55 protein-coding genes, 1 pseudogene and 1 riboswitch (1 of these 57 cut by a window edge) are annotated in these 55,756 nt (G+C 60.9%); of the genes and pseudogenes, 31 read left to right on the top strand and 25 right to left on the bottom strand.

The window, feature by feature from the left end:
* From MOV61_RS04285 to MOV61_RS04260, 6 genes are all read right to left on the bottom strand, one after another.
* Positions 1–356, bottom strand: the 5' portion of a protein-coding gene (locus tag MOV61_RS04285) for an ABC transporter permease (RefSeq protein ID WP_247135679.1). The gene continues 409 nt to the left of window position 1, outside the view; the window shows 356 of its 765 coding nt (coding positions 1–356); the start codon lies at positions 354–356; the stop codon falls past the left edge of the window.
* Entirely contained in the window at positions 356–1,270 is a 915-nt protein-coding gene (locus tag MOV61_RS04280) for an ABC transporter permease (protein WP_247135704.1), read from the bottom strand. The genes MOV61_RS04285 and MOV61_RS04280 overlap by 1 nt, the downstream gene beginning before the upstream one ends.
* Before the next feature lie 8 nt (positions 1,271–1,278).
* Positions 1,279–2,775: an ABC transporter substrate-binding protein gene (locus MOV61_RS04275; RefSeq protein ID WP_247135678.1), complete on the bottom strand. Its 1,497-nt coding sequence runs from the start codon at positions 2,773–2,775 to the stop codon at positions 1,279–1,281.
* The gene (locus MOV61_RS04270; RefSeq protein WP_247135677.1) at positions 2,772–3,581 is read right to left on the bottom strand and encodes a (2Fe-2S) ferredoxin domain-containing protein; all 810 of its coding nucleotides are present in this window, start codon (positions 3,579–3,581) and stop codon (positions 2,772–2,774) included. Before MOV61_RS04270 ends, MOV61_RS04275 begins: the two co-directional genes overlap by 4 nt.
* A gap of 98 nt (positions 3,582–3,679) precedes the next feature.
* Positions 3,680–3,874: riboswitch (cobalamin riboswitch) on the bottom strand.
* A 49-nt stretch (positions 3,875–3,923) separates the two neighbouring features.
* The gene (gene aztD, locus MOV61_RS04265; protein ID WP_247135676.1) at positions 3,924–5,318 is read right to left on the bottom strand and encodes a zinc metallochaperone AztD; all 1,395 of its coding nucleotides are present in this window, start codon (positions 5,316–5,318) and stop codon (positions 3,924–3,926) included.
* A gap of 210 nt (positions 5,319–5,528) precedes the next feature.
* The gene (locus MOV61_RS04260) at positions 5,529–6,557 is read right to left on the bottom strand and encodes a LacI family DNA-binding transcriptional regulator (RefSeq protein WP_247135675.1); all 1,029 of its coding nucleotides are present in this window, start codon (positions 6,555–6,557) and stop codon (positions 5,529–5,531) included.
* A gap of 153 nt (positions 6,558–6,710) precedes the next feature.
* Between MOV61_RS04260 and MOV61_RS04255 the strand changes: the two genes are divergently transcribed.
* The 4 genes from MOV61_RS04255 to MOV61_RS04240 all read left to right on the top strand — a co-directional run bounded on the left by MOV61_RS04255 (position 6,711) and on the right by MOV61_RS04240 (position 10,788).
* Positions 6,711–8,147, top strand: a complete 1,437-nt coding sequence (locus MOV61_RS04255) for a sulfatase (protein ID WP_247135674.1) — start codon at positions 6,711–6,713, stop codon at positions 8,145–8,147.
* Positions 8,148–8,250: 103 nt separating this feature from the next.
* Positions 8,251–9,003: an ABC transporter permease gene (locus tag MOV61_RS04250; RefSeq protein ID WP_041366411.1), complete on the top strand. Its 753-nt coding sequence runs from the start codon at positions 8,251–8,253 to the stop codon at positions 9,001–9,003.
* Positions 9,000–9,770 carry an ABC transporter ATP-binding protein gene (locus tag MOV61_RS04245; protein ID WP_040124951.1) on the top strand — a complete coding sequence of 257 codons (771 nt, stop codon included), beginning with the start codon at positions 9,000–9,002 and terminating at the stop codon, positions 9,768–9,770. The genes MOV61_RS04250 and MOV61_RS04245 overlap by 4 nt, the downstream gene beginning before the upstream one ends.
* 61 nt (positions 9,771–9,831) lie before the next feature.
* On the top strand, positions 9,832–10,788 hold the full coding sequence (locus MOV61_RS04240) for an aliphatic sulfonate ABC transporter substrate-binding protein (protein ID WP_408962348.1): 957 nt from the start codon (positions 9,832–9,834) through the stop codon (positions 10,786–10,788).
* 147 nt (positions 10,789–10,935) lie between these two features.
* Here MOV61_RS04240 and MOV61_RS04235 read toward each other — a convergent pair whose 3' ends face one another.
* The 3 genes from MOV61_RS04235 to MOV61_RS04225 all read right to left on the bottom strand — a co-directional run bounded on the left by MOV61_RS04235 (position 10,936) and on the right by MOV61_RS04225 (position 13,342).
* On the bottom strand, positions 10,936–11,832 hold the full coding sequence (locus tag MOV61_RS04235; RefSeq protein ID WP_258718778.1) for a sigma-70 family RNA polymerase sigma factor: 897 nt from the start codon (positions 11,830–11,832) through the stop codon (positions 10,936–10,938).
* Positions 11,829–12,587: an SDR family NAD(P)-dependent oxidoreductase gene (locus MOV61_RS04230; RefSeq protein ID WP_247033395.1), complete on the bottom strand. Its 759-nt coding sequence runs from the start codon at positions 12,585–12,587 to the stop codon at positions 11,829–11,831. Before MOV61_RS04230 ends, MOV61_RS04235 begins: the two co-directional genes overlap by 4 nt.
* Before the next feature lie 110 nt (positions 12,588–12,697).
* The gene (locus MOV61_RS04225) at positions 12,698–13,342 is read right to left on the bottom strand and encodes a TetR family transcriptional regulator (RefSeq protein WP_247135672.1); all 645 of its coding nucleotides are present in this window, start codon (positions 13,340–13,342) and stop codon (positions 12,698–12,700) included.
* Positions 13,343–13,434: 92 nt separating this feature from the next.
* Between MOV61_RS04225 and MOV61_RS04220 the strand changes: the two genes are divergently transcribed.
* From MOV61_RS04220 to MOV61_RS04200, 5 genes are all read left to right on the top strand, one after another.
* On the top strand, positions 13,435–14,094 hold the full coding sequence (locus MOV61_RS04220) for an O-methyltransferase (RefSeq protein ID WP_247135671.1): 660 nt from the start codon (positions 13,435–13,437) through the stop codon (positions 14,092–14,094).
* Between the two features lie 42 nt (positions 14,095–14,136).
* Positions 14,137–15,006, top strand: a complete 870-nt coding sequence (locus MOV61_RS04215; protein ID WP_247135670.1) for an SDR family oxidoreductase — start codon at positions 14,137–14,139, stop codon at positions 15,004–15,006.
* A gap of 90 nt (positions 15,007–15,096) precedes the next feature.
* Complete coding sequence (locus MOV61_RS04210) at positions 15,097–15,459, top strand: NIPSNAP family protein (RefSeq protein ID WP_247135669.1); 363 nt, start codon at positions 15,097–15,099, stop codon at positions 15,457–15,459.
* A complete protein-coding gene (locus MOV61_RS04205; RefSeq protein WP_247135668.1) occupies positions 15,459–16,220 on the top strand; it encodes an SDR family NAD(P)-dependent oxidoreductase in 762 nt (253 codons plus the stop codon). The genes MOV61_RS04210 and MOV61_RS04205 overlap by 1 nt, the downstream gene beginning before the upstream one ends.
* Positions 16,221–16,398: 178 nt before the next feature.
* On the top strand, positions 16,399–18,489 hold the full coding sequence (locus MOV61_RS04200) for a carboxy terminal-processing peptidase (RefSeq protein ID WP_247135667.1): 2,091 nt from the start codon (positions 16,399–16,401) through the stop codon (positions 18,487–18,489).
* 23 nt (positions 18,490–18,512) lie between these two features.
* Here the strand turns inward: MOV61_RS04200 and MOV61_RS04195 are convergent, their stop codons facing one another.
* Both MOV61_RS04195 and MOV61_RS04190 read right to left on the bottom strand, forming a co-directional pair.
* Complete coding sequence (locus MOV61_RS04195; RefSeq protein WP_247135666.1) at positions 18,513–19,229, bottom strand: response regulator transcription factor; 717 nt, start codon at positions 19,227–19,229, stop codon at positions 18,513–18,515.
* Entirely contained in the window at positions 19,226–20,464 is a 1,239-nt protein-coding gene (locus MOV61_RS04190; RefSeq protein WP_247135665.1) for a GAF domain-containing sensor histidine kinase, read from the bottom strand. The genes MOV61_RS04195 and MOV61_RS04190 overlap by 4 nt, the downstream gene beginning before the upstream one ends.
* A 240-nt stretch (positions 20,465–20,704) precedes the next feature.
* Here MOV61_RS04190 and MOV61_RS04185 point away from each other — a divergent pair, with 240 nt between their 5' ends.
* From MOV61_RS04185 to MOV61_RS04165, 5 genes are all read left to right on the top strand, one after another.
* Positions 20,705–21,721, top strand: coding sequence for an ABC transporter substrate-binding protein (locus tag MOV61_RS04185; protein WP_247135664.1), 1,017 nt, complete (start codon positions 20,705–20,707; stop codon positions 21,719–21,721).
* Positions 21,722–21,808: 87 nt separating this feature from the next.
* Entirely contained in the window at positions 21,809–23,272 is a 1,464-nt protein-coding gene (locus MOV61_RS04180; RefSeq protein WP_247135663.1) for a sugar ABC transporter ATP-binding protein, read from the top strand.
* Positions 23,269–24,210, top strand: a complete 942-nt coding sequence (locus tag MOV61_RS04175) for an ABC transporter permease (protein WP_247135662.1) — start codon at positions 23,269–23,271, stop codon at positions 24,208–24,210. The genes MOV61_RS04180 and MOV61_RS04175 overlap by 4 nt, the downstream gene beginning before the upstream one ends.
* A complete protein-coding gene (locus MOV61_RS04170; RefSeq protein WP_247135661.1) occupies positions 24,207–25,154 on the top strand; it encodes an ABC transporter permease in 948 nt (315 codons plus the stop codon). The genes MOV61_RS04175 and MOV61_RS04170 overlap by 4 nt, the downstream gene beginning before the upstream one ends.
* 25 nt (positions 25,155–25,179) lie before the next feature.
* The gene (locus MOV61_RS04165) at positions 25,180–26,097 is read left to right on the top strand and encodes an SMP-30/gluconolactonase/LRE family protein (protein WP_247135660.1); all 918 of its coding nucleotides are present in this window, start codon (positions 25,180–25,182) and stop codon (positions 26,095–26,097) included.
* Here the strand turns inward: MOV61_RS04165 and MOV61_RS04160 are convergent.
* The 4 genes from MOV61_RS04160 to MOV61_RS04145 are packed head-to-tail and all read right to left on the bottom strand — an operon-like array spanning position 26,055 to position 28,709.
* Positions 26,055–26,732: a CDP-alcohol phosphatidyltransferase family protein gene (locus tag MOV61_RS04160; protein ID WP_247135659.1), complete on the bottom strand. Its 678-nt coding sequence runs from the start codon at positions 26,730–26,732 to the stop codon at positions 26,055–26,057. The two genes, MOV61_RS04165 and MOV61_RS04160, sit on opposite strands and share 43 nt — an antisense overlap.
* Positions 26,729–27,121: a hypothetical protein gene (locus MOV61_RS04155; protein WP_247135658.1), complete on the bottom strand. Its 393-nt coding sequence runs from the start codon at positions 27,119–27,121 to the stop codon at positions 26,729–26,731. The genes MOV61_RS04160 and MOV61_RS04155 overlap by 4 nt, the downstream gene beginning before the upstream one ends.
* The gene (locus MOV61_RS04150) at positions 27,121–28,068 is read right to left on the bottom strand and encodes a phosphatidate cytidylyltransferase (RefSeq protein ID WP_247135657.1); all 948 of its coding nucleotides are present in this window, start codon (positions 28,066–28,068) and stop codon (positions 27,121–27,123) included. Before MOV61_RS04150 ends, MOV61_RS04155 begins: the two co-directional genes overlap by 1 nt.
* A complete protein-coding gene (locus MOV61_RS04145; RefSeq protein WP_247135656.1) occupies positions 28,065–28,709 on the bottom strand; it encodes a lysophospholipid acyltransferase family protein in 645 nt (214 codons plus the stop codon). The genes MOV61_RS04150 and MOV61_RS04145 overlap by 4 nt, the downstream gene beginning before the upstream one ends.
* Before the next feature lie 210 nt (positions 28,710–28,919).
* Here MOV61_RS04145 and MOV61_RS04140 point away from each other — a divergent pair, with 210 nt between their 5' ends.
* From MOV61_RS04140 to MOV61_RS04110, 7 genes are all read left to right on the top strand, one after another.
* Positions 28,920–29,903: a LysR family transcriptional regulator gene (locus MOV61_RS04140; RefSeq protein ID WP_247135655.1), complete on the top strand. Its 984-nt coding sequence runs from the start codon at positions 28,920–28,922 to the stop codon at positions 29,901–29,903.
* A 140-nt stretch (positions 29,904–30,043) separates the two neighbouring features.
* Complete coding sequence (locus MOV61_RS04135) at positions 30,044–31,558, top strand: class I adenylate-forming enzyme family protein (RefSeq protein WP_247135654.1); 1,515 nt, start codon at positions 30,044–30,046, stop codon at positions 31,556–31,558.
* A 22-nt stretch (positions 31,559–31,580) separates the two neighbouring features.
* Entirely contained in the window at positions 31,581–32,399 is an 819-nt protein-coding gene (locus tag MOV61_RS04130) for a creatininase family protein (RefSeq protein ID WP_247135653.1), read from the top strand.
* A gap of 7 nt (positions 32,400–32,406) precedes the next feature.
* A complete protein-coding gene (locus MOV61_RS04125) occupies positions 32,407–34,032 on the top strand; it encodes a CocE/NonD family hydrolase (protein WP_247135652.1) in 1,626 nt (541 codons plus the stop codon).
* Complete coding sequence (locus tag MOV61_RS04120; RefSeq protein ID WP_247135651.1) at positions 34,022–35,047, top strand: ABC transporter ATP-binding protein; 1,026 nt, start codon at positions 34,022–34,024, stop codon at positions 35,045–35,047. The genes MOV61_RS04125 and MOV61_RS04120 overlap by 11 nt, the downstream gene beginning before the upstream one ends.
* 22 nt (positions 35,048–35,069) lie before the next feature.
* Positions 35,070–36,119, top strand: a complete 1,050-nt coding sequence (locus MOV61_RS04115) for a PotD/PotF family extracellular solute-binding protein (protein ID WP_041364942.1) — start codon at positions 35,070–35,072, stop codon at positions 36,117–36,119.
* Positions 36,116–37,804, top strand: a complete 1,689-nt coding sequence (locus tag MOV61_RS04110) for an ABC transporter permease subunit (RefSeq protein ID WP_247135650.1) — start codon at positions 36,116–36,118, stop codon at positions 37,802–37,804. The genes MOV61_RS04115 and MOV61_RS04110 overlap by 4 nt, the downstream gene beginning before the upstream one ends.
* A 620-nt stretch (positions 37,805–38,424) precedes the next feature.
* Here the strand turns inward: MOV61_RS04110 and MOV61_RS04105 are convergent.
* From MOV61_RS04105 to MOV61_RS04080, 6 genes are all read right to left on the bottom strand, one after another.
* Positions 38,425–38,616 carry a hypothetical protein gene (locus tag MOV61_RS04105; protein WP_040124909.1) on the bottom strand — a complete coding sequence of 64 codons (192 nt, stop codon included), beginning with the start codon at positions 38,614–38,616 and terminating at the stop codon, positions 38,425–38,427.
* 116 nt (positions 38,617–38,732) lie between these two features.
* Positions 38,733–39,428, bottom strand: a complete 696-nt coding sequence (locus tag MOV61_RS04100; RefSeq protein ID WP_247135649.1) for a TfuA-like protein — start codon at positions 39,426–39,428, stop codon at positions 38,733–38,735.
* Positions 39,425–40,576 (bottom strand): YcaO-like family protein, encoded by a 1,152-nt coding sequence (locus MOV61_RS04095; protein ID WP_247135648.1) that lies wholly within the window; start codon positions 40,574–40,576, stop codon positions 39,425–39,427. Before MOV61_RS04095 ends, MOV61_RS04100 begins: the two co-directional genes overlap by 4 nt.
* A gap of 19 nt (positions 40,577–40,595) precedes the next feature.
* Entirely contained in the window at positions 40,596–40,814 is a 219-nt protein-coding gene (locus MOV61_RS04090) for a hypothetical protein (RefSeq protein ID WP_040124903.1), read from the bottom strand.
* 31 nt (positions 40,815–40,845) lie between these two features.
* On the bottom strand, positions 40,846–42,600 hold the full coding sequence (locus tag MOV61_RS04085) for a hypothetical protein (RefSeq protein WP_247135647.1): 1,755 nt from the start codon (positions 42,598–42,600) through the stop codon (positions 40,846–40,848).
* A 69-nt stretch (positions 42,601–42,669) separates the two neighbouring features.
* Positions 42,670–43,110 carry a helix-turn-helix domain-containing protein gene (locus MOV61_RS04080; protein ID WP_151046383.1) on the bottom strand — a complete coding sequence of 147 codons (441 nt, stop codon included), beginning with the start codon at positions 43,108–43,110 and terminating at the stop codon, positions 42,670–42,672.
* Positions 43,111–43,218: 108 nt separating this feature from the next.
* Between MOV61_RS04080 and MOV61_RS04075 the strand changes: the two genes are divergently transcribed.
* Entirely contained in the window at positions 43,219–43,530 is a 312-nt protein-coding gene (locus tag MOV61_RS04075) for an ATP-binding domain-containing protein (RefSeq protein ID WP_247135646.1), read from the top strand.
* A gap of 7 nt (positions 43,531–43,537) precedes the next feature.
* Here MOV61_RS04075 and MOV61_RS04070 read toward each other — a convergent pair whose 3' ends face one another.
* Positions 43,538–43,915 carry a helix-turn-helix domain-containing protein gene (locus MOV61_RS04070; RefSeq protein ID WP_247135645.1) on the bottom strand — a complete coding sequence of 126 codons (378 nt, stop codon included), beginning with the start codon at positions 43,913–43,915 and terminating at the stop codon, positions 43,538–43,540.
* 94 nt (positions 43,916–44,009) lie between these two features.
* On the opposite strand from MOV61_RS04070, the gene MOV61_RS04065 reads away from it, so the two are divergent.
* The 9 genes and pseudogenes from MOV61_RS04065 (at position 44,010) to MOV61_RS04025 (ending at position 51,691) form a co-directional block, all read left to right on the top strand.
* The gene (locus tag MOV61_RS04065) at positions 44,010–44,756 is read left to right on the top strand and encodes an NAD(P)-binding domain-containing protein (RefSeq protein ID WP_247135644.1); all 747 of its coding nucleotides are present in this window, start codon (positions 44,010–44,012) and stop codon (positions 44,754–44,756) included.
* Positions 44,757–44,817: 61 nt separating this feature from the next.
* Positions 44,818–45,153: pseudogene (locus MOV61_RS04060) on the top strand (amidohydrolase); the annotation flags it as partial.
* Between the two features lie 12 nt (positions 45,154–45,165).
* Positions 45,166–46,320, top strand: a complete 1,155-nt coding sequence (locus MOV61_RS04055; protein WP_247135703.1) for an iron-containing alcohol dehydrogenase — start codon at positions 45,166–45,168, stop codon at positions 46,318–46,320.
* A gap of 378 nt (positions 46,321–46,698) precedes the next feature.
* A complete protein-coding gene (locus MOV61_RS04050) occupies positions 46,699–47,088 on the top strand; it encodes a cytochrome c family protein (protein ID WP_040124711.1) in 390 nt (129 codons plus the stop codon).
* Between the two features lie 130 nt (positions 47,089–47,218).
* Positions 47,219–48,040, top strand: a complete 822-nt coding sequence (locus MOV61_RS04045; RefSeq protein WP_040124709.1) for a cytochrome c oxidase subunit II — start codon at positions 47,219–47,221, stop codon at positions 48,038–48,040.
* A 49-nt stretch (positions 48,041–48,089) separates the two neighbouring features.
* The gene (ctaD, locus tag MOV61_RS04040) at positions 48,090–49,868 is read left to right on the top strand and encodes a cytochrome c oxidase subunit I (protein ID WP_247135643.1); all 1,779 of its coding nucleotides are present in this window, start codon (positions 48,090–48,092) and stop codon (positions 49,866–49,868) included.
* Entirely contained in the window at positions 49,865–50,578 is a 714-nt protein-coding gene (locus tag MOV61_RS04035; RefSeq protein WP_247135642.1) for a cytochrome c oxidase subunit 3, read from the top strand. Before ctaD ends, MOV61_RS04035 begins: the two co-directional genes overlap by 4 nt.
* A gap of 23 nt (positions 50,579–50,601) precedes the next feature.
* Complete coding sequence (locus MOV61_RS04030; protein WP_041366035.1) at positions 50,602–51,321, top strand: heme-copper oxidase subunit III family protein; 720 nt, start codon at positions 50,602–50,604, stop codon at positions 51,319–51,321.
* Between the two features lie 7 nt (positions 51,322–51,328).
* Entirely contained in the window at positions 51,329–51,691 is a 363-nt protein-coding gene (locus tag MOV61_RS04025; protein ID WP_040124703.1) for a cytochrome C oxidase subunit IV family protein, read from the top strand.
* A gap of 28 nt (positions 51,692–51,719) precedes the next feature.
* Here MOV61_RS04025 and MOV61_RS04020 read toward each other — a convergent pair whose 3' ends face one another.
* The 3 genes from MOV61_RS04020 to MOV61_RS04010 all read right to left on the bottom strand — a co-directional run.
* Positions 51,720–52,544 carry a DUF2189 domain-containing protein gene (locus MOV61_RS04020; RefSeq protein WP_247135641.1) on the bottom strand — a complete coding sequence of 275 codons (825 nt, stop codon included), beginning with the start codon at positions 52,542–52,544 and terminating at the stop codon, positions 51,720–51,722.
* Between the two features lie 559 nt (positions 52,545–53,103).
* The gene (locus tag MOV61_RS04015) at positions 53,104–54,741 is read right to left on the bottom strand and encodes a hydantoinase B/oxoprolinase family protein (RefSeq protein ID WP_247135640.1); all 1,638 of its coding nucleotides are present in this window, start codon (positions 54,739–54,741) and stop codon (positions 53,104–53,106) included.
* Between the two features lie 14 nt (positions 54,742–54,755).
* Positions 54,756–55,756, bottom strand: a 1,001-nt coding sequence (locus MOV61_RS04010) for a hydantoinase/oxoprolinase family protein (RefSeq protein ID WP_309493700.1), incomplete at its 5' end; no start/stop codon positions are given.

Below are 55,756 nucleotides of genomic sequence, written 5' to 3'. Positions count from 1 at the left end.
AAAATCGCCGCCGCTGTCAGTGCGACGATGAGCGTCGGCATCATGATGAAGAACTCGCAGAAGCGCAGGATCACCTTCTCGCGCCAGCCACCAAGGACGGCGGCGGCGGTGCCAAGCAGCGTGCCCGCGAAAAAGCCGATCGCACCGACCGAGAGGATGACGCAGGCCGTCCGCCAGCCGCCGGCCATGATACGGGATAGAAGATCGCGACCGAGATGATCGGTACCGAGCAGATGGCGGGCGGTCATGCCGGAATGACGGGCAAGCATGTCCACCGTATCGGGATCATATGGCTGCCAAAAACCACCGACACAGAGAAAAACGGCGAGCGCCGCGAGCATGACCAGCCGGGACATTAGGCGAGACGCGGATCGAGAAGGCGCATGGCGAGATTGGCGCCGGCATTCATCACAAGCATCCAGATGGCGATGACCATGACATAGGCCTGCAGCACCATCTGGTCGCGCGCCGCGATGCTCTGCACCAGGAATTGGCTGATGCCGGCAAGCCCGAAGAGGATTTCCATGGTCGCGGTGCTGCCGATCACCCAGCCCGCTTCGGAACGGACTGCCGACAGGAGGGCATAGAGCGCGCTGCGGTGGCCGTGCCGCCAGAGCGCTTGGCGTTCCGACAGGCCCTTGGCAAGAGCCGTGCGGAAATGCGGCTGGCCGGCGGTTTCCTTCAAGTCGCGCCGATAGACGCGGGAGAGAACGGCAACCGAATGCAGCGCGATCAGCAGGACGGGCAGGACGATTGCCGTCCAATCATTGGCGAAGGGTCTGACCCAGCGCAACTGCACACCAAAGACCCAGAGAAGGACAAGGCCCAGCCAGAAGGCCGGCACTGCCTGGACGAAGACCGACAGAGCCCGGCTCATCCGATCGACGATACCCCCGGGATAGGCCGCTGAGAAGAACCCGAGCGGAATTGCCAGCGCGATCGCCAGCGCCAGGCCGGCGAGACCGAGCGACAGCGAAACCGGCAGCCGTTCAACGAATTCGGCAAGTACGGGCTCTCCAGTCCGAAACGAACGGCCCCAATCTCCGCCGAGGAAATCTGCCAGCCAATGGAGATAGCGAAGCGGCACGGGCTGATCGAGGCCCCACTCCGCCCTCAATGCTGCGACGGTTTCCTCCGTCGCCGGCAGGCTCCAGACGCGAATGGCGATCGCAACCGGATCGGCCGGCATCAAGGTGATGACCGAGAAAGAGGCGAGCGAAACCGCCAGCAACCCCGCTATCGATTGTATGCCGAACCGGGCCAGTCGCATCACGTGGCCTACTCCGCCTCGCCGATATCGGCGCGCAGGACGTGGTAGTCGGATCCCCACGGCTCGTAGTTCTTCAGCCGCGTCGACAGGCCGACATACCAGACGGGCGATACCAGGAAGGAGACGGGCGCATCGGCGAAGACTTTCTGCTGAGCATCCAGCGCGATCGCCACCCGCTTTGCCGGATCACCCTCGGTCGCAAACCGGTCGAGGATCGCGTCGAAGTCCGGCGAGGCATATTTCGCATAGTTCAGCGAAGCGCTGCTTCTCAGCATCGAGTTCAGGAAAAAGGCGGCGTCGCCGCTCGGGGCCGTGTGCTGCGCCCAGAGCGCGATGTCAAAGTCGCCGGCCGAAGCTACCTGCTGGATGCTCTCTACCACCTGCGTATCGACCGCGATGCCGATCTTGGCGAGTTCCGCCTTGACCACCGGCAGCATGGTGACGAGATCCGGGCGCTGCGGATAGGTGATGACCAGCAGGCGCAGCGGCGTGCCGCCCTTTTCGCGCATGCCGCCGCCGCCTTTTGCCCAACCGGCTTCGTCGAGGAGCGCTGCTGCCCTGGCAAGATCGGTCGGGCGTGCCTCCCTGCCGGCAAAGGGGAAATAGGCGGCGTAGGCACCGGTGGCCGGTTCGCCGCCGTTGATCGCGGCTGCAAGCTCCTTGCGGTCGAAGGCCAGATCGATCGCCCGGCGCACCTTCACGTCAGCCATCAGCGGCCGGGCGGTATTGAAGAAAGCAAGATACTGGTACCCGACCGGGAACGACTTGATCGTCAGGTCCGGGTTTGTCTTGAGCCGGGTAACGACTTCCGACGGCAAGCCGAAGGCCATGTCGAGTTCGCCTGCTTCCAGCGCCAGCGTCAGGGTCTGGGCATCACCGAACTTGCGGAAATTGACCGGCGAACGCTGGTCGGCGCCAGCGAAATGCACGTTGGGCTCCAGCGTGATCGCGGCATCCGTCTTGAAGCCGGAGATCCGGTAAGGACCGCTGAACACGGCATTGCCGGCCCCGACGGGTTTGTAGGCAATCAGCGGCCATTCGGCGAAGAGTGCCTGAATGAACGGCACCGGCTTTTCGGTCGTCACCTTCAGTGTCAGGTCGTCGCCCGCCTCGAAGGTCAGCTTGCCGCCGGTCGCGAGCGCCGCCTTGTTGTTGGCGAACGTTGTATCGAAACCGGCTGCCAGTGCCTTGGCGGTGACGGGCGTGCCATCGGAAAACAGGCGGCCGGGTTTCAGGCTCACGGTCCAGGTCAGGTCTGCGATGCGCTCCGCCTTCTCGGCCAGCTCCGGCACGAGCTTGCCGTCCCGATCGACGGTGAAGAGGTTCTCGCCGACGCCATGGCTGACCAGCGCCCAGCCGTTCGAGCCCTTGGCCGGATCCGTGCCACTGGTGATGTAGGTGGCGCCGACGCGAACCGGCTCGGCAGCGAAGACAGTGCCTGCGGTGACAAAGATGGCGGCACTGAGCCAGGCGGCGGCCAGGCGCGATAGAGTGTGCGACGTCAATTCTCTTTCCTCTTGTTCTGTTCGGATGGGGCGCGAAGCCGCTGCTTGCGGCCCGTTGGGTGATAGGCGAAGTCCTCGACGATCCCACCGCCGAGCAGGTGCTCGCCGATGATCCGGTCGATCGCATCTTCGTTGACGCCGCCGTAATAGGTTCCTTCCGGAAATACCTGCAGCACGGGCGCCAGATTGCAGGGACCGAGACAGGTGGATTTTGCGGTCATCGTGCCGTCGCCGGCAGTGCGCAGTTTCTGCCGCTCCTGCTGGTTGCGCAGATGTCCCCAGATCACATCGGCTCCGGCCGCGTTGCAGGGACCGCCCTGGCAGACGAGCACGCGGCGTTTCTGGGCCGGCACGAGCGATCCCTCGGCAACGGGCGGCGTGTTGGTCTGCGGCACGTCCAGTGCTTCGGCGGTTTCGAGCAGTTCGCCGATCAGCCGCGCCATCAGCGTGCTCGAGGCGATATCCCGGGTGATCGAAAGGGCCGGCCAGCGCCGGCTATCGGCCGCTTTCCAGCGCTTCAGCGATTTCGTCAGCCAGATAAGGACGCTCGGCTCCATGGGCAGGACGAGCGGCACGATAACGACGGTTTCGACATCCTCGTCGAGCAGATCGGACAGCGCGTCGCGCAGGGAGGGGGTACCCTGTTCGGTAAAGGCGACCCGAACCGTTCCGGCTCCGGTCACGCCGGCTGCAAGTTTCGCGAGCCGTTGCATTTCCAGATGCGGCGATGCCGCAAAGGCGGATTTCGCAATCAGCAGGACGGCGCGCCCGGATACGTTCTGGGAAGATAATCCCTGTGTTTTCACTGCCTTCGTCTCACTCAAAGGAGGAGGCAGCAAAAATGAGGGTTGCGGCAGGCAGGGATAGCCCGACGGAACCGTCATTCCTGTGGCACACCCCGACCACGGAATTTCTATTGTCAGGCAGGTCTCCTGGCTCGCGGGTCAAAGCCTTGATCGCCCGTCTTCCCGGCATTGGCTGCCAGTGACATGTTGGACGAACGGCTCACCGCTCACAGTTGCGGGACAGCTCCGGTTTTTACCGGATTCCCTCTTAGCTTCCATCGCGGGATGGAAGAACCTTGACGCCGCCAACCTACACTCCCTCTGCCGACTGTCAACGGCGCCGCTTCATGCCGCAGCATCGCATCAATGCGATGCCCCGGAGCCGCCGACGGCAACGATCGTAAAGGGTTTTCCTTCGACGGGAATCGTACGGACCTCCTTCAGGCTTTCCGCATCGACGACGCGAACTAGCGAGTGCCGCGGATCGGTAATGACGATATGACCGTCCGCAACGGCAAGGCGCGGACGCGGATCACGCCAATGGCCGTCCTTGCTGTAGGGCTCGGTGACCTTTCCCTTGCGAACGATCTCGCCCTTGATCACGTCCAGCACATGAAGATCACCGTCCTCCGTCAGGATGTAGGCACTGCGCGGCGTTGCTGGGTCCAGCAGGAAGTCGACGCGGCGGGTGGGCAGGGCGATCAGCCGGAAGTGCTTCTCGCTGTCCGGATCGATCAGGACGATTTTGTCCTCGCCGTAGTTGCCGAGGAAGAACTGCATTGCCTTACCGCCAAGCAAGGTACCAGTCGAACCTTTCGGCATGTCAGATGGGTAAGCGAGCATTTCCAGTTTCGGTCCATCAAGTCCGCCAGGACGGGCGACAAGAACGCCTTCCTTGCAACCGAAAGCAACCAGCAGGGACGAAGTGGCCTCGCCGTGAAGATCGGTGCATTTCGCGACGTCGCCGAGCTGCCTGCCCGTCTCGTCAACGACGCGAAGTCCGACCCGAGGCGGCAATTCGTCGGGCTTGGTTTCGACTTCGGTGTTTGGAACCGACACCAGCACGAAACGACCCATCGTTACCGCTACGCCGTGATGCGGCTTCGTCGTGTCGATTGTCTTCACGTCAGCCCTGCCTTCGAGAAGAGCCGCTTCGTCGATGATATCCGCCTTGCCGCCTCGATCGTAGAAGAGGATCGCATGGTCGTCATGCGGAACGACGTGGAAAGGACGCTTGCCCTCGAAAGTCACGGGCAACAGCCCCACCTCGGAAACCTCCAGGTCCCGATGCTCCCCGTGATCGGAGAAATCGATGCCAGTCTTGAGGACGTGCATGATGTCATGATCCGACTGCGTGGCGAATACGGTCTGGCCGGACGCGCTGGCGGTCAGGGCCGCGGGACCCTTGACGTCATAGCGGCCGAGTTCCTTGCCGTTCTCGAAGTTGATGGCACGCACGACCGGGTTCGTGTGATCGCCGACAAACAGGCGCCATGCCTCCGTCGTCTCATGATCTTCATCGGCAAACGCTCCGGACGCCGCGAAGATAAGACCTGATGCGACAGCAGCTAGCAGACGGTTTCGAGTGAGAAAAGACGAGGCGGGTGACGGCCCTGGCCTGTCGATCCCGATCTCATCGACGGCGAACTTCTTTCCGTGCGGCTCCATCAGGATGCGGTTGAGAAGCGTGGTTTTGCCAGCACCGAGATAGCCGGTTAAAACGGTCACCGGAGTTGGTTGAGATTTCTGCCGTGACATGACTTGTCTCCAGATTGACGGTAGCTTCGATCATTAGTTCTATTATGTTATAACATTACGAACGCAATCGTTGTCAATCCCGAGAATGCGATGATCGACATTTGTCAGATCGCGATGCAGATCGAAACAAGACTGGCAGAGCTGGACCGAGAGTGGGATGTCGAACGAACGCTGGAGACGAACGCTTCAACCGCCTTGGATGGCCGGGAGCTATCGAACTGTACTTTCCCGGACGATAAGCTCCCATTCGACGGGTGCGGTGTATGATTTGGCATCGTTGATCCGTGCGACGATCGCCTCGGCCGTCAGCTTGCCAATACGCTCGCGATCAGGGCGAACCGTCGTTAGGGAGGGACTAACGCAGCTCGCCGCCTCGTTGTCTCCAAATCCAACAACGCCGATATCTTGGGGAACGCGCCGGCCGAGTTTCCGCAGTGCCCGAAGCACGCCAAACGCAACGACATCGCTGTTGCAGGCGATTGCGTCGATCTCGGGATGGCGCTCCAGAAGCTCGGTTGCAAGCCGCTCCCCGAGTTCAGGGCTGCCGCCTTGCTGCGCCGTATGCTTGACGATGTCGGGGAGGCCGGCCGTCGCTGCCGCAGCTTCCAGCCCGCTCAAACGCTTCTGGGCGCGTTTATCGTTTTCGCGAACGCTGCCAACAAAGGCCAGGCGCCGATAACCCTGAGCTATGAGATGGTTGGCTTGCGCTGCGCCGACACGTGCGTGATCGAAACCAACGGCGGTATCAATCACTTCACCGCCCGTGTCCCACATCTCGATGATCGGGATGTCGGCTGCCTTGAGAAGCTCGACGACTTTCGGGGGATGGTCGACGCCAATGATGGCAACGGCCGCCGGCCGCCAGCTCAGGATGGACCGGACGAGCCGCAGCTCCTGGTCAGCATTGTACCTTGTATTGGCGAGCATGACCTGCAGGTCATGCTCCAGCAAAGCTGATTGCAGCGTATCGATGATGTTGGCGAATTCGGAATAGTAGAGCGAGGTGACGACAACGCCAACAATGTCCGAGCGCGTGCCCGAAAGCCCGCCGGCGAGCCGGTTGGGCACGTAATTCAGCTCCTCCATCGCAGCATTGATCTGGCGGCGAAGTTCGATGCGGACCGTGTGCGGGGCGCGCAACGCGCGCGAGACGGTATTGACTGAAACGCCCACCCGCTCGGCGATCGAAGCAAGGGTCGGGACGTTGCGGGCTACCTTGTCGGAAAGTTCAATCGCCATCTCAGCTCAAAAAATCCCGTGAGTGATCGTTGCGTTAACGGTAACTTTATGCCATCTTTTTGAAATGGAGGCAAGCGAAAGAGGGACCGAAGTCGTTCTTTCGCCTGACACGGCAGGCGAAAGCCAGCTATCGGCGACGCGGAGGAGCAGTATATGGCTGAAAGGCCAAACATCATTCTGATCATGACGGACCAGCAGCGCTACGACTCGATATCGGCGCTCGGGTTCCCCTATGCCGTGACCCCCAATATTGATGGACTTGTCGAAAAGGGCGTGGCGCTTACCAATTGCCACGTCAATGCGCCAAGCTGCGTTCCCTCGCGCGCAAGCCTGTTTACCGGCTACTACCCGCATACGACGGGCGTTCTGGCCAACGGCCAGGCATGGCAGCGGACATGGGTCGAGCAGCTACGTGACGCCGGCTATCGCTGCGTCAACGTCGGCAAGATGCATACAATCCCCTACAATTCGGACTCTGGTTTCCACGAGCGCTACGTCGTGGAAAACAAGGATCGCTATATGGAAGGCCGCTGGTATTTCGACGAGTGGGACAAGGCGCTGGCCGCCAACGGCCTCGTCAAACAGCAGCGCGAGCACTACCGTAAACTCGACGACTATCGTGACAGGCTGGGCTGCTTCGACTGGAAACTGCCCGAGGCGCTGCATTCCGACGCCTTCGTCGGCAATATGGCGAAGTGGTGGGTCGAGACCTATCCGACGACCGAGCCGCTGTTCCTGCAGGTCGGTTTCCCCGGGCCGCATCCGCCGTTCGATCCGCCGGCGCGCTATACGGAGCCGTATCTCAGGCGCAACGATCTGCCGCTGCCAAGGCCGGCGAAAGAAGAACTGGATTCTCTCCATCAGGAGCTGAAGGACAAGCGCCAGCACGACGTGGAGGTCGATCACGACTCCGTCGTCTGGAGCCTCGACCCGTCTGAAGATCAGATGCAGCGGCTTTGGGCGCATTATCTTGGCAATGTCACGCTGATCGACGAAAAGGTTGGCGAACTGCTCGGTTCGCTTCAGGAGCGCGGCTATCTCGAAGATGCCATCGTCATCTTCACCTCCGATCACGGCGAATGCCTGGGCGAGCATGGCTTGATTCAGAAATGGTCGATGTATGACGTCGTCACCCGCGTGCCGACCGTCATCTGGTCGACGGCCGGCCGGTTTGAGGGTGGACGCTCGGTCGACGGTCTCTGCCAGCTCTTCGACCTCGGCCCGACCATCCTCGAATATGCCGGCATTGTGCCACCGAAAACCTTCGAAGCAAAAAGCCTTAAGCCGGCGCTCGAAGGCAAGGACTGGACGCCGCGCGACCACGTGTTCTGCGAACAGATCGGCGACGTGGCGATGGCCGGTGGCGTCGAGTTCATGACCGGCGTGAGGAGCGATCGGTGGAAGCTCGTCCACTTCAAGGGCTCTGAGGACGGACAACTGTTCGACCTCGAGAACGACCCGAAGGAGGTGAGGAACCTCTGGAACGATCCGGCCCATGCGGAACGGAAGCGCGAGCTTCTGGATGTTATGCGCGACTGGCTGATCGAATCCAACTTCAAGACGCGTGACGTCATGGCGGGTGCGCGATGAGCCATCGATATTGCCGGGACGGATCAGCTTCCCGGAGGGAGACATGACCTTGTCCATCACAACGAGTGAAGAAAAGCCCGAGCCGGCCAGCCGGTCGTCCCTCATGTCCGGTTCGATCGCAATGATGGCGGTCAACATCGCCGCCGTGGCTGTCGGCATCATTCTCTGGGCCGTCGTGACGTCACAGGGGGTCGTCGGCCTTCCGACGCCTCTTGCCGTGGCGAAGCAGGCGGTGATCCAGGCGCAGAACGGGCTTTTGTGGTCGGATGCGATTTCGAGCCTTGGCCGTGTCTTTACCGGCTTTGCGCTCGGCATCGCGGTGGCAATCCCTGTGGGCTTCCTGATGGGCTGGTATCGCATTGCCCGCGGCATCATCGAGCCTTACGTGCAGTTCTTCCGCACCATCCCGCCGCTTGCCATCATCCCCCTGGCGATCGTCACCATGGGCATCGATGAAACACCGAAGATCTTCGTCATTTTCCTGGCGTCCTTCCTGTCGAGCGTCGTGGCGACGTATCAGGGCGTCGTCAACGTCGATAGAACGCTGATCAACGCCGCACGCGTGCTTGGTGCCAACGACTTCACCATCTTCCGGCGGGTTATCGTGCCTGCCTCGTTGCCCTACATCATGGTCGGCGTCCGCATCGGCCTCGGGTCGTCCTGGGCAACCGTCGTCGCGGCCGAACTGATTGCCGCGCAATCGGGCCTTGGCTTCCGCATGCAGCAGGCGCAGCTCTATTACGATCTTCCGACGATTTTCGTCAGCCTCATCGCGATCGGCGTGCTCGGTCTCATCATGGACCGCATCGTTCAGACGACCGATAGCGTGCTGACCGCCTGGCAGGAAAAGCTATGAACACAAAAATCTCGTTCCAAAGCGTCACCAAGACTTTCAGCATCGCAGGGCAGACCTCCTTCAACGCGTTGCAGGGGCTCAACCTCGATATCGAGGATGGCGAGTTCATCACCGTGGTCGGCCCGTCCGGTTGCGGCAAGTCGACAGCCATGAATATCGCGGCGGGCCTTACCAACCCGTCGTCCGGACAGGTGCTGGTGGATAACGTGCCGGTCAAGGGACCGGGGCCTGAACGTGGCGTGATCTTCCAGCAATACGCGCTCTTTCCGTGGCTGACTGTTCGTCAGAACGTCGAGTTCGGCCTGCAGATTGCAGGTCACCCGAAGGCGGAGCGCGGCAAGATTGCGGACCATTTCATCGGCCTCGTGGGCTTGAGCGACTTCTCGAATTCCTTGCCGAAGACGCTTTCCGGCGGCATGAAGCAGCGCTGCGCGATTGCGCGGGCCTATGCGGTCAATCCGAAGATCTTGCTGATGGACGAGCCCTTCGGCGCATTGGATGCTTTGACCCGCGTGCAGCTTCAGGATCAGTTGCTGGCCACCTGGAGCAAGGAGCGGCGCACGGTGATGTTCATTACCCACGACGTCGACGAGGCTGTTTATCTGGGGAGCCGCGTCGTCGTCATGGCTGCCCGCCCAGGCCGGCTTCACAAAATAATTCCGGTTGATCTGCCCTATCCGCGCACCGAGGAGATGCGTCTTTCGCCCGAATTCTCGACATTGCGCAACGAGGTGTGGCGGTCGGTCTACCATCCGGCCGCGGCCTGAAGCTTTCAAAAACATCGACTGTTACAGGGAGGAAATGAACATGCTGACGAGACGTAATCTGATGAAGACGACGGCGGTCGCCGCCGTGGCGAGCGCATTTTCCATCGGCGGAAAGGCAAGCGCCCAATCCGCTGACATGACCATCGGCTACATTGCCGACTTTCCCAATGCCAGTGTCCTGGCAATCGCTCAGGACCAGAAGCTCTGGGAGGCGGAAGGTATCACGCCGTCGGTCAAAGTTTTCACCAACGGCCCGATCCAGATCCAGGCGATGGGCGCCGGCAGCTTGAATTTCGGCACGATCGGCCCCGGAGCGCTCTGGCTGCCAGCGAGCGGTCGGGCCAAAGTGGTCGGCGTAAACGATATCGGATTTTCCGACCGCGTCATCGTGCAGGGCAATATCGGCACGATCAAGGATCTGAAAGGCAAGAAGGTCGGAGTGCCGCAGGGTACTTCCGGCGATATGATCCTCCGCATGACGCTCACCAAGGCCGGCATGACGGTCGGCGACATTCAGGTCGTGCCGATGGATCCTGCAACGATCGTTTCCGCGTTCACGTCAAAGCAGATTGATGGTGCCGGTATCTGGTATCCACTGATCGACACGATCAAACCGCGCGTTCCGGATATGAAGGAGCTGGCGTCCAACCAGGATTTCTATCCGCAGACGTCGTTCATCAACACCTTCGTCGCCCGCAACGAAATCGTCCAGCAGAACCCGGATCTCGTGAAGAAATTCCTGCGCGTCATGAAGAAGGCGATGGATTACCGCGCCGCGAATATCGACCGGTCCATTCAGATTACGACGGCCTTCCTCAATGCCCCGGCAGATGCGACCGAGAAGGTCGCCCGCAGCCGCAAGATGCTGACAAGCAGAGAACTGGACGCCTTCACAAGGGACGGCACAGTCAACAAGTGGCTGGCGGACTTCAACAAGATGTTTCAGGAGTTCGGCACGGTGAAGGATCCGTTGCCCCCGGAACAGTTCTATACGGGAGATTTGTTCACCAGCGCTTGAACCTCATCCGCTCCTCGCTTGTTAGTCGACCGGCCTCGTAGTCGGCGATGTCATCGATGGACCATCCCGAAAGATGCATGTTGTGATGGTTTCACACCGCTTTCGGGATGGACGTCGGCGGACGGGCGAAAATCGGGTTGGGCTGGATCAGAACACCAACTCCGCATCATCGACAATGTAAGGAGCGTAGCGATAATCGCGGATAAAACTGATCCGTTCGCCACTCCATTCCAACCACATGAGGTGGGTCGGTTTCGGGTCGCCTTGGGCGCTGAAAACGGCGATGACCTGCCGGCCCTCCAGCCAGGCCGGGACAAGCCATATTCCGTCGCACTTGGCGTAGATCGTGAAGAACAGACCGACGTCTGCAGCGCCGGAGCGCAGCGGGTGCGAGGACTGCCGGAGTTTCACGTCCTCGGCGAGGAGCGCGCGCAGACCATTCCAGTCCCGCTGATTGAACAACGTAACGTAGCGCACCACGGCAGGGGAGGGGGCCGTCCGGTTCGGAAGGGGGATGCTTTGCGCATTGATCTCCCGGAGCCGCGCACGTCCCCGCGCCAGATGCCCCTTCACCGCGTCAATTGTGATACCGAGCAAACAGGCTATCTCTGCCAAAGGTTCGTCGAGCACGTCTTTCAATATAACGGCGCTGCGCTGCAGGACAGGGAGTTCATGGAACCGCGACACCGCAGTGTGCATCGCTTCTTCATGCATGAGACTCTCCAAGGGATCGAGATTGATTTCGTCGACGACGTTTTCCGCGGCCTCGACGGGCTCCGCGGCACGGATCGCCCGGCCGCGCAACAAATCCAAGGCGCGATTATGGGCGATCTTGAACAACCAAGCCCGCAGGTGCGGCGCCTCGTGCAGGTCTTCAAGGGCAACAAGAGCTTTGGCAAAGGTGTCTTGAACGACATCCTCGCCATCGATCACCGATCCCATGAGGCGGGCGCAATAGCGATGTAACTCCGGCCGCAATGCCTCGGCCAGGACTGTGAACTCAGCTCGTGTGCCGCGGTCCGGTTCCGACAATCCAGCACTCAATCCGCAAACCTTTCCATTACGTCCACACCCTTGTCGCCAGACAATCCGAATGCGAACCCCTCAGAATAAGCCGGATTGTCAAGCACGGCCACCACGTTTTCGCCGAAGAGCCTCGGTGGCATCGGCGCCCCGAAACGGGCCACGAATGCTTCGGGTTCGATGTCCATGGCCCGGGCATAGGCGCTGGCGGCGATGTCACCGATGCCGGTGGCTAAAATCACTTGCCGAGGCAGGATTGCCTGGAAACGGATACCAAGCTGCCTCTGCTCGGAAACCCGATTGGCATATTTGGCCATGAACCAAAGCATGCGTTTGGCGCCGCCATAGCCGCCTGACATCGGGGATCCATCGACGGCCGCGCCACTCGACACGACGACAACCCGGGTCCCGGGTTCGAGCGGCAGGTTCAGCGCGCCTTGCAGCCAGTGTAGCCCGGCTTTGACGTCGTGCTCCCAGGTCGCGGTGAAATCGGCCCAACTGATCTTGTCCAATCGCTCCATCGGCGGTTTCGCTCCGGCGTTCAGCACAAGTATATCCGGCCGAACGTCCGCAAGGATACGGTGTGCGGCGGCCTCGTCCCTGGCATCGGCGGCAATCGTCGAAACGCCCAGTCGGGTTCGGACAGCCTCGAGCGCATCGGATTGACGCGCCACAACCGTGACCCTTGCCTCCTGATCAACAAGTGCCTCCACCAGCCCCAGGCCGAGCCCGCGGCTTCCACCGGTGACGACGACATTCTTACCCTTGAGACTCATCGGTCCTGCTCCTTTGCTTCGATATTGCAAAGACGATCGAGGCTCTGGAAAAGAGTCAGCCGCTGATAGAATTCGGGATCACGGAGACTTCCACGTCCACACGGCAGCGCCTATGGCAAAAGTTCATCACCCCCAAGCTTGCGCATATAGGCTTCGAACATGTCGGCCATTGCATCGGCGAACCCCTCGATCTCCGCCGCGTCATGCTGTGCCTCGGAAAACTCTTTGCCGACGGTGCTCATTGCCGTGAAAATCAGGTCACCAGCCATGTTACGGACTGCCTCTGGAGACCGTGGCAGCGCCTCTAGCATGAAAGCGTCAATGTTACGGCTACCCGCCTCGCGTGCTTCCAAAGCCTCCGGCGCATCTCTGTAGAGCGGTGCAGCGTCATCCAGCGCAACGCGAACCGCAGCCTCGTCGCATTCGGACTGAATGAACATGTGGACAAGCCTGCGGAGCCTTGCGAGCGGCGGCATCGAGCGGTCGCCCAGGATATCGCCCAGCAGGCTGGTGGTCTGCCGCCATTCGTCGCTCTGCAGACGAAACAGAATAGCGGCCTTGTTGGGGAAGTACTGGTAAAGCGAGCCGACGCTGACGCCGGCCTTCTCAGCCACCCGCGCGGTGGTGAAGCGATGTGCGCCCTCCTCAGCCAAAACGCGAACGGCAGCCTCGAGAATTGCCTTCACCAACTCTTCCGAGCGGGACTGCTTCGGCAATTTTCTTGAGGAAATTGAATAGCTTGCTCGGTTGTTCATGTCTCAGTCCCGTAAAGCGATTAGCGAATGCGACTAATTAATCGTATTTTCTGCCTCAACGCAATCATACGCAAACAAGAACGGTTCTGATCATGAATTCCACCCTTTTGAGCGCTCCGCTCGCTCCCCTCCTGGATCGCCTCTTCATGCAAGCTGACGCCGCTACCAGCCCCGCCATGGCAGCAATGTCGGAGGAAGAACGCGACCGCCTGCTGACAAGCAAGACCGAATATCTCGACCTCTATAGCCGGCTGAAAGACCTCTGGCTGCCCGTATCCAGGGAGACGGGCGAGCTTCTCTATATGCTTGCGAGGAGCATGAAAGCAAAAACCATCGTCGAGTTCGGCACCTCTTTCGGTGTCTCGACGCTGTTCCTCGGGGCCGCGCTCCGCGACAACGGCGGAGGTCGCATCATCACCACCGAGTTCGAGCCGTCCAAGGTGGCGCGAGCCCGCCGGAACATCGCCGAAGCTGGGCTTTCGGATCTTGTCGAAGTGCGCGAAGGCGACGCGCTTCAGACGCTTGCAAGCGATCTGCCGGAAGGCATCGACCTGCTCGTGCTCGACGGCGCCAAGGCCCTCTATGAAGAAGTACTCGCCCTGGTCGAGGATCGGTTGAGGCCCGGCGCGCTTGTCCTTGCCGACGACGTCGACTTCAGCCCGGAATACCTGAAACACGTCCGCTCGCAGACCGCCTCTTACCTCTCGACCCAGGTCGCCGAGGGCATCGAGCTTTCCATCCGCCTCGGCTGATGCCGAGACCCACGCCAACAAATCACCCATAGGAGAATGAAAATGCATGTATTCGTTACAGGCGCCACCGGCTGGGTCGGCTCTGCGGTTGTCGAGGACCTGATCGGTGCCGGCCATATGGTGAGCGGTCTTTGCCGTTCAAGCGGAAAGGCAGCCACGCTGTCCGCCATCGGCGCGACCCCCGTCGAAGGTTCGCTGGACGACCTTGGGCTCCTGCGCGCAACGGCCTCAAAGGCCGACGCCGTCATCCATACCGCCTTCAATCACGACGATTTGTCCAAGTTCCTCGAGAATGTCGAGCAGGACCGGCGCGTGATCGAAACCCTCGGCGAGGCGTTGGTGGGAAGCAGCAGCCCGCTGATCGTCACCTCCGGTCTGATGGGCTTGCCCCGCGGGGCGACGGAAGCAGATCTTCCAAACCCGGCCTTTCCGCGCAAATCGGAGGTCGCGGCGCGATCTGTCGCCGAGCGCGGCGTGCGGGCGGCCACGGTGCGCCTTGCACCTTCGGTGCATGGAATTGGCGATCATGGTTTCGTCCCGACCCTGATCCGTTTCGCCCGTCAGACAGGCGTCTCCGCCTATGTCGACGACGGCACCAATTGCTGGTCGGGCACTCATCGTCGTGATGCCGCCCGCGCCTATCGCCTTGCACTGGAAACAGGCGTCACGGAAGCGGTCTACCACGCGGTCGCAGAAGAGAGCGTGCCCTTCAGGCAGATCGCCGAAGCGATTGGAGCCGCGCTTGGTCTTCCGATCGAGTCCCGGCCGCGCGAGCATTTCGGCTGGTTCGCCCATTTTGCGGGAAGCGACATGGCGGCTTCCAGCGCGAGGACGCGCGCACTCCTCGGCTGGCAGCCGCAGGAGGTGAGCCTTCTCAGCGACCTCGGTCGCCCGGAATATTACGCAGGCTAACTGAAATGCAGAACCCGCGCCTGGAAGGCGGGTTCTGCACCGTAAGCGTTCACGTCAGCCAACGCGGTCCAAGTCAAAGAAGGAAAGACGATGAACGACACGATCACACAATTGGCCACGGTCGGCGCGTATGACCTGCGGATCTATGACGTCCACGAGGGCGAGATGGAGACCCTGTTGCAGGTCCTTGCCGAACTCGCCCTTCCCATGATGCCGGAACACGGCATCGAGCCGGTAGGCTTCTGGACGGAAGAAACCGCTGATAGGCTTTTCCAGATATCGAGCCATTCGAGGCTCGAAGATGTCCAGAGCAACTGGGATAGCTTTCATGCGGATCCTCGGTGGCAGGAAGGGCTGGCAAGGATCCGACAGGATCGCGTCATCGTGAAGAAGGTCGAGACCGTTCTTCTGCGCGGGCTCGACGGCCTGCCTTCAGCGGGAGGATATCTGTGATGTCACTCGAAGGAAAGACTGCTGTCGTGACCGGCGGCGCCCGCGGCATCGGCCGGGCTTATTGCGAACGCCTTGCGGCGGACGGAGCCAACGTCGTGGTCATCGACAGGGACGACGCAACTCCACTCCTGCGGTCGCTTTCCGGCAACGGACAGAAATATGCACTCGTCTGCGATGTCAGCGAACCTTGGAACATTGAAGGCGCTGCATCGACCGTTCTCGACCTGTTCGGTTGCTGCGACATCTTTGTAAATAACGCCGCCTATATGCCTATCACAACGCTCGAAACCGTCACTTCCGAGGTCTGGCGACGCGTTCACGCCATCAATGTCGAATCCATTGTTCACTTCGCCCGAGAATTTGTCCCGGCGATGGCTGCTGCCGGTTGGGGAAGAATCGTAACGACGGGATCTGCCGTGACGCTTCACCCTCAGACGCGCGACCTCGCCTACATTGCCAGCAAGGGCGCCGTTCACGCTGTCACGAAGGCACTCGCCAACGAACTTGCAGACAGGGGCATCACGGTGAATTCGCTCGCTCCGACCGTCGTTCTCACGGAGGGATTCGCCGGGCGCCTGCCCCTGGATGGGCCGTCCGCCGACGAAATGATGGAGCGGATCATATCCCAACAGACCATCAAGCGCGCCTGCGTGCCCAGGGACGTGGCAGACGCTCTGGCTTTTTTGGTCTCCGATGAAGCGGGCTTTATTACCGGGCAGATCATTCATGTGGATGGCGGCCGAACGAGAAGCGGCGCGTAATTCTTTCCCTCAAAGGCGGACCTGGCGCCGGAGCCCGTGTCGGCGATCAAGCGATCGCCGGGAGCCAGTGTTTTCGTGACGGATGCACCTTTCGCGGATATCGTTGCCAAAACGCCATAATTGTTGCACCAAGATCCCAACACTATAGTCTCGACGTTGCAAATGGGATCAAAGTCGAATGCGCATTCACTACGGTTTCCTCGGCATATTCCTTGCAATTGCGCCATCGGCATATGCGCTGGAAGTTGGGCCGCCGCCGGCTTTGTCGCCGCTGCAGGGCCAAGCGCAAGCCGCTCATTTGAGCGCGCAATTGCTGACGCGATATGCCTATAAGCCGGTTCCGCTCAACGATGCGCTATCTGTCAAGATCATAAATCGGTTCATCAAGTCCCTGGATCCGGACCGCATGCTCTTCCTGCAAGCCGACATCGACAAGTTCATGGCTGGCAGCGCCAAGATCGATGATGCCATCGTCCAGGAAGACCTGGATATTCCGTTTTCGATTTTTAATGTCTATGCGCAGCGCGTTGTCGATCGCATGACCTATGCGCGCAGCTTGCTCAAGCAGAACTTCGATTTCAGCGTGCGGGAAAGCTACTCTTTTCTCCGCGACGAAGAACCCTGGCCGCAGTCGGAGCAGGAAAGGAACGAGCTGTGGCGTAAACGCGTCAAAGGCGATTGGCTGCGTTTGAAACTGGCCGGCAAAGCCGATGCGGCAATTCGCGAGACGCTCGACAAGCGCTATCAGAACATCCTCGAGCGTGCTTACACATACAAGAGCGACGACGTTTTCCAGTCATTCATGGGCGCCTACACCACGTCGGTTGATCCGCACACGGATTATTTCGGTGCTGCCGCTTCGGCCAACTTCGACATTTCGATGAAGCTTTCGCTGGTTGGTATCGGCGCGGTATTGCAAGAACGCGATGGCTATACGACCGTCCGTGAACTCGTACCGGGAGGGCCCGCGCAACTGTCCGGAAAGCTGGCGGTCGGGGATCGTATTATCGGGGTCGGTCAGGGCGAGGATGGCACCGTAAAAGAAGTCGTGGGCACCCGCCTCGATGAAGTCGTGCAAATGATACGCGGGACGAAAGATTCCGTTGTCCGCCTGGACGTCCTGCCGGCAGACGCCGGCGAGAGCCACCGCGTCATCAGCCTGGTGCGGGACAAAATAAGCCTCGAAAAACAGGCCGCGAAAAAGGCCATCCTATCCGTGGAGGACCGCGGTGCGGCGCGCAGAATTGGGGTGATTACCCTGCCGGTGTTCTATGAGGACTTCGACGCGCGGCGCAAAGGAGACAAGGACTATAGAAGCGCAAGCCGCGACGTCGCCAAGCTTCTCGGCGAACTCAAGCGGGAAAACGTCGACGGCGTTTTGATCGATTTGCGCGATAACGGGGGAGGATCATTGGCCGAGGCGATCGATTTGACAGGCCTGTTCGTCGGCAAAGGCCCGGTGGTTCAGCAACGCGACGCCGAAGGGAAGGTCGAGGTAGAAAGCGATGATTTATCCGCGCCCGCCTGGGCAGGCCCGGTCGGCGTCCTGATCAATCGCGGTTCAGCGTCGGCCTCCGAGATTTTTGCCGCAGCGATACAGGATTACGGTCGCGGTGTGATTGTCGGCGAGCCTAGTTTCGGCAAGGGCACCGTGCAAACCGTCATCAATCTCGACAATGTCGCCCACAACAGCAAGCCGAAATTCGGCGAACTGAAATTGACGATTGCCCAGTTTTTCCGCGTCGACGGCGGGACAACACAGTTGCGGGGTGTGACGCCTGATATCAGCTTGCCGGGCCTTTCGGACCCGAAGACCCTTGGCGAGGCGAGTTATGACAATGCGCTGCCATGGGCCCAGATCAAGCCTGCGAAGTATACGGCCGCGGGCAATATGGCGGCGCTGCTGCCGCAGCTAAAAAGCCGCCATGATGCTCGCGTGCAAAACGATCGGAATTTCCAGCATTTTGTCGAGGACGCCGCCGAATTGAAGGCGCAGCGCGAGAAGCGCGTCATTTCCCTCAATGAATCGGAACGCCAAAACGAATTGACTGCCTTGGCAGCCCGTCTCAAGGCGCGCGAGCAAACAAACGACGGTTTGGCTCGCAGTGGAGACGATGGTCTGGAAGCAAACGAGCGTAGCCTGAGTGCTGATCTTGCTATTGAAAACGCCCGCAAGAACGCCAAAGACGTCCTGCAAAACGAAGCTGCCTCGATTGTTGCCGATGAAGCGGATTTGCTGGAGGGCACGTCAAAGCCCGGCACTCGGTGAAAGGCGGGCCGCCGCCTCGCCACTTAATTCCCGCCTGAATTGCGCAATTCGCGTTCGGCCCTTTCGAGCGCGCTGGCGTTCAGCACCTTGCGAAGCAGCGCTACGGCAACGGCCCGCATGCGGAGATTGTACCAGCCCTCCGGTCCGTCGCCTGGCACTTCGTACACATCCAGCTTTTCATAAAGCTGCTGGAGACGGTTCTGGACGCTCCGCAGCGAGAGCCTTTTGCGCTGGGAGATCGCTTTATCGGTCAGGCCGAGCGCCACATCCACTAGGATTTCGTATTCCGCATCGCTTAAACCATGCGCATTGCCGAGGCTCTTCTGCTGGATGCCACGCACCTCGCGGTCGATAACGCATTGCGACTCCATGAAGACGCCGCGCAGCGCCAGCTTCAGCCGCTCGTCGGAGGTTGATTTCAGCACATACCCATAGGTCGCACCTTCCGGAACGATGCGTGCCACCCCGCGGACATAGGCTTCATCGGAATAGTTCGACCAGAACAGGATCTTGGTGTCCGGCCGCTCGCGCCAGATGGTGCGGGCCGCCTCGATGCCGTTTCGCTCGCTCATCTGCAGGTCCATGACCACATGCTCGGCCCGCGATTGGCGCGCCTGCACCTCGCCGGTGTGGCCGTTTTCCGCTTCCAGAACCGTGTCGCATTCCGGCAGTGCTGCCCGCACCGCCTCGTGCAGATAGGACCGGTGCAGCGGATCGTCCTCAATGATCAGGACCCTCATGTCGACGCCTCCACCAGGCGCTTCGGCCCGACGGGGAGGGTGACCTTCACGGATGTGCCGCGACGGTCGGCATGACCGGCCATCTCGAACCGCGCGGAGATGAGCCGCGACCGTGTCTTCATGTTGTCGATCCCATGGCCCGCCTTGTCCTGCGGGCTGCAAATGCCATTGCCGTCGTCGTCCACCTCGATCGAAAGCATCCGCTTGCGGCTCGCAAGACGCACCAGGATGGTTTTTGGCTGGCCGTGTCTGATGGCGTTGTTGACGGCTTCCTGGACGATGCGAAACAGGGCCGTCGCCACGGTTTGGTCGAGGTCAACAAGTGCTCCGTCGCTTTCGTCAATCATCCGCCATTCGATTGGCTGCCCGCTTTCGCGCACCGAGCGCTCGAGATGGTTCTCGATCGCCTCGGCGACGCCGAACAGCTGCAGCACGGTCGGTTTGGCCTCCTCGATGATCTCACGAAGATCGTGCATGCATTGCTGCAGGGTGCGGCAGAGCGGTTCGAGCGCATCGCCATGCATGTCCGCAAGCCTCGACAGCCGCTCCATGCGCCGTGAGAGCCGCGTCAGGTCGGCAAGCGTCTGGTCGTGCAGGTCCATGCCAATCCTCTGGCGTTCGGCCTCCAGCGCCTCCGTCAGTTTCAGCGCCCCCAGCCGCAGCCCCTCCTCGCGGGCGCGTGCCTCCGTCTCGACGATCGCCGAGCGCTTGGCCTGTTCGGCCGCCCTCAATGCAAAGAAATAGGGTGCCAAGAGGTCGGCGATCGAACGGGCGTTCTCGACATCCTCCATCGAATAGCTGTCACGTTCATGGCTGGAACAGCTCAAGGCACCTATGATATCTCCTTGGACCTTGAGCGGCACATGCAGCCTGCTCCTCAAGGAAAGCGCGATAATCGGGCTCGAAAAGGCGCCTTCGAAATGGAAGCGCGGGTCGGCACAGGCATCGGGCGACAAAAGGAAATCCACCTCTCCGGCCAAAAGCGTGCGGATCGGGCTGCCGGTCAAGAGCGCCGGCGGCTGCTGGCTCCAGGCAGTCGCAAGTCCGCTTTCGTAAGCGATGTGGTATTTGCCATCCACCATCTTGATGCAGACGTCGAGATGGTCGTGCGGAATGATGTGGCTGATCTCGGCGGCCACCGCCTGGATGATAGCATTAAAATCGAGCTGGCCGGCAAGAAGCCGGGAGATGCCGAGATAGCGGTCGAACAACGCGTTTCGCGCCCGATTGAGCATGACGGACCTCCTCCAGTCCTTGAAACCATTAGACGCTTCGTTGTGGTTCTTGTCTTGCGGGAACCCGCATATTTTGCGCGAGCACCCGCAGAAAGGTTGCTTGTATGCGCCTATACAACATCTGATTTCTCCTCCATTCTCCTCCTACTGAGCAAACGGGGCTCAGCGCAAACACTATCTTCGGCCACCGTTGAGGAGCGGCCCGAGGAGAACCCCGTTGGGAACTCTAGGGAGGAAATCATGATCATCAGAAAGATGCTTTTCGCATCTGTCGCTATCGCTTGCGTTGCCGGGCCGGTCTCCGCCCTGGCCGAAACTTCGGGCAAGAAGATTGCCCTTTCCAACAACTATGCCGGCAATTCCTGGCGGCAGGCGATGCTGACCAGCTGGGACAAGATCACCAAGGACGCCGTCGCAAAGAAGATCGTCGCCGCTGCCGATCCGTTCACGACCGCAGAAAATCAGGCGACCGAGCAGGCCGCGCAGATCCAGAACATGATCCTGCAGGGTTATGATGCGATCGTCATCAACGCCGCCTCGCCGACCGCCCTCAATGGCGCCATCAAGGAGGCCTGCAACGCCGGTATCACGGTCGTCTCGTTCGACGGCATCGTAACCGAACCTTGCGCCTGGCGCATCGCGGTCGACTTCAAGGGGATGGGCGAAAGCCAGGTCGAATACCTCGCCAAGAAGATGCCGAAGGGTGGGAACCTTCTGGAGATCCGAGGCCTTGCCGGCGTTTCGGTCGACGATGAAATCCACGCTGGCATCCAGGCGGGCGCTCAGAAAAACCCGCAGTTCAAGATCGTCGGTGCCGTCAACGGCGACTGGGCTCAGGATGTCGCGCAACGCGCAGTCGCGGGCATCCTTCCGAGCCTGCCGGAAATCACGGCAGTCGTGACCCAGGGCGGCGACGGTTATGGTGCGGCACAGGCCTTCGCCGCAGCGAACCGACCGACCCCCACCATCGTTATGGGCAACCGCGAGGACGAACTCGTCTGGTGGAAGCAGCAGAAAGACAAGAACGGCTACGAGACCATGTCGGTCTCGATCGCGCCCGGCGTCTCGACGCTCGCCTTCTGGGTGGCACAGCAGATCCTTGACGGCAAGCAGGTGAAGAAGGACCTGGTTGTTCCTTTCCTGCGCATCGACCAGGCCAATCTCGAAACGAACCTCGCCAGTACCCAAAAGGGCGGCGTCGCCAATGTCGAATATTCGCTGGAAGACGCTCAGAAAGTCATCAGCAGCGCCAAGTGAGCTGATCCTCCCACACAACAGGGCATGGCGCCGGCAGGTGCCGTGCCTCCGCACTGCCCTGCCCAGATCATCGATGACGTGTTCCGCATGAATGAAATAACAGCAAGACGAGAGGTGGTCGCGGCCCGCGGCGTCAAGGTGACCTTCGGCGCCGTCAAGGCGTTGGATGGAGCGGATCTCGTCATCCACGGCGGGGAATGCGTTGGCCTCGTGGGCCACAACGGCGCCGGCAAGTCCACCATCGTCAACGTTATCAACGGCAGCCTGAACCCGCATGCGGGCGACGTCAGCTATGGCGGTGCCACGGCCCAGCATGGGATCTCGACTGCACGAGCCAATGGTGTTCGCTGCGTCTTCCAGGAATTGTCGCTCTGCCCCAACCTTACCGTCAGCGAGAACGCCCGCGTCATGCATGCGGAACTCGCCGGCTGGAACTGGCGCACCAGGGCAGTCGCCCTCGTCAAACAGCAATTGGGGGAAATTTTCCCCGGCCACGGCATCGATTGCGACAGCACGATCGACGACCTTTCGATCGCCGAGCGACAGATGGTCGAGATCGCCATCAGCTTCGCCGGCCTGAACGAAAAGCCGAAGCTCGTCATTCTCGACGAGCCGACCTCTTCGCTCGACGCAGGGCTGGCGGCGCAGCTCATGGCCTATATCCGGAAGTTCGTCGGGGAGGGGGGATCTGTGCTGCTGATCTCTCATATCTTGGGCGAAATCCTCTCCACCTCGGATCGCATCGTGGTGATGAAGGACGGCCGCGTCGTCGCCGACCGCTCCGCTTCGGAGTTCAGTACCCGCAGCCTCGTCGAAGCCATGGGCAACGTTGTGCGCGAGCAGGAATGGCAGCGCGCGGCAAACAAGCGTGATGGCGCGCCGGTGCTTGCCATGCCGCCGCGACGGGGTCACGGTCTTGCCTTTCAAGCCCATCGCGGCGAGATGATCGGCCTTGCCGGTCTCGGGGGACATGGCCAGACGGAAACGCTCCTCGATCTCTATCTTTCGCACAACAGCAACTGGTGGCCGGCACGCCGGAAGGAGATCGCCTTTGTTGCCGGCGACCGCAGCCTGAACGGTATATTCCCGCTCTGGAGCATCCTGAACAATCTCAGCATCGCCTCGCTTGGCGATATTTCCTCCCGGAGCATCGTGGACCATGACCGCGAAGGCGTGCTCGGTAACGGCTGGAAGAAGCGTATCGAGATCCGTACGCCGGACATGGAAAACCGCATCCTGTCGCTTTCCGGCGGCAATCAGCAAAAAGTGCTGTTCGCCCGTGCATTGGCGACGACCGCGAGGATCGTGCTGATGGACGATCCGATGCGCGGCGTCGATGTCGGCACCAAGCAGGAAGTCTATGACATCCTGCGCTCCGAGGCTGCCACCGGCCGCACCTTCATATGGTATTCGACGGAAATGGACGAAATTCGCCTCTGCGACCGGGTCTACGTTTTTCGAGAAGGCGCCGTCGTCGCGGAGCTCGCGGGCGACGAGATCACCGAGAAAAACATACTTGAGGCCTCCTTCAGCGGAGGCGAGGCGGCATGAAAATATCCTCCGGCACGATCCGCCTTATCATCCCTGCCGCGTCGCTGGCGCTGCTGCTCATCGCCGTTTTCTACATGCAGCCGCGCGCCATGAGCTATACAGGCCTCAACCTGCTCTTCAATCTCGCCGTGCCGATCGCGCTCGCGACGGTGGCGCAAATGCTGATCATGGCGGTTAACGATCTCGACCTGTCGATGGGCGCGTTCGTCAGCTTCTGCGCCTGCGTGACGGCGACGTTCCTGCAAGCCTCCCCGGCAATCGGCGTGTTGATTTTCCTGGGCGCCATTGCGGCCTATGCCGTGATCGGCGTTGTCATCCATGTTCGAGAATTGCCCTCGATCGTCGTGACGCTGGGTATGAGCTTCGTCTGGGGCGGGCTTGCGGTTCTTATGCTGCCATCCCCCGGTGGCGAAGCTCCGACCTGGGCCCGCTGGCTGATGACCTCCCGGCCTCCTTTTGTGCCGATGGCGATCGTCGCCAGCATCGTCATCGCGGCGGTCACCCATTTCGTCATCATGCGCTCCTCCGTCGGTGTGCTGATCCGCGGCATTGGCGGCAATGTCCGCTCGGTCGAGCGCGCCGGCTGGTCGGTTATCCGCATCCGCGCCGGAACCTATGCGTTGGCCGGCTTCTTCGCCGTTCTATCCGGCATCGCGCTCGTCGGCCTTACGACCTCGGCGGATGCGAATATCGCGCTGCGCTACACGCTGTTGTCGATCGCCGGCGTCATCCTCGGCGGCGGCGAGTTCGTCGGCGGCAAGGTCTCGCCGATCGGCGCCGTTATCGGGGCATTGACCCTCACGCTCGCCGGCTCCTTCCTCTCCTTCATGCGCATATCGCCCGACTGGCAGATCGGCGCGCAGGGCGCGATCCTGATCGTCGTGCTGGCGCTTCGCCTTTTCCTGAACCGGTTGGAAAAGCAGGAGAAGGGCCGATGAACGCCGCGCGCCTCCTCTTTACCAAGCCCTGGATCTGGTCCTTCGCGGCTACGATGATCGTCTGGGTCGTCACCGTTCTTTTTACCGGCGGCGCAAGCTCGCTTGGCTTGTCGCAGGCAGCCTTAACCTTCGCGGCCTTCTCGGTCATCGTCGGCATCGGCCAGATGTTCGTCATCACCCTCGGTCCCGGCAATATCGATCTTTCCGTGCCCGCCACGATGACGCTTTCCGGGACCCTGGCATTGAAGCTGATGGACGTGCAGGATGGCATGATCCTCGTCGGCCTGCTGACGTCGATCCTGCTGGGTTTCGCAATTGGCATCGGCAACTATGCGCTGATAAAACTCCTGCGCATCCCGCCGATCATCGCGACCCTGTCCATAAGCTTCATCGTGCAGTCGACAGCCATCTGGGCGAACCGCGGCCTGCGCATCAAGCCGCCGGAAGCGCTGGCGAGCTTCACGACCTCAAGCCTGTTCGGCATCCCGAATATTGCGATCGTCGCCCTGATCCTCTCGGTCATCGCTTGGGTTCTGCTGAAAAAGACCATTTACGGCCGCTGGATCTCGGCGATCGGCCAAAGCACATTCGCCGCCCGGATGACCGGCATTCCGGTCGACGGCACGCGGCTCGTCACCTACATCCTCTGTGCCGTGCTGGCTTCGATCTGCGGTTATCTGCTCGCGAGCTTCTCCGGCGGGGCTGCACTGAACATGGGGTCCGAATACTTGCTGATGTCGATCGCCGTCGTGGTGATCGGCGGAACGGCGGTCGCGGGCGGCAACTCCAACATCCCCGGCATCTGGGGCGCGTCGCTCTTCATGTTCCTTGTCGTGTCGATGTTGAACACCTATGGCTTCGGTGCCGGGTTTCGCCTCATCCTGACCGGCCTCATCATCATCGCCGTCATCCTGGTTGCCGGCGGCCGTCAATCCAACCGATGAACAAACTCAAATCGGACCCTCTCCCATGCCGCAGATCCCTTCCATCTACGAAATCCACGACGACCGCTTTCGGCACCTGATCGTTGGCAGCGCGGCTCTCGAAGAGCTTTATTCCGATTGCCGCTGGGCCGAAGGTCCGGTCTGGTTTGCGGATCTGAACTGCCTGATCTGGAGCGACATACCCAACCAGCGCATGCTGCGCTGGGCGCCGGACGGCGGCGTCTCGATCTTCCGTTCGCCGTCGAATTTCGTCAACGGCAATACACGCGACCGGCAAGGCCGGCTCGTGTCGTGCGAACACGGCGGCCGGCGTGTCATCCGGACCGAGATCGACGGCACGATCACCGTTCTTGCCGACCGTTATCAGGGCAAACGGCTCAACTCGCCGAACGATGTCGTCGTGCGCTCGGATGGCAGCGTCTGGTTCACCGACCCGACCTACGGCATCAAGTCCGACTATGAAGGTTACCGGGCCGAGCCGGAGCAGGATACACGTAATGTCTACCGCCTCGATCCGGTGAGCGGCGACCTCGAGGCGGCCGTCACCGATTTCGGCCAGCCGAACGGCCTCGCGTTCTCACCGGATGAAACGAAGCTCTACGTCGCCGACTCCGCCTCCAGCCATGATGTCAGCGCGCCGCGTCACATCCGCGTCTTCGACGTGGTCGACGGCAAGCGTCTTGCCAAGGGCAAGATCTTCTGCAGTCTCGACAATGGCCTGCCCGACGGTTTCCGCGTCGATGTCCAGGGCAACGTCTGGACGAGCGCCGGCGATGGCGTGCATTGCTTCTCCCCGAAAGGCGAACTTCTCGGCAAGATCCTAGTGCCGCAGACGGTCGCAAACGTCACGTTCGGCGGCCCGCGCAAAAACCGACTTTTCATCACCGCCACCAAGTCGCTCTATTCGGTTTTCCTGGCGACCAGCGGCGCGGCGCTGGGCTGACCTTTGAGGCGCGCGATCAACGTCCTTGAGCGGCGGATTGCCGTGAAGGCCGCGCCGAGCGCGATTATTCCGAGACCAATCATCAGGATTTGGTTGTACCCGCCCCACAAGGGTTCAAGGATCGATGCCAATCCGGCCGCGGTGATCGTTGCCATCCGGTGCTGCTTGGCCATCGGGCCGGAGAAATCACTCGGATTGCCTGTGGCGCGGCCGAGTTCCCGGACATAGGCTGTCAAGACGGCAAAAGCACCGGCGGCCCAGCCGAGACCTGGCATGCCGATCCCGTATCCAACGCCCGCGAAGATCAGGAGATCGGCGACGCGATCCGGGAACTCGTTCCAGAACGGGCCGTCGGGCTCTCCCTTTCCGCCTTCGACGGCGACCATGCCGTCGAACAGATTGCAAAGCAGCCGGCCCTGGCAGCAGAGGACGGCCAGTAGCAGGCAGGCAATACGCGTCCATCCGACCGTTTGTCCCGCCAGATAGAAGGCGCCGCCGCCAAGCGCTGCCGCGACCATGCTGGCCTGGGATATCTGGTTGGGCGTGATGGTTTTCGACGCCATCCACCGCGCGATCGCGCCGGCCCAGCGGGTGTTGCGGCTTGCCAGAGGTCGCCTGTCGCCTGTCTCGGTCATGTCTTGGCACCTCGTGCAGAGATCGAATAATTGTAGATCGTGGCGTAGCTCGTCGATACCAGAAGCGGAACCGCAATGGTCTTGAGGATCTCCGGTGTGCCGCTCGCCGCGTGGATGGCGACGAGAACAGCGGCCGAGCCGAGGCAGGCAATGAGTGGCGGCGCCCAAAACCGCGTCAGGCCGTCAAAGCGCTTCGAAAGCCCGTCGATCACCGATTTCAGGAAAAGCGTCAAGCAGGCGGACATCACGCCCTGTACCGCACCGGAATAAAGCGGCCTTGGCATTTCATAAGCGCGGTTGGCAAAAACGGCCCAGCCGCCCATGGCAAGAAACGCAAACAGCACATGCACCGTCCCGCTGCGCGCCAGTCGCTTCAGCGCGTCCGACATCACAACGACCACCAGTAGCGTACGATATGAAAGAAGATCGGTGCGGAGAAGACGACGGAATCCAGCCTGTCGATCAGGCCGCCATGTCCTTCGATGAGATTGCCCCAATCCTTGATGCCGCGATCCCGCTTGATCGCCGACATCACCAGGCCGCCGAAGAAACCCATCAATGTGATGACGAAGGCGAGAAGTCCCGCCTGAACCGGAGTGAACGGCGTAATCCACCAAAGGGCCGCACCGATCAGAGTGGCGCTGATGACGCCGCCGACAAAACCTTCGACTGTTTTCGACGGCGACAGTTTCGGAGCGATCTTGGTGCGCCCGAACAGCTTGCCCCAGACGTATTGCAGCACGTCACTCAACTGGACCACGATCACCAGGAAGGCGATCAGCAGCACGTTGCGGCCCTCGTAGCCCGGGATGTTCAAGGTCAGCAGCGCCGGCACATGCGAGGCGCAGAAGACGCAGATCATCAGTGCCCATTGCACCTCGGCGATGCGGATCAGAAAGCGCTCCGTATCGCCCCTGAGCACGGATATGATCGGCATCAGCAGGAATGCATAGACCGGAATGAAGATCGAGAAGATGCCGTATTGTTCCGCCCAGAGCAGATAGTATTGAAGCGGCACCACCACGAAGAAGGCGGCCGCCAATGCCCAGTGATCGGCCCTGCGGGTGTTGATGAGGGTGACAAATTCCCGAAGCGCGGCAAAGGAGCAGAACCCGAATAGAATGAGAACGCCGATGCGGCCCGCCACGAAGGCAATGCCGATCAGGATGACCATGATCCACCAGGCCTTGATCCGGGCATTGAGGTTTTCGATCGACGCGTTCGAGCCGGTCGGCGAGAGGCGCTGCTGCAGCACGTAACCGATGGCCGAGGCGAGAATGAGCACGCCGAAGATACCCGCCACCAGCGTCAAGAGATCGGAACTCGCGGCACTCATTCGCCACTCCCTGCAGGTTTAGGAGACAAAGCTAAAAGAGCGCTTCGCATTCGTTCAAGGAAAGCGTCCTTGGTTTCACCCGGAGTGAACTGCAGGGCACTACCGAAGGTGACGGTGCAGATCAGCGGTATCGGGACGATCTCGCCCTTCGGCATGACGCGATTGAGATTGTTGATCCAGACCGGAACGAGATCGATGTCGGGCCGCGCGGTGACCAGATGAAAAATGCCGCTCTTGAACGGAAGAAGAGAGGCCTCGGACTGGTTTCGCGTGCCTTCCGGAAAGAGGATCAGCGATGAACCGGCGTCGATCGCCGAGGCCATTTGCGCGATGGGATCCTCCGTCCTCTTGTCCCGCTCTCTTTCGATGAGGACCGCATTGAAGACGTCGCTGCCGATGAAGCGGTTGAGCGGCGATTTCAGCCAGTATTCAGCGCCGGCAACCGGACGAGCCTGATGGCGGAGCCTTGGCGGCAACACCGCCCAGACCAGCACGAAGTCGCCATGGCTGGAGTGATTGGCAAAATAGACACAAGGGCGGGAAGGCAGCCCCTCCTCGGGCCATATGGCGCGAACCGCCGTGACCGCCCGGGCAAACAGGACGATTACCGCCGCCGCGGCCTTTGCAATAAAACTTTTCATCCATCCCCCGGCCGAAACTCGCGATCGCGCCGCCCAAACTCTAGCACCGTCACCGCCGGAAGAAAGGAAACTTCGCAGACGTCCAGCTGAAAAATCGCAGAGATGCTGCCGCGCCACTCATACGCCCTCCACCGCTGGAGCAAGACAAGTTCGCTAGGTGGCACATCGCTTGCATCGCGTCCCCCGATCCGCCTGCAAGAGGAAACGGCCGTGTACGCGAACATAAATCCCTCGATCGACGTCAGGTTGCTGCGCACCACTTATCTGCTGCTGAGGGAGCGCAATGTCTCGAAGGTCGCCGTGCTGCTCGGACACAGTCAGCCGGCCGTCAGTGCCTGCCTGAAGAAGGCGCGGGAGATATTTTCGGATCCGCTTCTCGTGCGCAGCGGCCAGAAACTGGTGCTGACCGAGCGCGGCGAAGAGGTGATGGCCTCGATCGCGGCCATGCTCGAAGGCCTCCTGGATACACTCAACCGCAGCAGCCAGTTCGATCCCGGCATGGTTCACAGCCGGATGCGGATTGCCGCGGTCAACTGCTTCGGCACCTTCCTCATTCCGCCGATCGCCACCAGCATCCGAAGCGAAGCGCCCGGCATATCGGTCGACTTTTTCGCACCCTCGGAACAGAGCGACCTGATCGAGGATCTGGGATCGGGCCGGGTTGACATGGTGATCGGCAATTGGCCGGCGCCGCAGCAGAGCCTGAAATCGAGCACACTCCTGCATTGCGACATCGCCTGCGTGGTGCAGAAATCGAACCCGCTGGCGAAGCGCGGACGCCTACTGCTCGACGATTATATGGATGCCGACCATGTATCGCCGACGCCCGGCTCCAACGCCGTCTACAGCCCGATCGACGGGCGGCTGGCGCAGCTTGGAATGCGCCGCCGCATCGCCATGTCGGTGCCGGAATACGCGCTGATCCCGGCGATCCTTGCCGAAACAGACCTGATCTTCACCACGGCGCGGCCCTATGCGGAATATATCGTCGCCAACGCCCCGGCCAATCATTTGCAGCTCGTCGAGGCGCCGAGGGAGTTCGACCAGATGAACCTCTATCTGTTGTGGCACGAGCGGGCTCACAACAGCGGCGCCAACCGGTGGCTGCGCAATGTCATCCGCACCGTCGCGCGCCGTTTCGACCAGACGCTGCACCCCGCGCCATCCGCAATCCCGCTGCGGGCCGCCTCTTGAGGCCGGCAGGTATAAGCAAACGAATATACCCGCTATCGACGGTCGTGGCATTCACCCGCGGACAAAATTTGCCCATGCTGCAGGCAGGATTTACATCTGCCAAAGAATTGAGCAGGCAGATTTAGCGCCGGGAATTTCGAATGCTGATGCACACTCTTCTCGTGGATGGCGCCAATCGCGATCCGGACCATGCCTGTTTCCACTGGGTCGATCGCGACAAGAGCCTGACCTATGCTCAGGCCGTCGAAGCCATGGAGCGGGCTGCCGGCGCGCTGCACAGTTTCGGGGTCAAGCCGGGCGATCGGGTGACGATCTTTGCGCATAACGGCATGGACTATCTGACGACGATGCTGGGCTGCTGGCGGCTCGGGGCGATTTCAGCTCTCGTAAACGTCAAATTCGCCGACGAACTTGCCTATTATTTCGGCGATCACCAGCCGACGGTGGTCGTTTATACTCATGACAAACACGAACAGGTGAGGGCGGCAGCCGCCGGCGTGCCGACAATCCGGGCATTGATCTGCATGGACGGGCCGCAACCGGGCGCTCATTCCCTGCCGGACCTGATGGCGGCTGCCCTGCCGGCGCCTGCCGATCCGGGCAACGAAGATGCGATTGCCCATCTTTCCTATACGTCCGGGACCACCGGCAAACCGAAGGGTGCCTGCCTCAAGCATGAGCCGACGGTGCGGGCGACCCGCTGCATCGCCGAGCGGCTGCAGATCACCGCGGCCGACGTTTCGTTCGGCCCAAGCGCGTTGTCGAGCTCCTACCAGCTGGTCGGCAATCTCCTGCCGCAGCTTTCGCGTGGTGCGGCCATCAATGTCATGGGGCGCTGGACGCAACAGGCCGGCTTCGATGCGCTTGAGGCCCGCGGCGCCACCATGCTGATCGCCAATCCGCCGATCCTGACCGATCTCCTCAACGAGGCCACCATCCGCAGCCGGGTGCCGGCGGCACTGCGCATGAGCATGTCCGGCGGCGGTCCGGTTCCGCCGGTTCTCAAGGCTGGCTGGCACGAGAAGCTGAAGCTGCCGCTGGTCGAAAGCTACGGCCAGTCCGAGCTCGGCGGTTTCGTGGCGCTGGGCTTTCCGAAGCTCGATGCCGCCGACATCGAGACCCGCCGCGCCGGAATGCCGCTGCCGGACAAGGAAGTGCGCATTCTCGATTCCGACGGCAGCGAACTTCCCTGCGGTTCGGTCGGCGAGATCGCGCTTCGCGGCGGTTTCATGTGGGGTTACTGGGGCAAGCCCGAAAAGACCGCCGAGACGCTGCGCGACGGCTGGCTGTGGACCGGCGATATCGGCACGATGGACCGGCATGGCTTTGTCACCATGATGGGGCGTCGCTCAGAGCTTCTCGAAGTGGGCGGCAAGATCTGGTATCCGCGCGATGTGGAAGAGGCGCTGTCGACGGTCGCCGGTATCGAGCAGGCGGCGGTGGTCGGTGTTCCCGATGTGGCGATGAAGACACGGCCGGTCGCCTTCGTGCAGGCCGCCGCACCGGTCGATGGCGAGGCCGCCAAGGCGCAGATCGCAGCCACGCTTCCCTACGACCTCTCCGTCATGACGGTCATTTCCCTGACCGAGCTGCCCATGACCCCCACCGGCAAGATCGCCAAGGCGGAGCTGGCGGCACGCGCCGCCGCTACCTGAGCGACAATCAAGGAAAATGACCATGAAACTGAAATCGCATTGGTGGTGGGATCATACCGCAAAGGATTTCTCCGAATTCGAGATGGAGAAGTTCGTGGCGATCCTGCCGATCGCGGCCGTCGAGCAGCACGGGCCACACCTTCCGGTCCGCGTCGATGCCGCGATCAATGCCGGCGTCGTCGCCCGCACGGTCGAACTGATGGACGACGACCTGCCGGTTCTGGTGCTGCCGATGATGCCGGTCGGCAAGTCGGTCGAGCATACCGCCTATCCGGGCACGCTCACCTTCAACTACGACACGCTTGCCAAGATGTGGTTCGAACTCGGAGAGAGCGTCAATCGCGCCGGCTGCCGCAAGATCATCTTCGTCAATTCGCATGGCGGCCAGCCACAGGTGATGGACATCGTCTGCCGCGAGCTGCGCATCAAGCTCGACATGTTCGCCGTCAGCGCCTGGGCGAGCGCCGGCGCCGATTTCTCCGACCTGTTCAGCGCCCACGAGATGAAGCATGGCATTCACGGCGGCGAAGCGGAGACCAGCGTGATGCTGCATCTGCATCGCGAGTTGATCGACATGCAGTATGCCGAGGATTTTGTTCCCGTCTCCGTCGAGCTGGAGGCGGCCGGCGGGTTGCTGATGCCGGAAGGCCGGATCGGTTACGGCTGGCAGACCCAGGACGTGCAGCCTTCCGGCGCCTGCGGCAATGCCGCTGCCGGCGATGCCGAGCGCGGCCGGCTTTATGTCGAGCGCAGCGCCACCAATCTCCTGAAGCTGATCAAGGAAGTGCTGGATTTCCCGCTCGACCGGATCACTTCCAAAACCATGTACAAGGGCCGATGACTTGACGATGTCACCCGCACCATACGGCGTTTCCGGCCCCGAAAGGGGCGAGCTTCTGCTCGATGACGGCGTCGTGCTGGTGTCCGACATCTATCGTCCGATCGGGGAGGGCACATTTCCGGTCCTCCTGATGCGGCAGCCCTACGGGAGGGCCATCGCCTCCACCCTCGTGCTGGCGCACCCCTCGTGGTATGCCTCGCGCGGCTATATCGTCGTCATCCAGGACGTGCGCGGTTGCGGCGATTCCGGTGGTGTTTTCGAGGCTTTCGTCAGCGAGATGGCCGACGGCGCGCGCACGCTGGAATGGGCGGCTAAATTGCCCGGAAGCAGCGGCAAGCTCGGTCTCTACGGCTTCAGTTATCAGGCCGTGACACAATATTTCGCCATTGCCGGCAAGGGGAGGGTGCGGCCGGATGCGATTGCGCCTGCCATGGGTTCGTGGATGCCCCGTGACGACTGGGCCTATGAGGGCGATGCCTTCCGGCTCGGGCTCAATGCCGGCTGGGCAGCACAGATGGCGCGGCTGACCACGGCACGGCGCGAGGATGCCAGGACCTATGGGGCGATTGGCGCGGTTACGGACGAGGCAGCCCTTCGCGACCTGCTCGTCTCTCGGCCCGACATATCGCATCTCGTCAAATGGGTGGCGGACGAGAAGGACTATTGGGATGCGGTTTCGCCGGGTGCGCTGCTGGCTGACGATCCACTGGACATACCGGTTCTCCATACCGGTGGATGGGCGGACTTCCTGCTTCAAGGCACCTGGGCTGCAGATGCCGCGTTCAGGGCCAAGCATCCGGACAGCACCCATCTGGTGATCGGCCCCTGGGCACATGCGCCCTGGAACCGTGCAGGCGGCGCTACCGACATGGGGCCGGAGGCGGAACTCTCGATCGACCGCGCCCAACTGGCCTTCTTTGATTTCTATCTCAAGGGGCTCGGCGAGAGACCGCAGCCGGTAAGGTTGTTCGACATAGGGCGTCGGGCCTGGTGCGATTTCGCAGATCGCCCCGTCAGCTCCGAAGCCGAGTTTTTCCTCTCCTCCTCAGGCCTTGGCGCGGCAATGGTCAGCGACGGTAGCCTGTCGATGGAGAGTGGCGCGCAAGCCCGCGACACGTTCGTGCACGATCCGACTCGTCCGACGCCGCTTGTCGGTGGCCATCTCGGCACGCCTGTCGGCTTTGCCGATCGAAGCAACCACGACAACCGCGCCGATGTCGCCGTCTATACCAGTGCGCCCTTCGACGCGGCGCGTTTCTTCGTTGGCGAGGCCTCGGCCGAGATCGAGGTGGAGACGCAATCCGAAGGTTTCGACCTCTGCGCGACACTGTCGCTCGTCGCGCCATCTGGAGAGGCGAGGGTGCTGAGCACCGGTTATGCCCGCTTCGCAGGCGGCGGCAGGGTTTCGGCGCGCATCAATCTGCGCCCTATCTGCGTCACCGTTTCCGAAGGTTTCGCGTTGCGGCTTTCGCTGCAGGGCGCCGGCGCGCCGGTCTTCGAAGTTCATCCCGGCGACGGTCCCTTCGCGTCCGTGCCCGAAATGGCGCGGCGACCGATCACCATTTCCATCTGCCATGGCGGGACGACTCGTTCCCGCCTGATCATGCCCGAGGCTCTCGACCATGTCGCATAAGCACTACCTCACGCTCGACAACATCACGGCCACCTACGGCGATTCCGTCGCCGTCAGCGGCCTCACGATCGAGGTCGCCAAGGGCGAGCTTCTGTCGCTGCTCGGGCCGTCCGGCTGCGGTAAGACGACGACGCTCCGGATGATCGCCGGTTTCGTGCAGCCATCGGAAGGGCGCGTCATCCTCAACGGCGAGGACATCAGCAAGCGCCCGGTCCATACCCGCAATATCGGCGTCGTCTTCCAGTCCTACGCGCTGTTTCCGCATCTGACGGCGCTCGACAATGTCGGTTTCGGCCTGCGCATGCGCCATGTCGGCAAGGCCGATTGCCGTGCCCGCGCTGCCGCAGCACTCGATACGGTCGGGCTCGGCGCCTATTACGATCGGTATCCCGGCCAGCTTTCCGGTGGCCAGCAGCAGCGCGTGGCGCTTGCCCGCGCGCTGGTGATCGAACCGGACGTGCTCCTCCTCGACGAACCGCTGTCCAACCTCGATGCCCATCTTCGCGCCGACATGCGCACCGAAATCCGCACGCTGCAGCAGCGGCTCGGCATCACCACCGTCTTCGTCACCCATGACCAGCAAGAAGCGCTTGCGATGTCAGATCGCGTCGCGGTGATGAACAAGGGGCTGCTTGCCGAGATCGGCACGCCGGTCGGGCTCTGTGACCGGCCGCATTCGCCGTTCACCGCCTCCTTCCTCGGTGCCCGCACGGTGATCGAGGGCAAGACCGAGAACGGCCTGTTCACCGCGCCGGGGCTGACATGCGAAGGGGCGCCTGCCGGTGCCACCCGTCTCGTGCTGCGCGCATCTCGCCTGAGACTGTCCGGTGAGACAGGCCCGCTGCATGTCTCAGGCACGCTCGTCAATGCAGCCTTCCTCGGCGACACCTACGAAGCCGATATCCAATCCGCATGCGGCACGATCCGCCTGATCGTGCCTTCGGATATGCCGCCTCCGCCCCTTGGGACGCCGTGCAGCATCCAGACCCAGCCGGGTGGCGCCACATTCATCTGACCGAAAAAAGGGGAACCAAGACATGAACGTCTCGCGTCGTACATTCAACAAGCTGATCGCCGGTGCTGGCCTTGCCGCACCGTTCCACATCATCCGTCCCGCCTCCGCGCAGGAGCCAAAAAAGGGCGACGAACTGGTCGTCGGCATCTGGGGCGGCGCGCAGGAAAAGATCGTCAAGGAACATGTCGAGAAGCCGCTGGTCGAGAAATACGGCTGCAAGATCAGCTATGTTCTCGGCGGCACCGGTGACCGTCGCGCCCGCGCCTATGCGGAACGCGGCCGTCCGAGCTTCGACGTTCTCTACCTGAACATCTTCGAAAGCCGTCAGGCAGTGAAGGACGGCGTGACCCAGGCGCCGACACCTGCCGTCAAGAATTTCGAAGCGCTCTATCCGAGCGCCCGCAAGGGCGGTTACGGGGTTGCCTTCAACCCCTGCACGATCGTCTACGACAAGACCAAGGCGTCGAAGCCGATCACCTCCTGGAAGGACATGTGGAACCCGGAATGGAAGGGCCGCATCGCCTGGCCGGATGGCCTGGGTGCCGAAGGCATTTCCGCGCTGATGATGGCTGCCCGCGTCTGGGGCGGAGACGAAAAAAACGCCGACATCGCCTTTGAAAAGGTCAAGGAACTGAAGCCCTTCGCGGCGATCCAGGGCAGCCAGGCCCAGCTCTTCGAAATGTTTGACCAGAAGCTCGCCGATCTTTCGGTCGAGTTCGGCAGCTTCACCCAGTCCTATGTCGAAACGCGCAATCCCAATATAGCGATCGCCACCCCGGTCGAGGGACAGGCGCTGTCGATGAACGTCGCCTGCATCACCGAAGGCACCAAGAACCAGAAGCTCGCCGAAGAGTGGATCAACCTGCATCTTTCCGAGCCCTGCATGCTCGCCTACGCACGCCAGATCTATTATTCGCCGACCGTCAGCAACATCACCGTGCCGGACGACATCAAGTCGAAGCTCGTGCTCGGCGATGCCAATGTCGCCAAGCTGGTCGATTTCGATTGGGACGTGATCAACGCCAGCCGCGCCAAATGGCAGGCGAAATACGATCGGGAGATCGCCGGATGAACCGTTGGATCGGGCCGGCGCTTGCAGCGCCGGTCACCCTTTGGCTGCTTTTATCCTTCGCCGCGCCAATGTTCGTGGTACTCGTGCTTTCCCTGCACGAGTATCCCGATCCTTTCGGCCCGCTGTTTTTGGCACCGTCGCTCGCGCAGTTCCGGGATATCGTGTCGGATGGCTTCTATTTCGGCGTCGTCTCCGAAACCATCCTGCTCGGCCTCGGCGTCACCGTGATCACCGCGCTTCTCGGTTATCCGCTCGCCCACTGGCTGGCGCGGATGCCGGTGAAATACCGCGCGGCTGCGTTTGCGGTCATCCTCATTCCGCTGCTCACCAATGTCGTGGTGCGTTCGCTCGGCATCATCCTGCTGCTGGCGCCCGAGGGCCTGATCAATTCGGTCACCGGCCTGATCGGCATTCCGCCGGCGAGATACATGCTGTTCACCCACGGCGCGGTCGCCGTCGCATTGGCGCAGGTCTTCCTGCCGTTCATGGTGCTGGCGCTCTACGACAACCTGCAGAACACTTCGCCGCGCGTTCATGAGGCGGCCCAGAGCCTCGGGGCATCTCCGGCTGTCCGGTTCCTCACCGTCGACCTGCCGCTCTCCCTGCCGGGCCTGCGTTCCGGCACCGTGATCGTTTTCCTGATGGCGACCACGGCCTATGTGTCCGCCTCGCTGCTCGGCGGCAAGAAGGTCTGGACCACCGGCATGCTGGTGCTGCAGGAGGCGATCAAGAACCTCAATGCGCCGCTTGCTGCCGCACTTGCGATCATCATGACCGTCACGGGTCTCGCCTTTGCGGCGCTCTGCGCCTACGCGCTCAATCGCCTGATGCCGTGGTTGAAGGGCAAGCCCAGCAATCCGTGGAGCATTCCGCGCTGGCTGGTGCCGATCATCGACATCCTCGGGCCGATCGTGTCGAAGCTGCTGCTTGCAACCTCGTTGCTGCTCCTGCTGCTGCCGCTGGTGCTCGTCTGTGTCCAGAGTTTCAACGATGTGCCGCAGGCGACCGCTTCCGGCTTCCGCGGCTTCACGCTGAAATGGTACGAGGCGGTATTCTTTGCCGGAACCTATGCGGATGCCTTCTGGGTGTCGGTGCAGCTCGCGGTCACCTCCATGGTGGTGGCACTGGCGCTCTCGCTGCCTGCAGCATTCGCGCTTGCTCGCTATCCCTTCAAGGGCCGGTCCGCGCTGCTGACCTTCTGGCTTTTACCGATGTCGCTGCCGCATGTGGCGATCGGCGTCGGCATGCTGCGGCTCTTGCAGATCTACCTGATCATCCCGCCTTTCCTCGGTCTCGTGGCGATCCACGTGATCGTCATCCTGCCGTTTGCGATCACGCTTCTGACCACCTCGGTCATGGGGCTCGATCGGGCGCAGGAGGAGGCGGCGGCGAGCCTCGGGGCAAGCCCCGTGCGGCGCTTCTTCCTGATCATCATGCCGGGACTGGCGCCGGGGCTGTTCGCGGCGGGCATTGTCGGCTTCCTGCTCAGCTTCGGTGAAGTCACCGTCACCAGCTTCCTCACCACCGCCCGCCTGACGACTCTACCGGTCCGCATCTACGCGGAATCGACCTTCAGCCTGGAGCCGACCGCGCATGCAATCTCAGCGGTGTTGATACTGTTTACCGTGATCGCGCTGATCGCACTGGGCAAGGTCGTGCGTCTTGATCGCCTCTATGCCAGATAGACAAGGTGGAACAACGGGTGGAGATCCGGAACCAAGCTGGATATCCAGGAGGTTCGGACCAATCGCCACTCTATGTCAGTAGATAGACAAGGATCGCCGCTCCCAATATCCAAAGCGCGCTCAGAAAGGCTAGAGAAACAGCAACCGTTCTGCGGTCAAGTTGAAGCCACGGCCGTGGACCGCGCAGGCTCATGGCCGACGTGTTATTGCGGGCGGCTGGAACTCCGAAGACCGATATACTTTCTTCAGCAGAAGCAGTTTTTGACAGTCTCGCTTTCATGCCAGTCTTATCCGATTTGTCCAAATCCATTTAATTTTGAAGGCATTCTGCCGGAGTTGATTGCCTGCGCGCCGACAAGATGATGCACCTGCAAAAGTTGTCCCAGTAACTCGTCGGTTGCGGTGGAAATTTGCCGAAGATACGCTACATTTCCTGATTGAACTGGACGACAGCGACAGCTGTATGGAAGTTCCACTGCCGCAGGGCCGCCCCCAGCGGTTACCCCCACTGCGGCGAGGGCTCGACGTGCTTCCATACCGCCCGTCGAGCCCTTCGTGCCGCCCCCACTGCACCGTTCGACGACATCAACCGTCGCCCACTATCCGATCGCGGTTCCCGCCTATTGATAAGTTTGACTTGGTGTTTTGCGTGAGTGCTTGGCCGCCGTAACATCCAGATCACCAGTAAGCTCCTTGGTGATCGCTTCAAGCGTCACGGAAAGTCCAGCCTCGACCTCGATCGATTTGAGACCCTTTGCGATCTCTCTCGCGTAGATCACCAACCTCGCCAGAGCGACGAGTTCTGCTTCCATATCAATCTGCAAATCCGAGCATGCCATGCACCAACCCCCAACCTGTGCGGGCAATCTAAAACTCTTTGAGGGCGTCGGGCGTGACATCGGCGTGACACAACGCATGGCTGATGACGCTAGTCATCGCGCCAGAGAGATGTTCGGTTAAATTCAAAGTGGGCGGGGGGAGAATAGGCGTCGGCGTGACGCAGGGCATCGATCAGGGCCATGGCGTCCGCTTTTTTTTGGTCCACATAGTTGTGGCGAAGAATTCGCAGCAATTCGTTGGCGCGCCCACTCGCAATCTCCGAGCAGTTTGCCACGACCGCGTTCCAGCTCCGGGCCTTGAAGAACAAAGATCGCGCGCTTTCCTTGAGATGCCGCGCTTCCCGGGCGGAGATCAGACCGCGCGTGCAACAGCCGGCGATCGTTGCGTCGACGTTGACCATCGGAACGGTGATAGCAATATATCCAAGCTCTTTCGGTCCATGCAGCAGTGCGACATCCGCATCGTCGACACGGGTTTCGCTCGCATAGGCCGCAAAGATTTCCCCAATGCCGATCATGCCGAAGGCGTGACACTCTGCCGCTCGCAAGGCACCCATGCTCGCCGCTCCAAAGACCGCCACGCCTTTCGAGAGACCGTAGAGAATTTCCTTGTGCCAGACGGGGGCGACATATTCGAAGGCGCCGTCGATCAATCCGATGGCCCGCGCGCCCTGGTCGACTGCCAGCCGCACGTCTCCCTGCATCGCCGGCGGCCCCACAATCATATCATCAGCAACGAACCGTCCTGCCTCCGGCAGGCTTGGACCGACAAAAAGTACTTTCATGAGCTAAACGATGCTGTCATCGCCCTGCCGCCAAATCTGTGCCGTCGTTCTCCCTCGGGGCTTTCCAGTCCGGGCACCAATATCTTGACGACCGCAAAAGGTGATGTCGGCTCGCTCAATCGGACGGCGATTGCTTGCGTGATACCCGACCGCTCCAAGTTCCCCAGGATTCCTGCGAGGTCGCCTGGACCGGGCAAAGGCGCGCTGCGTGAAGGATCCGCAGAAAACAACTTTAGCAACCGCTCGGGCAGCGGTCGCCGATAGGTCTCATGGAATACGTCATCGCGTGCGCCGCTAATATAAGTGACCCGGGACTGCGCGGCTTCCGTCAGCGCGCGTATGGCAGCGCGCTCGGGGGATGGATGAGCACCGCAGCCGAACGTCACGTCGACATATCGCGGCGCACGGGACGCGAGCGCGGCTTTTGCCGCAAGGAAGGCGCCGATACACGGTACGCCGATATCGCTTGTCATGTCGAACATACGCAGCAGGATGCCCGCATCCTCGATCTTCACGATGAGGGACCTAACGTCCTCATCGCTGAATGCGTCGGGTTCCAGACACCTGGAGTGCTGACTGGATTGAGGAAGAACCTGCCACAAGACATGAGCGTCGCGTTCGACGCGCTCGAGAAGACCGTGGAAAATTGCCTCGTCATATGTGTTGCCCGATGCAAGGCCATCCGAAGATTGCCAGTATCGGCAGTTCGACAGGGTCCGATCGAGTGACACGGCTTCGGCCGGAACGTAGACGCGATCAAAACTGAAGAGGTCTTCTCCCGCCGCAAATGCCATAATTTCGGTTGCTCGGGGAGGGGACTGGTTTCGGCCAAGAAACGGCACAAGCAGGTCGACACGCTCGTCGGCATCCAAAAGAGCAGACGCGGAGACATTCCTGATCGACAGGAACGGGTCGCAAGCGACCGCCCGCTCTATGGCCTCCATGACCGCGGATGTTCTCGCATCGGCATCGGCAAGTCCTTTGCCTTGAGCAACCACGATCGATTTTGCGTTTGGAGTATAGGCGCACCAGACCGGAATGCCGATATGATCGAGTCCGGTCTGGCGGCCGATACGGGTTATTCCAAGCGTCTTCAGAAAAGGACGCACCCGCTCATAGGTCTCCTCGGGTAAGCAGATGCGGTCCATCGCTTACGCCGTCGGCAGCTTAGCCATCGAAGACACCGGAGAAAGCCTGTTCGGAGGAGGAGACTGCAACCGCCAGGTTGACGTCTTTGACAATTGTTCCCCCTGCATTTCTAAGATCGTTTGCCGCGGCCAGCGGTCCGGAAACGGGCGGCTGCATCGGCAGGACCGTTCCTGCGTCGATGTCCGCCAGATAAAGCTGATCGTCTCCGGGCAGCCCGATTATCACAACTCTTGCCATATTTACCCCTCAGGTTGTTGGCACGAAAAATCTAAAACCCGGCTTTCATCAGGCCCTCTCGGTAGAGTTCCTTCTGCCATTGTTCTTTCACCGGAAGCACCGAAAGCCATTTGTCGAGATCGAATTGCGGGTTGAGCTCCTGAGCCCTGCGGCGATGGACGCGTGCCTTCGCGGTATCGCCGGCCATAGCATAACTCGCCGCAAGCAATCTCCGGGCCGACGAGGAGTCCCCCATTTGATCTATGTAGCTGACAGCCTGATGAAATTCACCCAGGAAATAGCTGGCGCCAGCCGCAATCCAGAAATAATCGTCGGGGCATATCGGATTTAAGCGGATAGCTTTGCTGATCTTCGCCAACCCATCGGCAGGCTTCGATGCATGAACCAAAGCGTCGGCATATCCGCATATTGCGTCGGCAAGGTGCGGGCTCAATCCCTCCGCCCGATCGAATGCCTCCAGGCTTCCGTCGACATCGCCGCGGTAAAGCCTCGATAGCCCAAGCTCCCTGTGCGCCGATGCCAGTTCTGGCTCCAAGGCCACCGCTTTTCTTGCCGTTTCTTCCGCCTGAACCAGCAGCTCGGTCTCTCCCCGCGCCGTCAAGACCCATTCCCAGGAGTAGGTACGGGACAAACCCGCCAACGCCGGCGCGAAATCTCCGCGCATTCTCAGCGTTTCTCGAAAGGCATTTCTGGCCCGGCGCACGTCAGGGAGCGTGAACTTGTTGAGATGCTGGGCGCTTGCAAGATAAGACCGATAGACGTCCGGATGAGCACGGTAATCAGCGAGCACAATTTCGGTGCGCTGCAGGTGGTCGCTGATGGCCATCACGATCATCTGCGCCACTTGTCTGCGGTGTGAAGCAAGTGAGCTGGCGTTGAGGCGGAAACGCTCCGCCCATAAAACGCTGTCCGAGGGAAGGAATACCATCTGTACGAAGAGGCCTTCGCTGCTGATGTTGGTGTCAAGGACGTAGGAGATGGAATGTCTCTCCAACTGGGCCATCTTATCCGCATCCTGCCGGATGCGGGCCGCCGTATATGGAGCAACGACCGCCACCGTCCTCAAGGAACAAAGACTTATCGTGATATCTTCCATCAACGCGCGAGCTGGATAAGCAGAGTTTTGCTCTGCTTCCTGGGGAGGAAGCAATACCAGCCGGGGGAGTTCCATGGGCATCGGGGGGACGATTGCTGTCCCCATGGGCAACGTGAACTCGGTTCGACCGACCGATGATCTGGAGGATCCGATTTGGTCTTCATGGCGATGCGCCCCAAACAGCACCTCGCGTACGGCGGAATCGCCCGGATCGTGTTCGAGGAGTTGTTTTGCGCTATCCTTGACATCGGTCCATTGCGACCGACTTGCCGCGGCGGCTTGTGCCTCGAAGAGCCCCGCGCGAAAACGTTGCCACTGGACCGACCGTTGTTTCTCGACCCATGGTTTCAGGCCGACGGGTAAATTGGCTTCATCCATAAACTGCCGCGTCATCAGTTTCGACATCGCGTTCAATCGCGGCAGCGCTTCAAGATCACCGGAGAACACGGAGAAATCCGCCTCAAGGGGCTCGGCGGACCGCTGTACGGTCGAAGCCGTGAAATCGAGTGGAGCGGGCCAGCCGTCCATGGCGCATTTGCGCACGCGCTCGGTCATCTTTCGAAAGTTGATTTTGGCGGCGTCTTGATCGCCTGCCCAAAGCAGCCGCGCCAGATAATCTCGCGGCAGCTCAAATTCATCGCTGGCCAACATATAGGCGAGGCCGAACAGTGCCTTCTGTGGCAGTGGCACTGTCCCTCGTTCCTCGTCAGCAAGCCAAAGGCCCCCGAATGTCACAAGCCGGAGCATCGGAATGATCCGTTAACGCGTTGCGCCCGGATCCGCGTGATCGCGATCCAGACCTGACGGGGGCCCCAAGGATTTGACCAGTTGAACGATGTTTTGGCGCAGCTTCGCATTTGCCACCCTCTGGAATGCCAGATTGAGTTCCACCCCCTCACGGGTTGCCAGAAAGGAGGTCACCGCATCTTCCTCGTGCACGACAGGCTTGCTATCGGTTGCCGATGACGGGGTTGGCGCATCGGCAAAGAAATAGCCGACAGGCGCGTTCAGTATAGTTGCAATCATCTGAAGACGACTGGCGCCAACCCGATTGGTCCCTTTTTCGTATTTCTGTACTTGCTGGAAGGTAATCCCAAGCCCGTCGGCCAGTTTCTCCTGGGACATCTTCAGCATGGCCCGTCTCAATCGGATCCTTGATCCAACATGTACATCAATCGGGTTCGGCTTCTTCTGATCCATCACTGTACCCTCCGTCACGGCTACACAGTGGTATAAACCGAGACTTCGTGCAACTAGGACCTGTCGGCAAAGGTGTGCGCCCGGTGGAGAATCTACGCAAGAAGCATCATGCCAAACAGGACACTTCAACTTTGCGGCTACAAGTTCGGATCGCATAATCTATCTTATGGAACTAGCAGGCAGTTTTTACGGGTGTTGCTTTTTGCCAGCGTCCACAAAGCGCAGGGATCGGCCTTCAAGCGGGTCATCATCCCTGTCGTCCGGTCGAAGCTGTTGGATCGGACCATGCTCTACACCGCCATCACGCGTGACGTAGAGACTGTCGTTATCGCCGGCGACATCGATCTCATAAACGAAATGGTCGCAGCGGCTCCGGCAAGCCTGGAGCGTAACACCGCGCTCCGGTTCGACGAGAACTAGCAACGGCTCACAGCCGGACTTCCGTTGCCATCCGATCTCTGCGCATGATGGCCCAGTCGATGAGTTCGGCCATCGACGGCCCCAGGGCCTTGCCCATCTCGGTCAATGCATATTCTACCTTCGGCGGCACCTGGGGATAGACGGTACGGGTTACGATCCCGTCCTTCTCCAGCTCCTTCAATTGCTGGATGAGCATCTTCTGGTTCACCCCTTCGCACCGCCGTTCGAGTTCGGAAAAGCGAAGCGCCTCCTTGGTCCCGAACAGTTGGCAGATGATGACGATCTTCCATTTACCTTCGAGTACCCGCACGGCGCCCGTCGTCGCGTCCGCCCATTTGCGTTGCTGCTGCGGGTCTCCGCATCTCCACTCCCGTTCCTGAGCCATACATACCTTTTGGTGGGGAACCCACCTATCTGTCGGTTCTTGTTGAAGTCGCAGTATTCATTATCTTGATTGGCAGCACAACAGGAGCATCAGCATGAAAATCGGGATCATCGGAATTGGCCATATCGGCGGCACTCTCGCCCGCAAGCTTGCATCGGCAGGCCATGAGGTCAGGGTGGCGAACTCCAAGGGCGCGGATGCCGTCAAGCCATTCGCCGACGAGATTGGAGTCGCTGCTGCGGACACGAAAGGAGCCATCTACGGCGCGGACCTTGTCATTCTTTCCATTCCGCTTCTCGCCATCGAAAACCTGCCGAAGGACCTCTTCAAGGACCTGCCCGCCAACGTCCCCGTCATAGATACCAGCAACTACTATCCGGGTCTGCGTGACCCGCAGATCGCCGACCTCGATGCAGGCGAGGTCGAGAGCGTCTGGGTCTCCAGACAGATCGGTCGCCCTATCATCAAGGCCTTCAACAACATCCTCGCATATTCCCTGGCGGAACTGGGCCAGCCCGAGGGTGCGGCCGGTCGACTGGCCGTGGCGGTCGCGGGAGACGACGCCGCCGCGAAGAAGATCGCCATGGCAATCGTAAACGAGGTCGGGTTCGATCCGGTCGACGGCGGACCGCTCGCTGAATCCTGGAGGCAGCAGCCGTTGACGCCGGGCTACTGCTGCGACTTCGACGCACCCACCATGCGCAAGGCGCTCGACGCTGCGGCGAAGGGTGAAGCATCCACAAGATGGTCCATATTTAAGAGCAAGATGGCAGCGCTTCGGCCAGACTCGACTCATGCGGACCGCGTTGCAATGAACCGCTCGTTCGTCCAACTTCATTAAAGCAACAGCACCCTATTCTCGATCCGCAACACGAAGAGATCGTGTTGCGGATCAGCGTCTCTTGGAACACAACAAACCCCCGATCCCCAAGGGTGGCGACCCCTATCACTGGCACGCGTTGCGCGTGCGCGGCGGCGAGAATAACGTCTATTTCGCCTTCGCCAATGTGCTGGATGCGGCGCGGGGATACTTGGGCAAGAGTGCTGTGTTCGGGCCGGATTCCTTTGCCTTTCCACGCCAGGAATCGGCGATTTTGGACGGGGAAGGGATTGCCGCGGCAACCGTCGACACCTCCAATCTCGATACGCCCTATCCTACAAATATCGTCCGCCGAAAGGATCTTGTTGTCATGCGCCAACCGCATCACTATCAGCCGCTGGTCAAATGGCATCAGTGAGAGGCTGGTATGATGTCCACATTCACATTCGCGACCGTCCCGCAGATCATTGCAGGGCCGGGCTGCATCGCCAGGCTTTCGGAGCTGGCGACCCTGCTCGGGTCGCGTGTTTTGGCGATTTCAGATGATGGGGTCGTCAAGGCGGGGCTGGTGCAGCCGGCCCTGGCGAGCCTTTCGGCAGGTGGCGCTGAAACATCGCTCTTTACGGGCGTTGTCGCCGATCCGCCGGAAGCCATCATTCATGCGGCTGTGGCGCAGGCGATCGAGTTTGGCGCAACCGGCGTATTGGGCATCGGCGGTGGCTCGTCGCTCGATGTCGCAAAACTCGTGGCTCTGCTCTGCAGAAGCGGCGAAGCACTCGATGATATCTATGGAGTGGGCAAGGTACGCGGGCAGCGTCTGCCGCTGGTGCTTGTGCCGACAACGGCAGGCACCGGATCAGAAGTCACACCGATTTCCATTGTGACCACCGGCGCGCACCAGAAAAAGGGCGTCGTATCGCCGGTGCTGCTACCGGATGCTGCCGTTCTCGACGCCGAACTGACCCTCGGCCTTCCACCAACCGTGACCGCTGCAACGGGGATTGACGCCATGGTGCACGCCATCGAGGCGTTCACCTCCGCAAGTGCAAATAACAATCCGGTTTCCCGCACCCTTGCCAAGGAGGCTCTTCGGCTTCTCGGGGCGAATATCGAGATCGCCGTCATGACCGGAACCGATCTTGCCGCCAGGCAGGCGATGCTGCTCGGCGCGATGCTCGCCGGACAGGCCTTTGCCAACTCGCCGGTCGCTGCCGTCCATGCGCTCGCCTATCCGGTCGGTGGCCGCTATCACGTCCCGCACGGCCTTTCCAACAGTCTCGTCTTACCGCATGTCCTGCGTTTCAACGCGACCGTGTGTGGCGATGCCTATGCTGAGCTGGCGCCTTGCCTCTATCCTCACCTTGAGCCTGCAGGTCAGGCCGAGCGGATTTCCGGCTTTATCGAAGGATTGGCGATGCTGCCTGTGCGCCTGAACCTGCCCGTACGCCTGAGAGATGTTGGAATTCCCAAAGACGGACTTCCTCTGCTAGCGGAAAGTGCGATGGAACAGACCCGTCTGCTGGTCAACAATCCGCGCACGGTGTCGCTGCCAGATGTTGTCAGGATCTACGAAGCCGCTTGGTAAAAAAGGTGCCGGATGCCACAGGTCGCGCCATACGCAACGATACGGACAGGATTTTGGTGCTCTTGAGCCAATCTGAACCCTCGACCCCTTAACGCTCACTCGGGAACGTGGTCAGAGGGATCGTCTGCGACGATGATTTGTTGCGGGAAATGATGACGCCTGTAGCCGATGGGCGAATTCTCATCCCACCATATCCATGCCCCACTCCTTGACACAACGCCGTTAGGGCCATTGAGCTAAATATGATCCTCGACCTCTTGTGGGGCCGGTTGACTTACCAACCTTAAGGACTACTCTTTAGTGATCGCAAGCATATCCACGCCCGGATGGGGTGGATGATGGGGCGATTGGGCAACCTTGAGGAGGATGAGGTTTGCCATGACCTATCGTGTTATTCTGTTGATCGGCGCGTCTATCGTCGCCGTTTCGTCGTTTGATGCCGCAGCTCAGGAAGGTGACGCGACGGCGGGCGCCACCGTTTTCAAGAAATGCGCGACCTGTCATATCGTCGATTCTGATACGAACAAGGTCGGCCCGTCACTGAACAAGCTGTTTGGCCGAAAGGCCGGAACGCATCCCAATTTCGCCTATTCGACCGGGATGAAAGAGGCCGGAGACGGCGGCCTCGTCTGGGACGAGGCGACGTTGCGCGACTATCTGCACAATCCAAAAGCGAAGGTGAAGGGCACCAAGATGACCTTCGTCGGCCTGAAGGACGAGCAGGAGATCACCAATCTCATCGCCTATCTCAAGCAATATTCCCAGTAACCGGCCGAGAGACCACCGGCTGGACATGCCTAAATTACAGTAATTGCCCATCTTTTCCATTCGTGCGATAATAACCCCGTATTTTTGCGGAATGCGGTTTCACGGTCGACCTGCTCAGGGAGGGGCGGAAATGGCTGTTGTGCTGATTCTCGTCTTGATTGTTGTCGGCTCCGTGCTGTTCCATGTGCTGAGCCCGTGGTGGTGGACGCCGATCGCCTCCAACTGGACCTATATCGACAGCACGCTCGTCATCACCTTCTGGATCACCGGCATCGTCTTCGTGGCCGTGGTTTCGTTCATGGCCTATTGCGTCTTTCGCTTCCGACACAAGCCGGGCAACCAGGCGGCCTATGAGCCTGAAAACCGCAGGCTGGAATGGCTGCTGGCATCGGGAACGGCAGTCGGCGTCGCGGCGATGCTGGCGCCTGGCCTGGTGGTGTGGAACCAGTTCATCACGGTGCCCGACGATGCCGTGCCGGTCGAGGTCGTCAGCCAGCAGTGGCTGTGGAACTTCCGCCTGCCGGGCGCGGACGGAAAGCTCGGCCGCGCCGAGACGCGCGACGTCAGCGCCGAAAATCCGCTCGGCCTGAACAAGAACGACGCAAGCGGCCTCGACGACGTGATCATCGAGGGCGGCGAACTGCATCTGCCGGTCGGCAAGCCGGTGCGCATATTGCTGCGCTCGGTCGATGTTCTCCATGATTTCTACGTGCCGGAATTCCGCGCCAAGATGGACATGATCCCCGGCATGATCACCTATTTCTGGTTCACGCCGACGCGCACGGGAAGCTTCGAGATTCTCTGCGCCGAACTCTGCGGCGTCGGCCATCCGCAAATGCGTGGCACCGTCGTCGTCGACGAGGATGCGGACTACCAGACCTGGCTTGGGCAGCAGCAGACATTCACCCAGCTTACGGCGTCATCGGGAGAGCCGCCGCGGCCGGCAAACTGACCCGGCGGAGCGGCCGGAAGCCGCTTCGGAAGGAAAGGGAAGAGAGATCATGGTCGAGATTCCATCCGGAAGTGCAGGCGCCATCCCCGCCGCCGAAGTCGAGGATGTCGAGCTTTATCATCCGAGCAGCTGGTGGACGAAATATGTGTTCAGCCAGGATGCCAAGATCATCGCCGTGCAATATTCGATGACCGCTATCTCGATCGGCCTTGTAGCGCTGGTGCTCTCCTGGCTGATGCGGCTGCAGCTTGCCTTTCCCGGCTATTTCGCCTTCATCGATGCCGATCACTATTATCAGTTCATCACCATGCACGGCATGATCATGGTGATCTATCTCCTGACCGCGCTGTTCCTCGGTGGTTTCGGCAACTACCTCATTCCGCTGATGGTCGGCGCCCGCGACATGGTGTTTCCCTACGCCAACATGCTGAGCTACTGGATCTACCTGCTCGCGGTGCTGATCCTGGTCGCCGGCTTTTTCGCCCCCGGCGGCCCGACAGGGGCGGGCTGGACGCTTTATCCGCCGCAATCCGTTCTTTCCGGCACCCCCGGCGGCAAGGACTGGGGCATCCTCCTCATGCTCTCGTCGCTGATCGTCTTCATCATCGGCTTCACCATGGGCGGGCTGAACTATGTGGTGACGGTGCTGCAGGGGCGGGCGCGCGGCATGACGCTGATGCGCATGCCGCTCACCGTCTGGGGCATTTTCACCGCCACCGTGATGGCGCTGCTCGCCTTCCCTGCCCTGTTCGTCGCTTGCGTCATGATGCTGTTCGACCGGGTGCTCGGCACGAGCTTCTTCATGCCCGCCATCGTCGAGATGGGCACGCAGCTGCAGCACGGCGGCGGCAGCCCGATCCTCTTCCAGCACCTGTTCTGGTTCTTCGGGCATCCCGAGGTCTATATTGTAGCACTTCCCGCCTTCGGCATCGTTTCGGACCTGATCAGCACGCATGCGCGCAAGAACATCTTCGGCTATCGCATGATGGTCTGGGCGATTGTCATCATCGGTGCGCTGAGCTTCGTCGTCTGGGCACACCACATGTATGTCAGCGGCATGAACCCGGCCTTTGGCTTCTTCTTCGCCACCACGACGCTGATCATCGCCGTCCCGACGGCGATCAAGGTCTATAACTGGGTGCTGACGCTCTGGCGCGGCGACATCCACCTGACGCTGCCGATGCTCTTTGCGCTCGCCTTCATCGTCACCTTCGTCAATGGCGGGCTGACGGGCCTCTTCCTCGGCAATGTCGTCGTCGACGTGCCGCTGTCGGACACGATGTTCGTCGTCGCGCATTTCCACATGGTCATGGGTGTGGCGCCGATCCTCGTCATCTTCGGGGCGATCTATCACTGGTATCCGAAGGTGACGGGACGCATGCTAAACGACGTGCTCGGCCATATCCACTTCTGGATCACCTTCCTCGGCGCCTATGCGATCTTCTTTCCGATGCATTATCTCGGCCTGCTCGGGGTGCCGCGCCGCTATTTCGAGATGGGAGAAACGGCCTTCGTTCCGCCTTCGGCCCATACGCTGAACATCTTCATCACCGTCATGGCGCTGATCGTCGGGGCCGGACAGATGGTCTTTCTGTTCAATCTCGTCTGGAGCCTTTTCCGGGGGAAAGAGGCCGGCGGCAATCCATGGCGGGCGACGACGCTGGAATGGCAGACGCCGCAGACCCCGCCCGCCCATGGCAACTGGGGCAAGGACCTGCCCGTCGTCTACCGCTGGGCCTATGACTACAGCGTGCCGGGAGCGGCCGAGGATTTCATTCCGCAGAATGTTCCGGCAAGCGATGGCGTCACCCGGGAGGTTCCCGCATGAACGTCATCCTGATCTTCCTTGCCGCGATCGCCGCCATCATCATCTGGTGGCTTTCCGGGCAGCGGCTGACCTCGAAGCCCTGGCTGGAAACCGGGTCGGTGCAACTGCCGGATCATATCGGCGCAGAGCGGCGACCGCCGCCGGCGGTGAAGATCGGCCTCTTCGTGTTTCTCGGCGTCGTCGGCGCCGTCTTCAGCCTTGCCGTCAGTGCCTATTTCATGCGCATGGCGTCGGCCGACTGGTGGGGCATGCCGGTTCCGCGCCTCCTCTGGGTGAACACCGCAGCACTCGCATCGAGCAGTGCGGCGCTGCAATGGGCGAGACGAGAAGCGGGACACGGCCGCATGGAAAGCCTGCGGCCGGCGCTTGTGACAGGACTCGCGCTTGCCGTCTTCTTTCTCGTCGGGCAGATCCAGGCATGGCGGGAACTGGTGTCAGCCGGCTACGTGCTGGCCGACAATCCCGCCAACAGCTTCTTCTACATGCTGACCGGCCTGCATGGGCTGCATATCCTCGGTGGGCTCGCCGTGCTCGCGCACACGACGGTCAGGGCATTTTCAACCGACGTTGCGCCGGAGAGGCTGCGCCTCAGCGTCGATCTCTCCGCCATCTATTCGCATTTCATGCTCGCCGTCTGGCTGTTGCTCTTTGCGCTATTTGCCGGGTGGGCGAATGATTTCGTCGATCTCTGCCGCACATTGCTGACCTAGGGGCCGAACCAGGAGATTTGCAGATGGCACAGACTATCGGGACACATGGCGAGCCAGACCTCAGGCCGGCGGGCCTGCGCGGTGTCGCCGCCGATTTCGCGTCGGATCAGCGCGCCTTCAAGACCGCCTCCTGGGGCAAGGCGATGATGTGGATCTTTCTCTTGAGCGACACCTTCGTTTTCGGCTGTTTCCTGATCGCCTACATGACCGCCCGTATGTCGACGCCGGTCGCCTGGCCCAATCCGAGCGAGGTCTTCGCGCTGCATATTGGCGGCCAGGACGTGCCGCTGATCCTGATCGCGATCATGACCTTCGTGCTGATCTCGAGCAGCGGCACCATGGCAATGGCAGTCAATTTCGGCTATCGCCGCGACCGCCGCACGACCGCGATCTTGATGCTGCTAACGGCGCTTCTCGGCGCATGCTTCGTTGGCATGCAGGCCTTCGAATGGACGAAGCTGATCACCGAAGGTGTGCGCCCCTGGGAAAACCCCTGGGGGGCGGCACAGTTCGGATCGACCTTCTTCATGATTACCGGCTTTCACGGCACCCATGTCACGATCGGCGTCATCTTTCTCCTCATCGTCGCCCGCAAGGTCTGGCGGGGCGATTTCGACCAGGAACGGCGCGGCTTCTTCACCAGCCGGAGAGGTCGCTACGAGGCCGTCGAGATCATGGGCCTCTACTGGCACTTCGTCGATCTGGTCTGGGTCTTCATTTTCGCATTCTTCTATCTGTGGTGAGGTCGTCATGAACGAGACAGCGGCGCATGCACACATCCAATCTGGACAACGGCTCCAAACCGGGCAGCAGCATCCGATCCGGCTCTACCTCCTCGTCTGGGGCATGCTCTTCGTGCTCAGCGCCTTTTCCTACATGGTCGATTATCTCGGCTTCCAGGGTTATCTCAGATGGACGCTGATCCTGTTGTTCATGATGCTGAAGGCCGGGCTGATCGTTGCCGTCTTCATGCACATGGCCTGGGAACGGCTGGCGCTCGTTTACGCCATCCTGCTGCCGCCGCTGCTGGTGCTTGTTTTCGTCGCGCTGATGGTATCGGAGGCGGACTATACGATCTTCACCCGCCTCGCCTTCTTCGGCACTGGTCCCTGAGGGGCAGTGCCGAAGCCGGTTTTCCGACCTACCGACCGCTGCTGCTCCCCAAGCCGGATTCCGGTTCAACGACCTTGCGATACAGATGCCAGGTCGCATGGCCAAGTACCGGGATCACGATAGCCAGACCGGCAAAGAACATCGCAAAACCGACGACCAGAAGCACCGCAACGATGAGACCCCAGAGTATGAATTCCATGGGATTGACCGCGAAGGCTTTCATCGAGGTATAGACCGCTGCAGCCGCACCGGTGTCACGATCAAGAAGCAGCGGAAATGCAATGACTGTGGTGCAAAGCACGGCCAGGGCGAAGAGGAAGCCGACGGCATTGCCGTAGAGGATCAGCTGCCAACCCCTGCTCGTCGAGAACACCTCGTTGACGAAAGTCATCAGCGATTCCGGCCGTCCCGGCCCGAACAGGCTGACATAGAGCGACTGCGCCGTCAGAAGCCACAGGATAAAAATCACCGCCAGCATAACACCGATGGCAAGGATTGCCGGGACCGCCGGGGAATGCCTGATTTCGAGCGCATGCTGCCAGGAGGTGTCAAGGCCAAGCTCCCGCCGGCGACTGATTTCATAAAGACCCAGCGCCGCTATCGGACCGATCAGGGCAAAGCCTGACATGAGCGGAAACAGCAGTGGCAGCGCATTGGCACCGGATGTCCAATACGCGAGGATCACGCCGGCCATAGGGTAGATCAGGCAGAGAAAGACGTAGTGCGACGGCTTGGTCCAGAAATCATCCAACCCCTGACGCAACGAAGTGAAGACATCTGCTACATTGATGCGCCGCACGGTGGGATAGGCCATCTTCCTGGCGCCTCCCGCGATCACGTGAAAATGTGCCATAACAATTCCTCTCCATTCTTGTCACAGACAACAACGACCACAACGGATACCCGCGTTAGGAACGGCGCCATAGGACTGAACCTGCACGCGTGAAGATTATACGCCCCCGGTCGACACTTGACCAGCGGCGCACCCTACGGCGCAAAATTGCTGTGCATCTAAGCGTCGTCGCCTAAACCATATGTCAGTGAGTGGGGCGTGGAATTGTCACGTTATCGAGCAGTGATCGAACTATGCCGCTGCTGTCTGAGATCGAGTAACGCGCCCGTCACGACGTTCCAACGCGCCATGGCGCGGATGCGATGAATGTCAGCCTGGGCAGTGACATGACGGAGAGATTACGAGGCGCCGAGAAAATCGAGATGGAACGCCGCAGACCTCCGGCTAATCGGAACCCCCTGCATTATCCGCTCTGGTTTTCGCAGCAGCAGACGCCATCGCGATGGCCATGCTCGGGGACGACTCGATGCCGGCCGCCCGCTTGTTCTCGAAGTCATGTCTAACTCCCCAGGGAAACTGTGTTTGTGGCCGGCGGATCTCACCACCGGTCACTGGCGGATTAGCTTTTCGGCGTGTAGTCGAAATCCTTGTCTCGCTGCGCTGCCGCCGGATCACGCTTATCGGGCGCGCCGTATCCTCCACCGCCTGGAAGCTGCAGGATCAATCTGCGGCCGGCCGGCACATGCTGGCGCCCCTTGGTGGCAAGAACCGTTCCGTCATCAAGCAAGACGGCACCCGCGGCGCCATCGGCCCCACCCTCACGTCCACGGGGTGGATGGTCGACGCGATCGAACATGGCGTTGAAATGCATCTCGTGACCTTCGGTCGGCGATATCTCCACCACCTGCCCGAGACCGCCGCGGAACTGTCCGGCGCCACCCGAACCGTCACGCAACTCCTTGCGCCAAAAGATCACCGGGCCGACATGCTCGGTCGCCTCGATCGACATGGAATGCACGCCGCTCGGGAACGCCGTGGCGCTGAGGCCGTCGAGTGTGGAGCGAGCACCGGCGCCGCCGCTGTTAAACAACAGCACTTCTGCACGTTGCCCGCCCTCGGCTGGTGCCTTATCCCCCTGTAGCGGACGCACGCTGACATGCAGGTTCCACAATGCCCCTGCCCCTTCTGCCGGCACTTTGCCGGGAAGCATCTTGTGCACGGCCCCGAGCACCGCATCAGGAACCAGATGGCCAAGCACGTGGCGAACGGAAACAGGCGCCGGGTGCTGGGCATTGAGGATGCAGTTCTTCGGGGCGGTTACACGGAACGGCAGCAGAGACGCGTGGTTGTTGGGGATCTCCGGCGCGATCGAGCATTTCATGCCATAGCAGGCATAGGCGGCCGAATAGATGATCGGGCAGTTGATACCCTTCGGGCTTGGCGGTGACGTCCCCTCGAAATCAGCGAGGATATGGTCCTCTGCCACGTCCAGACGCACAGCGATATCGATCGGCGAACCGTACCCATCGACGCGCATAGTGTTCGAATAAGTGCCCTTCGGCAGGGCCGCGATCCGCTCGATGGTGGCGTCATAGCTACGCTTGAAGATGAAATCGCCCAGCGTTTCCAGATCGGCGAGCCCGAACTCTTCCATCATGTCCATCAGCCGACGATGACCGATCTCGTTACAGGCGGCCAGCGAATAGACGTCACCGACCACCTGATGGCTTTCGCGGACGTTGTTGTGCAGGATGTTGACGAGGTCCTTGTTGACCTTGCCGCGCTCGGCAAATTTCATGATCGGGACGAAGATGCCTTCTTCGTAGACCTCGTTGGCATCCGGCCCAAAACCGCGGCCGCCGACATCCACCACGTGCGCCGTGCAGGCGAAATAGCCGACGAGCGCGCCATTGCGGAAGCTGGGCGAGACCACGGTGAAATCGTGCAGGTGACCAGTGCCCTTCCACGGATCGTTGGTGATGTAGACGTCGCCTTCGAAGATGTTTTCAGGCCCGATGTCGCGGATGAAGTGGCCGACGGCCTCGGCCATGGCGTTGACGTGGCCGGGTGTGCCGGTCACCGCCTGGGCGATCATCTTGCCGCCGCGGTTGAAGACGCCGGCGGAAAGATCGCCTGATTCACGCACACTGGTCGAGAAGGCGGTTCGGATGAGCGTGACGGCTTGTTCTTCCACAACGGAGATCAGCCTGTTCCACATGATCTGCATGTGGACGTCGGAAAGTGCGCTGGTTTTCATGTCAAATCCTCCGTTCAAGCGCTCTGCTTGACGCGTATGAGCAGGCAGCCATCCGACTGCATGATGACTTCGCGGCTCGTGGTGATAATCGTTGACGTCTCGCGTTCGGTGATGACAGCGGGACCGGAAACCCAGTCGCCCGGTTTCATGTCGGCGCGCGCGACAATCGACGCGCTCAGAAAGCTGCCTTCCTGGACGTCGAAGATTTCGCGGGTGCCGCGGACCTTGGCTTCGCCAACCTTTGCGGTCTTGCCTATCCTCGCCGGCGGGGCAACCTTTGAGGTTGCGCGCAAGGACCAGCTGACGATCTCGACGTCGAGACCATCGATGACCCGACCGAAAAAGTGTTCGTACTGCTCGTCAAACAGCTTCCGGAACAGGTGGCCATCCGCATCGGCGTAGTCGCGTACCTCGATCGTGACCGGCACTTCCCACCCCTGACCGACGTAACGCATGTAAGCCGTACATTCGAGATCTGGATTTGCTTCGGGCGAACCGGAACGCACGAACGATATGGCCTCGGCGCTGAGGTCAGCGATCGTCTGATTGATCGCATCCGCATCGAACCGGCTAAGCCGGCTGTAGGCGCTACGCACGCTTTCGAAACCGAAGGGAGCGCGCAGGAAGCCGATCGCAGAACCGACGCCGGCACCGGGCGGGATCAGCAGGTCCGACATGCCGAGCTTTTCGCACAGACGGGCGGCGTGGATGGGAGCTGCGCCGCCGAAGGCGATCATGGTGAATTCGGAAAGCTCCTTGCCATTCTCCACGGCATGCATGCGCGCCGCGTTGCTCATGTTCTCGTCGACCACCTCGCTGAGGCCGTAAGCGGCTGTCGCGATATCAGTATTGAGCTTGGAGGCGATGTCGGCATCCATGGCTCTGTCAGAGGCCGGGCGGTCGAGCTTCATCGCGCCACCTGCGAACTCCTCCGGATCGAGACGACCGAGGATCAGGTCGGCATCGGTGACGGTCGGGTTCGCGCCGCCGCGGCCATAGCAGGCCGGGCCTGGCT

Source organism: Neorhizobium sp. BETTINA12A, assembly GCF_023006485.1.
Lineage (GTDB): Bacteria > Pseudomonadota > Alphaproteobacteria > Rhizobiales > Rhizobiaceae > Neorhizobium.
This window is presented reverse-complemented; position numbering and strand designations above follow the sequence as displayed.

What these genes read in the sequence shown, in the direction of transcription:
- MOV61_RS04280 (WP_247135704.1), bottom strand. Translation starts at nt 1,270, where the DNA reads ATGCGACTGGCCCGGTTCGGCATACAATCGATAGCGGGGTTGCTGGCG.
- aztD (WP_247135676.1), bottom strand. Translation starts at nt 5,318, where the DNA reads ATGTCACGGCAGAAATCTCAACCAACTCCGGTGACCGTTTTAACCGGC.
- MOV61_RS04260 (WP_247135675.1), bottom strand. Translation starts at nt 6,557, where the DNA reads ATGGCGATTGAACTTTCCGACAAGGTAGCCCGCAACGTCCCGACCCTT.
- MOV61_RS04255 (WP_247135674.1), top strand. Translation starts at nt 6,711, where the DNA reads ATGGCTGAAAGGCCAAACATCATTCTGATCATGACGGACCAGCAGCGC.
- MOV61_RS04250 (WP_041366411.1), top strand. Translation starts at nt 8,251, where the DNA reads ATGTCCGGTTCGATCGCAATGATGGCGGTCAACATCGCCGCCGTGGCT.
- MOV61_RS04245 (WP_040124951.1), top strand. Translation starts at nt 9,000, where the DNA reads ATGAACACAAAAATCTCGTTCCAAAGCGTCACCAAGACTTTCAGCATC.
- MOV61_RS04240 (WP_408962348.1), top strand. Translation starts at nt 9,832, where the DNA reads ATGAAGACGACGGCGGTCGCCGCCGTGGCGAGCGCATTTTCCATCGGC.
- MOV61_RS04230 (WP_247033395.1), bottom strand. Translation starts at nt 12,587, where the DNA reads ATGAGTCTCAAGGGTAAGAATGTCGTCGTCACCGGTGGAAGCCGCGGG.
- MOV61_RS04225 (WP_247135672.1), bottom strand. Translation starts at nt 13,342, where the DNA reads ATGAACAACCGAGCAAGCTATTCAATTTCCTCAAGAAAATTGCCGAAG.
- MOV61_RS04220 (WP_247135671.1), top strand. Translation starts at nt 13,435, where the DNA reads ATGAATTCCACCCTTTTGAGCGCTCCGCTCGCTCCCCTCCTGGATCGC.
- MOV61_RS04215 (WP_247135670.1), top strand. Translation starts at nt 14,137, where the DNA reads ATGCATGTATTCGTTACAGGCGCCACCGGCTGGGTCGGCTCTGCGGTT.
- MOV61_RS04210 (WP_247135669.1), top strand. Translation starts at nt 15,097, where the DNA reads ATGAACGACACGATCACACAATTGGCCACGGTCGGCGCGTATGACCTG.
- MOV61_RS04205 (WP_247135668.1), top strand. Translation starts at nt 15,459, where the DNA reads ATGTCACTCGAAGGAAAGACTGCTGTCGTGACCGGCGGCGCCCGCGGC.
- MOV61_RS04200 (WP_247135667.1), top strand. Translation starts at nt 16,399, where the DNA reads ATGCGCATTCACTACGGTTTCCTCGGCATATTCCTTGCAATTGCGCCA.
- MOV61_RS04195 (WP_247135666.1), bottom strand. Translation starts at nt 19,229, where the DNA reads ATGAGGGTCCTGATCATTGAGGACGATCCGCTGCACCGGTCCTATCTG.
- MOV61_RS04190 (WP_247135665.1), bottom strand. Translation starts at nt 20,464, where the DNA reads ATGCTCAATCGGGCGCGAAACGCGTTGTTCGACCGCTATCTCGGCATC.
- MOV61_RS04185 (WP_247135664.1), top strand. Translation starts at nt 20,705, where the DNA reads ATGATCATCAGAAAGATGCTTTTCGCATCTGTCGCTATCGCTTGCGTT.
- MOV61_RS04180 (WP_247135663.1), top strand. Translation starts at nt 21,809, where the DNA reads ATGAATGAAATAACAGCAAGACGAGAGGTGGTCGCGGCCCGCGGCGTC.
- MOV61_RS04175 (WP_247135662.1), top strand. Translation starts at nt 23,269, where the DNA reads ATGAAAATATCCTCCGGCACGATCCGCCTTATCATCCCTGCCGCGTCG.
- MOV61_RS04170 (WP_247135661.1), top strand. Translation starts at nt 24,207, where the DNA reads ATGAACGCCGCGCGCCTCCTCTTTACCAAGCCCTGGATCTGGTCCTTC.
- MOV61_RS04165 (WP_247135660.1), top strand. Translation starts at nt 25,180, where the DNA reads ATGCCGCAGATCCCTTCCATCTACGAAATCCACGACGACCGCTTTCGG.
- MOV61_RS04160 (WP_247135659.1), bottom strand. Translation starts at nt 26,732, where the DNA reads ATGACCGAGACAGGCGACAGGCGACCTCTGGCAAGCCGCAACACCCGC.
- MOV61_RS04155 (WP_247135658.1), bottom strand. Translation starts at nt 27,121, where the DNA reads ATGTCGGACGCGCTGAAGCGACTGGCGCGCAGCGGGACGGTGCATGTG.
- MOV61_RS04150 (WP_247135657.1), bottom strand. Translation starts at nt 28,068, where the DNA reads ATGAGTGCCGCGAGTTCCGATCTCTTGACGCTGGTGGCGGGTATCTTC.
- MOV61_RS04145 (WP_247135656.1), bottom strand. Translation starts at nt 28,709, where the DNA reads ATGAAAAGTTTTATTGCAAAGGCCGCGGCGGCGGTAATCGTCCTGTTT.
- MOV61_RS04135 (WP_247135654.1), top strand. Translation starts at nt 30,044, where the DNA reads ATGCTGATGCACACTCTTCTCGTGGATGGCGCCAATCGCGATCCGGAC.
- MOV61_RS04130 (WP_247135653.1), top strand. Translation starts at nt 31,581, where the DNA reads ATGAAACTGAAATCGCATTGGTGGTGGGATCATACCGCAAAGGATTTC.
- MOV61_RS04125 (WP_247135652.1), top strand. Translation starts at nt 32,407, where the DNA reads ATGTCACCCGCACCATACGGCGTTTCCGGCCCCGAAAGGGGCGAGCTT.
- MOV61_RS04120 (WP_247135651.1), top strand. Translation starts at nt 34,022, where the DNA reads ATGTCGCATAAGCACTACCTCACGCTCGACAACATCACGGCCACCTAC.
- MOV61_RS04115 (WP_041364942.1), top strand. Translation starts at nt 35,070, where the DNA reads ATGAACGTCTCGCGTCGTACATTCAACAAGCTGATCGCCGGTGCTGGC.
- MOV61_RS04110 (WP_247135650.1), top strand. Translation starts at nt 36,116, where the DNA reads ATGAACCGTTGGATCGGGCCGGCGCTTGCAGCGCCGGTCACCCTTTGG.
- MOV61_RS04105 (WP_040124909.1), bottom strand. Translation starts at nt 38,616, where the DNA reads ATGGAAGCAGAACTCGTCGCTCTGGCGAGGTTGGTGATCTACGCGAGA.
- MOV61_RS04100 (WP_247135649.1), bottom strand. Translation starts at nt 39,428, where the DNA reads ATGAAAGTACTTTTTGTCGGTCCAAGCCTGCCGGAGGCAGGACGGTTC.
- MOV61_RS04095 (WP_247135648.1), bottom strand. Translation starts at nt 40,576, where the DNA reads ATGGACCGCATCTGCTTACCCGAGGAGACCTATGAGCGGGTGCGTCCT.
- MOV61_RS04090 (WP_040124903.1), bottom strand. Translation starts at nt 40,814, where the DNA reads ATGGCAAGAGTTGTGATAATCGGGCTGCCCGGAGACGATCAGCTTTAT.
- MOV61_RS04080 (WP_151046383.1), bottom strand. Translation starts at nt 43,110, where the DNA reads ATGGATCAGAAGAAGCCGAACCCGATTGATGTACATGTTGGATCAAGG.
- MOV61_RS04075 (WP_247135646.1), top strand. Translation starts at nt 43,219, where the DNA reads ATGCCAAACAGGACACTTCAACTTTGCGGCTACAAGTTCGGATCGCAT.
- MOV61_RS04070 (WP_247135645.1), bottom strand. Translation starts at nt 43,915, where the DNA reads ATGGCTCAGGAACGGGAGTGGAGATGCGGAGACCCGCAGCAGCAACGC.
- MOV61_RS04065 (WP_247135644.1), top strand. Translation starts at nt 44,010, where the DNA reads ATGAAAATCGGGATCATCGGAATTGGCCATATCGGCGGCACTCTCGCC.
- MOV61_RS04055 (WP_247135703.1), top strand. Translation starts at nt 45,166, where the DNA reads ATGTCCACATTCACATTCGCGACCGTCCCGCAGATCATTGCAGGGCCG.
- MOV61_RS04050 (WP_040124711.1), top strand. Translation starts at nt 46,699, where the DNA reads ATGACCTATCGTGTTATTCTGTTGATCGGCGCGTCTATCGTCGCCGTT.
- MOV61_RS04045 (WP_040124709.1), top strand. Translation starts at nt 47,219, where the DNA reads ATGGCTGTTGTGCTGATTCTCGTCTTGATTGTTGTCGGCTCCGTGCTG.
- ctaD (WP_247135643.1), top strand. Translation starts at nt 48,090, where the DNA reads ATGGTCGAGATTCCATCCGGAAGTGCAGGCGCCATCCCCGCCGCCGAA.
- MOV61_RS04035 (WP_247135642.1), top strand. Translation starts at nt 49,865, where the DNA reads ATGAACGTCATCCTGATCTTCCTTGCCGCGATCGCCGCCATCATCATC.
- MOV61_RS04030 (WP_041366035.1), top strand. Translation starts at nt 50,602, where the DNA reads ATGGCACAGACTATCGGGACACATGGCGAGCCAGACCTCAGGCCGGCG.
- MOV61_RS04025 (WP_040124703.1), top strand. Translation starts at nt 51,329, where the DNA reads ATGAACGAGACAGCGGCGCATGCACACATCCAATCTGGACAACGGCTC.
- MOV61_RS04020 (WP_247135641.1), bottom strand. Translation starts at nt 52,544, where the DNA reads ATGGCACATTTTCACGTGATCGCGGGAGGCGCCAGGAAGATGGCCTAT.
- MOV61_RS04015 (WP_247135640.1), bottom strand. Translation starts at nt 54,741, where the DNA reads ATGAAAACCAGCGCACTTTCCGACGTCCACATGCAGATCATGTGGAAC.